The sequence below is a fragment of the Absiella sp. AM29-15 genome (assembly GCF_003434225.1).
Classification (GTDB): domain Bacteria; phylum Bacillota_I; class Bacilli_A; order Erysipelotrichales; family Erysipelotrichaceae; genus Hoskinsella; species Hoskinsella hominis.
Map to the genome: position 1 here is coordinate 173,015 of NZ_QVFL01000001.1, position 57,671 is coordinate 230,685.

The following is a 57,671-nucleotide window of genomic DNA, read 5'->3' on the forward strand; positions in this document are numbered from 1 at the left end:
ACCTTTATTTCTATTTGTTTAATTGCGATGATTTTATCGTTGACACACCAAAATATATCCATATTCAAAATCTTTGCGACATCACTTCTTCCCTACATGATCATCACGACTTGTATCATACAATTAAAAGATCATTTAGAAACCATACAAGGCATCTTGATTGTTTATGTGGGAATGACCATGTTCTTTGTGTTAATTTATTTAAATCAATATTTTATATTCTATCAATCACAGTCAATTTTCATCTTTAGTTTTATCATCTGTATGTTGTTAAATATATGGAAACTAAAGCCAAAGGAAAGCTGAGGTATACTATGTGGAAACTTATGTTATATGAACTTAAAAAAATGTTTTACTCGCCTATTCAAAAAATTTTACTTATCTTGTTAATTTTATTCCCATTATTATACGCAACCTTTTATACGAAAGATATTAGTCCAAAATTACAAAGCTATTTCACTTCAATGAAAGGTGAAGTAGATCAAGAATGGTATGATAACATCGTATCGAAACTAGAATTAAATGAATATGGAGAACTTGTACATCCGGATGATGAAGATTCAAAATGCCTGTTTTTACTTTTGAATACAAAACAAATGATTTTAGATCAGGAATGGAATCAAATATCTGATCCTAATTATACTTTTATGCAGAAAGATATGAACAGCACGACTTTTACATTTGATAATTACAATGCCTGGAATACCCTGCGTAATTGTATAAACATGTTCTCTATGATTTATATCATCTATATCGTGTTCATGATTACACCCATATTTTCACATGAATATCAGGAACAAACATCAGATATCCTTCAAGCAAGTACACTTGGAAAATATAAGGTAGGATTGAGTAAAGTTTTATGCTCCTTCCTATTAATCATATCTTTACCAATGATTGCATATACCATTTATTTTATTTGGATATCCATTACCAAAGGCCTAAGCGAATATCCAATATCACTTGCGTTTCTTCAACACATGACACCATTTACTTTTCAAGAAGAATTTCAATATGGTCTTGGAATGCTCATCGTTGGTGGCTTAGGCTGTGGATGTTTTTCGATGTTTATATCTAACATATTTAAAAACAATTATATATCCATCACCATTGGCTTCTGCTTATTATTCTTACCACTATTTTTTCAGACAGAATTCTTCGGTTTTAGTATCATGCATTTATCGCCTATGATTTCCAGTATGCCTGCACAACTATTTGAAACAGGACCATTCATTCTCATAGGTGATCACATGATGTATTTCTATCAATTTGCATGTTACTTATGGATTCCCATTTCTATTATTTGTACAATTGCCAGTATAATCAAGAGTCGAGCACGAGAAGCTTAAAGGAGAACATTATGGAACTAACAATACAAAAACTAACAAAAACATATCATCAAAAGATTGCGGTAGATCATGTTTCTGTCAATTTACAACCTGGTATCATTGGTTTATTAGGGGCCAATGGTAGTGGAAAAACAACATTAATGCGCATGCTTGTGGATGTTTTAAAACCAACACAAGGTGATATTTTATGGAATAACCACCCCATCCATACTAATATTGAAGAATATCTTTCATGTGTGGGATATCTTCCCCAGCATGTTGGTGCCTATCCTTCTTTTAAGGTATATGAATTTTTAGAATATATGGGTGCCTTAAAAGGATTAAAACCTGCTTATACCAAACAACGGATTGATCATCTGTTGAAAGAATTGCATTTAACTGATCAGAAAAACAAAAAAATCAAAACCTTGTCTGGTGGTATGAAACAACGATTAGGTATAGCTCAAGCTATGTTAAATGATCCAGATATTTTAATCCTTGATGAACCAACAGTGGGTCTTGACCCAAAAGAACGTAATCAGTTTTCTATGCTGTTATCGAATATCTGTGAAAATAAAATCATATTACTCTCTACGCACATTGTTTCTGATATCGAAAATATTGCGCATAAAGTATTGATTATGAAAGAAGGAAGCTTCATTGATTATGATACCCCTGAAAACCTGTTACTACAGCTAGAAGGTAAAGTTTATGAGAAAAAAGTCACCATAAAGGAATTAAGCGAACTTTCTAAAACATGCGTTATCTGTAACCAAAAACAAGTAGGAAAAGAAAGTTATATTCGTTTTATTAGTGAAACTTTTGATGCTGATGCCACAAAGGTACAGCCTACCTTAAATGATGTATATCTATATCATTTTCAGGAGGAAGCCTTATGTTAACATTAATATGGTATGAATTTAAAAAATTGTTTCTTAAAAAATCTACCCTTGTATTAATCATTCTTATAACAGGATTAGGCTATATAGCTACTTCAGATAATATATCCTATATGAATGATGGTGTACAAGATACAATCGCATATACCGATGATATGCGCAAAATCACATCCAGTGAGTTAAAAGCTTATTGTAAATCTATACAAAAAGAATATGCAGGCTATATGGATGATGCCTGGAAACAAAAGATTGAAAAAGATTATCAAAGCGAAAAGATAAAAAGTTATCTTATAAATGTTGATGAAGCTATGATGATACAGACATATGGTAAGGATTGGAAAGTACAATTTGAAAAACAACCAGAAGTATTTGAAAATATAAAATATAAAGATGAATTAGATGGCAGAGCAACAGATACTGGAAAAAAGCCATTCTATGTGCTCGATTATACAACAACTGCCCGTTATTTGGTTTTATCTGATATCATCAGAAATGATATTGTCTTAATGGATCATCCTTGGAATCAAAACCTAAGTGAAGATATGATGGATGCACAGGGCAATTACAAACAGATGAGTTTCTTTATACCTGATGGTATTCTAAAATCAGAAACAAAAACTACCTACTTCAAAGAAAAGATGGATACAATATCAAATTTCTATTATGATGATACAACAGGATGGAATATATTATTAAATACGATGGCATCTACTCGCTTTGGATTAGCTCTTGCGATTATATTTATAGCCAGTCGAAGTATTAATTCTGATCAGGATGTTATAGATATCATAAAAAGCAGCCAATTGGGAAAAAAGAAAGCTGTGATTGCGAAATTAATTGCACTCCTATTATCCTGTGTTTGCTTTGTGGCTGCCTATGCCAGCATCTTTACACTTTATGTTTATATAACAACTGGATTAGGAAGTTGGCAGGCAAGCACCTATTTCTTAAACAATTATCCATCCCCTTATACCATCAAAGATACCTTTATCGGTGGCACCATGTTATTGTTGTGTGGTAGTATTACAGCTGGATTTGTATCAGCATTCCTATCCACATATTTCAAAAAAGGCTTTGTGTCTTTCGCATTAAGTTTATTAATTTTTGTTGCCCCTATTGTTTTACCAAGTAGTATAGAATGTCTATTTCCTGTAGAATACATGGATTTTAGTAGTATATATTTATCCACAAATATCATTGAAGTTTTTCATCAATGCTATTTAACACCTATTTTTATTCATATAATTACTGCCATCGTGTTTGTGATTTGTTGTGGTTTCATCATACCACGCTATCGTTCTTATAAAATATGTGAGTAGCATAATGAAAAAGATTTATGGGGTATACGCCTACATAAATCTTTTTTACTTCATTTTCATATCAAAACATCCCATTAATTCCATATCATAAACATCTTTTCCCAGAATATAAACAGGCAGATATACATAATTTAAACGCATGGGATATGATAAATCATTTCCTGCAATAGAGCCATAACAAATCCCTTTGATATCCGTATTCATATTATAAAGTGTTGCGGTAATAAGTTGTGGAATGATGTAATTTGTCTTAAACTTTGCGCCATCATTATCCAATGCCTTGATAGAACAAGCATATTTTAAAGGCATCGTATATAAAAAATCAATGACTTCCTTTCTGGTACGTTTATGATGCAAGATATATTCATAATCAATGGACATATCAAATAATGGAAAATCTTTCTTACATTTGCATTCACATAAACAAACGTTCTTTTTTTGTCCAAGCTCTGCATAAACACAATCCATACTAGAAGCAAGATATAAACAAGGAATGCCTGACAAGCTATAACGTTGATTGCCTATCAAATAGCGTTGGTTAAACGGGATATGGTAAAAAGATTTCACATCTGTGAGTGGTTTTTCACTGATTCTTCCTCGATATAATATAGCTGGCTGAGATCCAGGATTTTGAAAATAATCCATATAAATATCATCATGGATACGGTATTGTAGAAGATTTTGCATTTGGGAGGATGCCGTATTCACCCTTCCATATAAATAATTGATCCATATGTCATTGATCTTATTACGAATACGTTTTAAGGTGTTCATTTCTGATTCTTTTAGCACGCCGCTTTCTTCTATGATATGTAAGAAGGTACGTGTTTTTTTCATATAGGCTTTTCTGGTATCCACATCATATTCCTCACTGCTGCACATGGGCACCTGTGTCTGGAGTTCTTTTAAAAGCTCTGTAAGTTTCATGAAATCCCCTCCTCTTTTTCTTTAAGTTTATCATAAACATATGCTTCAATAAACAAAAGAATAAAAAAAGTAACTTTATTTTTTCAAGATACTTTACAAATTATATTTACAGTGTTATAGTATGGGTGTCATAAGCAAGGAGGCTTAACAATATGAAAAAATATGATGCAATCATGATTGGTTTTGGAAAAGGTAGTAAAACGCTGGCCGCTGAAATGGCAAAGCATGGAAAACATGTGGCAATGATAGAAAAAAGCAACCAGATGTATGGTGGTACTTGCATCAATGAGGGTTGTATCCCTTCCAAATCATTGATTATACAAGCAGATAAAAACGGATATACAAAAGCAGTAGAAAATAAAGAAGTACTGGTCACAAAACTGAGAAAGAAAAACTTCGATAAATTAGATCAGTTGGAAAATGTTGATGTTTATACGGCTACAGCACAATTTGTAAGTGATCATGAAGTACATATTAAAAATGAAGAACTGGATGAAGTTTTATATGGTGAAATGATTTTTATCAACACAGGATCAGAACCAAATATTCCTAATATTAAAGGTATTCATGATACAAAACACGTATATACAAGCGCAGAATTGATGAAGCTGACAGAGCTGCCAAAACGCCTTGCGATCATCGGCGGTGGATATATTGGTTTAGAATTCTCCAGTATGTACGCAAGATATGGCAGTAAAGTTACTGTGTTTGAACATGGGGAACGATTGGTAAAACGTGAGGATAAAGATATCGCTGATGTGATTCAAAAAGTTTTAGAATCTCAGGGTGTTGCTTTTGAATTCTTAAGCAGTGTAGAAGCATTTGAAAATGATGGCGAACAGGTTGTTGTTTCCTATAAAGATGCATCAGGAAATAATCATCGCTTAACTGTAGATGGTGTCTTACTAGCTGCTGGTAGACATGCAAATACAAAAGCTTTGGCTTTAGATCAGGCTGGTGTTAAAGTAGATGCACGTGGCAATGTAATCGTGAATGAACATCTACAGACAAATGTTCCTCATATCTATGCGATGGGCGATGTCAAAGGTGGTCTACAGTTTACCTATATTTCATTAGATGATTATCGTATTGTAAAAGATCATTTATTTGGTGAAGGAAAACGTACAACAGAAAATCGTGGAAACATTGCTTATTCTGTATTTATTTCCCCAACATTCTCCCGTGTAGGATTAAGTGAACAAGAAGCTTTAAAGGCTGCTCATAACATCAAAATCGCAAAGATGCCTGCTGCCGCAATTCCTCGTGCTAATGTCATCTCACAACCAAACGGTTTATTAAAAGCTGTGATTGACGCAGACACTGAACAAGTGTTAGGATGTGTATTGTTCTGTGCGGAATCAGAAGAAATGATCAACTTTGTGGCTCTTGCCATGGATCAAAAACTTCCATATCAGGCAATACGTGATCACATCTTCACACATCCAACCATGAGTGAAGCATTAAACGATTTATTTTCAAATGTATAATAAGTAAAGGAGGCATATATTATGTCAAATGTATTACATCCAAATGAAGTTGAATTTAATGAAATTATAAAAAAGAATGAAGTTGTATTTATCGATTTCTATGCATCATGGTGCGGCCCTTGTAAGATGCTGGCACCTGAAATTGAAAAGCTGGCAGAAGCATATGCTGGAAAAGTGGCAGTTTTGAAAGTTGATGTAGATAAAGAACCAAACCTTGCAGCACGTTTTGGGGTACAATCCATCCCAAATCTGTTTCTTATCAAAAAAGGAATTCTTGTAAATTCAGTTTTAGGATACCAGCCATATCCTAAATTAGTGAACTTTATAGAAGGTAAGTAATGGTTAATCCTAACGACATACTAAGCAATATTAGCTTACTTCTTATATTTACAGAAGGATTATTATCCTTCTTTTCGCCTTGTGTACTACCACTGTTACCTGTGTATATGGGTTATCTGGCTGGACATAGCAGTGGAAGTGAACCACATCCCCAAAGAAAAGTATTACTGTTTACCATCTGTTTTATATTCGGTATCTTCATAGCTATTTTCTTGATGAATATTGGAATCAGTGTCTTTAGCAGTTTCTTTTCTTCACATATGCTACTATTCGCAAGAATTGGTGGTATCTTAATTATTCTTTTAGGTATCCATCAATTAGGCATCATTAAATTTAAGACGCTAGAAAAAACGTTTAAAATAGGTATGAAGCCAAAGAAAACGATGAATATCTTTGTGGCATTTGCCATGGGATTTACGTTTAGTTTCGCATGGACACCTTGTATTGGTCCTGCCTTATCCAGCATTTTAATTCTGGCAGGTAGTTCTCAAAACTTCCTGATCAGTAATGGTTTAATGTTGATTTATGCTTTAGGTTTAACGATTCCATTTCTGATTCTTGGTATCTTTACCAATAAGGCATTATCATGGCTTTCCTCTCATAAAAAGATTATGAACTATACAGTAAAAATTGGCGCAGTCATTTTGATATTGATGGGAATCATGATGTTTACAGGTAAAATGAATACCATCACCAGCTATCTATCTCCATCCACAACACAAAAAGAAACTGTGAGAACGGATAAACAGACAGATACAGAAGAGAAAAAAGAACCAGAGAAAAAAGATGAAGAGCCTGGTAATACAGAAGTACCACCTCTTGATTATGTATTAAAGGATCAAAATGGCAACCAGATATCATTCAAGGATTATCGTGGCAAAGTGATTTTCCTGAATTTTTGGGCAACCTGGTGTCCACCATGTCAGGCAGAAATGCCACACATTCAGGCTTTATATGAAAAGTATAAAGATAGTAAAGATGTTGTAGTATTGACCATTGTTTATCCACCTGGTGAGAAAAATGGTGAACAAAGTGTATATGATTTCTTAAAAGAAAATAATTATACAATGCCTGTATTATTTGACTCTGATGGTGCTATAAGCAGTGCATTTGGCATTAGTTCCTATCCTACTACCATCATGGTGAAAAGAGATGGTATCCCATATGGTATCGCAAAAGGACAATTAACAAGTGATATTATGCAACAGATTATAGATAAAACCTTGGCAATTAAATAAATATATGTTTAAATAAAACAAAACATTAGGGAATAATGAACGAAAAGGGATGATAACATGAAAAAACAGTATGATTTACCTTGTAATATTGCGCAGAGTTTAAATCTGATTGGTGATAAGTGGACACTATTAATTTTACATTCCGTGAAATGTGGCCATCACACATATAAAGAACTGCAGGATGCTTTAGAAGGTATCCCCACAAATCTATTAAGTAAACGATTAAAAGATCTATGTGAAGATGATTTATTGAAATGTTCTTTATATTCACAACACCCCCCACGCTATCAGTATGATTTAACTGAAAAAAGTGAAGATTTAGATGATGTATTTAATGCCATCTTGATATGGGGTGACAAGCATTTAGATAAAAGCTATAAATGCTTAAAGTATAAAGAAGCAAATGTAAAAATCGCCTATGTAAATGAAGCTACTGGTGAATTGATTGATCCGAAAGATTTATGTGTAGAAGAAAAGTGAGGATGTTGTGTCCTCACTTTTTGTTTGTTTGAATATAAGCGATTAATGGTTTTAAATAGCACTCATCTGTCCAATCATGTTGTTTTCCTAATGCGGATATCAGTGCTTCTTCCCAAGGTTCATAGGTGGCAGGATCCTTTTTCGCTACTACCTTTTTTAACATTTTACACAAGGTACGATCTTTAAAGCTCATCTTATCCTCATCCCATGCACCTCTGCCATAAAATAATGGAAGATCGCTGTATTCCCCTTTTAAATTATGATTCTTTATTTGTAGGATTGCTTTTTCATCATATGGAGAAGCCCCTACACAAAAGATTGCCACAATTTTATCTTCCATATCAGAATAATTTTTCTGAAGCACCTGTAATCCAGATATTCCACTCGCATAGACTGCGCCTGCTAATACAATTACATCATAATGCTGTATCATAGATGTACGAAAATCGCTCACTTTCACCATATCAAAATCATATAATTCTGCCAACATTTTGGCATATTTTTCTGTCGCACCATATTTTGATTTGTATATTACTAATTGATTGCTCATATTATTCTCCTTTAACAAGCGCCTGTTCGATCGCTTTCATGATACATTTACTACTCACTGTTGCTCCAGATATGGTATCTACATCAAGAGATTGCGTTTTTATAATATCCTTTACAACTTTTTCTGCCTTGCCTCCAAGACCATTTTCATGTTTTACAATCGCAATATCTACCATCTTATGATTTTGAACAGATACCTGAACCACCACTGAAACTGGCACAATACCATATTCCCCTTCATAAATTCCATCATCAATCTTTTCTAAATCAGGTGTTTTCATGCTAAGCCTATCCGCCTGATCTACAATATGGTTCATGGCAAATACACCACCTATGATCAGCAATAAACAAATACATCCAACTATAATAATTCCTTTATGCTTCATCTTTACTAACTGCACTTTCCAAATGTTCAATACCATCATACAGCTTCATCATCAAATGAAATAACATCTCCATTTCCTCATCTGTGTAGACTTCAAACAGAAACTTTAATTCCTTTTGATATTGATGGAAAGTATTTTCAAAAAAGTCCTGTACCTTAGCAGTAGGACAAATACATTGTGCCCTTGAATCTTCTGAACTTGTTTGAATTTTTACATAACCTTTTTTCTCTAACACACTGGCGATTTTTTTTATATTCTGTCTTGAGCATCCCAATAGCTCCCCCAATTGTGTAAATGTCATTTGTTTATCCGCATGACGTATTGTGGATAACAACATAAATTGTTTTAAAGATATATCTGGTATATGCTGATCAAATATCGTTTGAAGCTTATTCCCAGCGATAAAAATGGTGTTGAATACTGCCTTTTGCTGGTTTTCTTTTGTGTCAGAAAACTTCTCAATCAAATCTTTTAATTCCATATAGGCCTCCTTTAGGTAACTTATTACTCATATTATAGCAACAAGTTACCTATTTGTCAAATTCATTTTTATCAATCCATAGGCGGAAACATCTTTTTTTTAAATTGTTTAGTATTAACATATCTAATTAGTCGAAATAATTAGTATTTTTAGCCATTCTATCACTATTGACAAACAACCTTTATATGGTATTATTATATTAGAAAACGTTTACAAAAAATAGTTTAAAATGACTTCTAAAATTGTCATCATTCTTCATAATACTTTTAGTAATCATTATTTATAAAATAAAGCTTAAATTCAAAGCTATGCATTCAATTACAATTAAATTTATAACTCTCATTACTTCATTTTTGCTTAATTTATTAAGCAAACTGGAATAATTTAATATATATTTTCAATCATTCACTAGCTTCTTCATTAAAGACACAAATTCTCATCTTACGACTAATCAATTAAAGACTTACTCGATGAGCATAAAGTTCATTAAGTCTATAAATAGAGGCTCTATGATAAAACAAAAAGGAGGGTTTTTATTATGAAGAAGCTAAAAAAGACAACTATTTTTGTACTAATTCCTTGTTTTATGGCATTGTTAAGTGGATGTCAGAATGCCAAAACAGAGGAAACACAATCCCCTGTTACATTCCTTGAACTAAACGGTGGAATTGATGGACATGGAGCAATCGTTCTTGAATGGGGTGAAGCTATTCCAGATACCGAAATGTATCATACTTTCAGAAGTGATGTAAAAAAAGAAGATTGCAAGATTAACTACACCTATGATGAAAATAACGTTGGAAGAATTATTGATTTAAATGTTTCTGTTGAGTATAAAAATAAAAAGTATGAACACAATTATACGCTATTGATCGATGATACAAAAGCTCCTATTATCAATTATAAAGGTGAAGATAAAATCAAAGTGGAAGCTGGTAAGACTTATGATATCACAAAAGATCTTGATATTTATGATATGAAAAGTAAAGAAAAAATTCCACTTGTTCAAAATAAAGAGTTCAATCGTTTTTATCCTGGATATATTGTGACCTTCTCAAATACTGATTTAGAACGTGATTACAAAAAGGCATATGAAAGAACTGATAATCAAGAAATTAACACAAAGAATCTTGGTAATCATAAAATCATCATTAAAGCCAGTGATGGCCATGGAAATGTAACATACAAAGAAATTGATATGGAAGTTGTAAAAGGACCTATTCTAAACGATTAATTATTGATAAACATAATGAATTCAAAGAATACAACAAAAATTACTACCCCACGGGTTTGCCATGGGGTAGTTTATTTTCTTACATCACTTGCGAGTATCGCATACATACATGCATCCACGATACCTTGATTGCTGATATCCGCTTGACGATGGATTCCTTCTTTTTTCATTCCACAATGTGCCATGACTCGACCAGAATTCGGGTTATTTGGATCATGTTGTGATTCAATACGATTGACTTGCACATCCTCAAAAAAGAATGTAATCAACCGTTCTAACGCTTCACTTGTATACCCCTGATGCCACCATGTTCTGCCAATACAATAGCCAATATGTACCATACCAACTTCTTCATTTTTACTTACAACACTTATGCTTCCAATGATTTGATGACTTTCTCTTAATTCAATTGCCCATTGATAATAATCAGGTTCATGATAATGAGAAGTCCATTGTGATAATACCTTTTGAGATATTGTTACATCTTGATGTGCAGGCCAGCGAAGATATTTTACAACTTCCTCATCACTTGCCCAATTTTCATACATTGCATATGCATCTTCCATTCGGAAAGGGCGCAACAACAATCGTTTTGTTAATAGTTCCACACTGCCTTTATGATTCATAACATTACAACTCCTTTATCATTTTTAAAAGTTCATCCATTTCCACAACTTTCGCAAAGCAATCCTTCCAGATATCATTTCTCATAAAATGCTGTAATCTGGCAGCTGTTAAATCTTTCTGATCAAAAGTGGATGTGCAATCTTTTCCAACTTACCTTTCTATAGAACCAGATGTTCTACTGGATAATAAACCTTTTTTTCTTCTTTTAAATCAGCATTCGTCAATGCTTTAACAATATCACTGGCCTTTGATAATTCCACAACAGAACCATCTTTTTCTAATACCCAGATGTTATGTCCATTTTCATTTCTGGCATATGGTGAGTAAGGTGTTTGTGATACTGCATCATGAAATACATAATATTCAGGATCATATCCCAGTTTTTCTACTTCAGAAATAATATCCTTATCATCTTCTGAGTTTCTTATCGTTTTGTATTCAAACAGTTTTCGATTTAAAATACGATATGATAAATCTTTAGCAATATCATCTTTCCATTTGATCAAGCAGGATAAGCCATACAAAGCAGCTGCTTCATCCAGTTCATATAACGCTTCAATACTGGCAGCTTCTCCTGATAAAAACGGCGCAAACATAGGGACTGCTTCACAAATAGATGTATCTATTCGATACAAATCCTTTAAACGTTTAAACAATACCGTTAATAATGCCTCATAGCTTCTTGCGACAGGATGTAGATACACCTGCCAGTACATATGATAACGAGCCATGATATAATCTTCCACACTATGAATACCACTTTCTTTTACAACGATTCTTCCATCTACCATACGAATGGTACGAAGAATTCTCTCTAGATCAAAATTTCCATAACTGGTACCTGTAAAATAAGCATCACGCAACAGATAATCCATACGATCGGCATCCAACTGTCCACTCACTAACTGATTCATGCATTCTTTAGGGTGCTGATAGGTAATGATACTGGCAACATCCTTCGGTAAATTAGGATCAACTGCTTCAAGTATATGATGAATTTCACTATTTTCCAAAATGATTTTAACTGTATATTCTTCATGTTTCAGTGCAGAGATACCTTCAAAAGCATGAGAGAAAGGCCCATGTCCTATATCATGTAGCAAGCCCGCCAGCATTGCGGTTACTTTTTCATATTCATTCAGACTTTCCTTTAAATGTGGAATTTCACCAACCATTCGTCTAACGATTTCATACACCCCAAGTGAGTGAGAAAACCGGGTATGCTCTGCGGTATGATATACCTGAAAATCTCCGCCTAATTGATGAATTCTTCGTAATCTTTGAAACTCTTTCGCATTGATACAATCCCAGATCACCTGTTCATCTACATGAATATATCCATGAATGGGATCACGCATAACCTTTACTTCATCTGTTTTCTGCATATGCTTCACCTGCCTTATTTATTACTGAATGATTCACTTACATAGCCCGTTTTTTCTACTAATTCTTGTCCCTGATCCGAAACGATCCATTCTAATATTTGTTTTACTTTTTCATTTGTATTGCTTTTTAATGTTATCGCATAAAAACTACTGGATGGATAAGTGCCATTTTGGATATTCTCCTTTGTTGGTGCGACTCCATCAATTTCTAATAACCTTATTTTATCATTTGAAGCCATCTCACTGGCATAAAAACGGAAAGAATATCCTATTGCATTTTCACGGTTTTGATAATCTGCGGTTTGTGATATGATACCACCCATTCCTTCTGGCACATCTTCTGTAATAGGTTCTTTTAATGGCGTATTTCCCATAAAGCGAAGCATGGCACTTTGTGAGCCACTGCCTTCAGGGCGCTGAAATGCCCGTATTTCAGAATCCTTTCCACCAACTTCTTTCCAATTCGTGATTTTTCCACTATAGATATCTTTTATCTGCTGGGATGTTAATGAAGTTACAGGATTATCCTTATTCACAAAGAATACAAAGCCTTCTTTTCCAATTGGTGTATAAACCAATTCTTCCCCCGCATCAGAAAACATCTTTTTCTGTTTCTCACTAGGACCACCAACAAAAATGATATCAGAAGTTTTATTCAATAGATTTTCATAAGCATAAGGGGTAGTTGCACAAATGACTTTTGAATCATATGGTGAATAAGTATCTTGCGGATATATCGCCTGAGCAAAAGCTGAATAAATCGGATATAAAGCAGTTGCGCCATCTAATACAGGAAGCGGTGCTTTGATCTGTAAAGATGAAGTTTCATCTAGTTTTGCGATTCGATCAGATGCAAATGGTTTATATTCTTCTAAATCTACTTCTGTGGATATTGTTTCAAAGCGATGTTCCCATGCATGATATAACTGAAAAGATACCACAGTCCCACCACATAGTAGAATACATACCATATAGATCAGCTGCTTTTTCCATACAAGCAGCTTTTGAAAATGAATAAAATGTATGATATTACGCCATATCCAGATATAACAGATCATGATAGTAGCAAACAACACCCAAGATAGCCATTGTTGTGTAGTAGACCATGTAAACATCAAAAGCTTTATGAACATATATGGGATTGAGATTAATGTTAATACGACCCCGATGATAAAGATAAGAATTGCTTTTTTATTTTTCATGTGATTTCCCTTTTTACGCATTGTAGAATTGCTTCATCTGCGGCCTCAAATGTGTAAGAATCTAACTCATTAGCACTGACCCAGGCCATTTCATGATGTACATGCAAAACAGGCGTTCCTTTCCTTATATTACATAAATATGCACTGACATGAATACAGATATCTTCTCGTTTATCCAATACATCCACAAGAAATCTTTCTACCTCCACATCAATATCCAGTTCTTCCTTTAATTCTCTGATGATTGCCTCTTCTTTTGTTTCTTCAGGCTCTACCTTGCCACCTGGAAACTCCCACATGTTTTCATGTACACCACTGCCTCTTTTGGCAATGAAAACTTGATGATCTTTTTTCATTACCCCACAAACAACTTCCATTATTTTCATATGCGTAACCTCTCTTACCTACATTATACAAAACAAGTGAAGAAACACAATCAAAATTTACCATAAGCAGGAAAATATTAAGATATGTTAGAAAAAGTTAAGAATCAAACAATCGTGAAATGTTTCTCGAAAATCCTTTTTGAGGGAGGATTTCTATGATATATTAAAGGAAAGAAACCTGAAAGAAGGAGGATCATCAAATGAAAGTTGGAACAATTGGTACTGGATTTATTGTGGATTGGTTTTTAAATGCAGTAAAACAAAATGAAGGAGTAGAAGCAGTTGGCATGTATTCCAGAAAAGAAGAGAGTGCACGCCCATTAAGTGAGAAATACGGTATAAAAAATATTTATACAGATTATAAGGAAATGCTTGCGAATAACGATATTGATACAGTGTATATCGCATCCCCTAACAGTTTGCATTATAGCTATGCGAAAGAAGCTTTATTGGCAGGAAAACATGTCATCTGTGAAAAGCCGTTTACATCTACAGTAAAAGAATTTATGGAATTAAAACAGCTGGCTAAGGAAAAACAGTTATTTCTGTTTGAAGCGATCGTAACAATTCATATGCCAAATTATCTGGCAGTGAAAGAAAATTTATCACGCCTTGGGAAAATCCGCATGGTACAGTGCAACTTCTCCCAATACTCTTCCCGTTATGATAAATTCTTAGCTGGAGAAACGCCAAATGTATTTAATCCAGCATTTAGTGGAGGTGCGTTATCCGATATCAATATTTATAATCTGCACTTTGTGATGGGATTATTTGGCAGACCTGCACAGATTCATTATTATCCTAATTTACATGAAAATGGTATTGATACCAGTGGTGTTGCGATTTTAGAATATGATGGCTTTAAAGCTGTGTGTGTTGGCTGTAAAGATACAAAGAGTCATTGTATTGCGCAAATTCAAGGTGAAAAAGGATATATCACGGTTGATTCAGAAACAAGCCGCTGTGCAAATGCAATGTTGAATGTAGGAAATGAAAATCAATCTCTTGCGATTAGTCAGAATGAAGATGCGTTATATTATGAATTGAAAGATTTTGTGAAAATCGTTCATGAAAAAGACTATGATACATGTTGGAAATTGTTAGATTATTCTCAAATGGTCATGGAAGTTTATGAAACAGCAAGAAAAGATGGCGGTATTGTATTTGACGCAGACCGTAACTAGGCAGTAACGTAGATGTTACTGCTTTTTTATATATTCTTGTCATAATGTAAGAATTTTTCATTTTGACAGGAAAAGAATATGATGTGAATCACATAAATATATCACGATTGAAAAACAAATGATTTTGATTGTTGAACAAATTTAGCACTTTTATTATTAGAAAATACATTTTGTTATATTTATGTTAAAATGTAACACATTTCATAAAATTATCACAAATTATTTACATTTTGTCTGTAAAATTGTGAAAAAAGTATTGCAAATTTGTGAAAAGCACTTATAATGATAAATATGAAAATGTTCAATGGAGAACAGCTAACAATTATATACTGTAGACCCTTGAACATTTTTATTATCAATCAAAAAGAGGAGGAATTGGTATGAAAAAATTAGTGTCAGTCTTAGCATGTGCGCTAATGGTTTTCTCACTTGCAGGTTGTGGTTCATCAAAAGATTCAACCTCAGGTAAAACCGTAACGATTGCAAAAGAGAATGACCTTATTTCAATGGATTCTACTTATGCTACAGATGGTATGTCCCTTGAAATGATCGCAGCAACCGTTGAAGGTCTTGAAACAGTAGACAAAGATGGAAATGTCATTCCCGCACTAGCAGAATCTTATGAAATGAGTAAAGATGGTTTAACTTATACTTTCAAATTAAGAGATGCAAAATGGGATAACGATAAGCCAGTCACAGCTGCAGATTTCGTTTATGCGTGGAAACGTGCAGTTAGTAGTTCAGATGCAGAATATGCATATTTATTTACAGAGGATGGAGCTTGTATCAAAGGGGCAGCTGATATCGTAGCAGCTGGAACTGATGAAGAAAAAGCAAAATTAAAAGATCAATTAGGCGTTAAAGCTGTTGATGATAAAACATTAGAAGTAACACTTTCAAAGAAATGTGAATATTTCTTAAGCTTGATGGCATTCCCTGTATTCTTCCCAGTAAATGAAGAATTCGCAGAAGCTCAAGGTGATCAATATGCAATTACACCTGATAACATGCTTGCAAATGGTCCATTCAAAATGACAAAGCATGATTTAAAGAGTAAAGTTGAATTTAAGAAAAATGAAAAATATTGGGATGCTGCAAATGTTAAAGTAGATAACTTTGTTGTTAACATCGTACCACAGGTTTCTACAAGTGCTGCAGACTTCGAAAGTGGCAACTGTGATTATACAAAATTGAATTCAGCTTTAGTTGACAAATATAAAAATGATAAAGACAAATATAAGAACATTCTGGAAGGCTACTTATGGTACTTACAGTATAACATTGGTGATGGAGTAGATACTGGAAATAAATATCTTGCAAACAAAAACATCCGTTTAGCTCTGTCTTATGCATTTGACCGTCAGGAATTAGCAAATACTGTATTAAAAGATGGCTCTATCGCAGCTGAAGGTTTCATTCCAAAAGAATTGTCTACAGGTCCTGATGGAAAAGATTATCGTGAAACAGCACCTGCTTATTACACAGAAAACGCTGCTGATTCAGTAAAGAAAGCTCAAGAATATTGGGAAAAAGGTCTTCAGGAATTAGGTGTTAAAGAAATCACTTTAAAATTATTATTTGAACCAAGTGATCCAGCTAAACCAGCTGCTGAATACTTACAATCTCAGTTACAGAAAAATCTTCCTGGTTTAACAATTGAAATGGTTCAACAGGAAAAGAACAATCGTATTGAAATGCAGAAAAAACGTGAAACAGATATTACATTAACACGTTGGGGACCTGACTATGCAGATCCAACTACTTACTTGAACTTAATGTTAAAAGGCAACTCTTATAACTATGGTGACTATGTAAGTGAAGCTTATAACGCTAAAATGCAGGATGCTGCTAATGCAGCTGATGCAAAAGCTCGTTGGACAGCATTACAGGAAGCAGAAAAAATCCTTCTGGACGATGCAGCAGTATCACCTGTATTCCAGACAGGTGGCGCATCATTGATCAATCCAAAAGTAACTGGTATTGAAAATCACACAGTTGGTGTACCATTTATCTATAAAAACTTAGATAAAGCAGAATAGGTTAAGAATATACATGAGGGGCTGTACTAGAATGACTAACCTTAGACATTCTCTATAACAGCCTCTTTCATTTTCATAAGGAGGAAAAATATGGATAAGTCAACATTGAAGTATATCGGCAAGCGACTACTGATTTCAATCGTGACCTTATTCATCATCGTATTGGTACTGTTTTTAATGATTCGTTTCATGCCTGGTACTCCATTCAATGATGAAAAGCTAACAGAAACGCAAAAAGCCATGATTTATCATAAGTACGGGTTTGATAAGCCGATGTGGCAACAATTCTTTATATATTTACAAAACATGGTAAAAGGTGACTTCGGAGTTTCCTTTGGTATCGCAAGAAACATGAACGTTGTAGACCTTGTAAAACCTGCAATTCCAATTTCCTTTGGGCTAGGTATTGGCGCCGTAATCATTGGTGCTGTAGTTGGTATTGCTTTAGGTATATTGGCAGCTCTAAAGAGAAACACTTTCTGGGACAGTTTTGCGACAGTGCTCTCTGTTATAGGTGTCAGTATTCCATCATTCGTTTTCTTATTTTTCTTATTAATTATATTCGGTGTGGAAATTCCTATTTTCCCTATCGTCTTTAATTCCAGTGATCCTATCAAAACCGGATTCTTGCCGATGGTTGCCCTATCTATGGGCGTTATCGCAAACGTGGCACGTTTTACACGTACGGAAATGATTGAAGTACTGGGTAGTGATTATATGTTGCTTGCACAAGCAAAAGGCTTGGATAAAAGAACGCTTATTTTCAGACATGCACTACGTAACTCATTGATACCTGTGATTACAGTTCTTGGACCATTAATTGTCGGTTTAATGACTGGTAGTATGGTTGTAGAAAGTGTTTGTGCTGTGCCTGGTCTTGGTTCTTTACTTGTTAAAGCAATAGAAGTACGTGATTATAATGTTATCATGGCAGTATCTTTCTTATATAGTGTTATGTATATCGTAATCATGCTTGTGATTGATGTTCTATATGGTATTATCGATCCTCGTATTCGTTTAGGAAAGGGGGATAATTAATCATGGCAATCATGGAAAATAAAGAATTAGAAAATATCGTTTTTGAGCCAAATGATTTTGAATTTATTGGTGATATTGAAAAAATCAGTAGTGAAGCCGTAACACCCGCAACATCTTTTCTAAGAGATGTATGGACACGCTTTAAAGCGAATAAAGGCTCCATTATTGGTGGTATTATCGTTTTGATTATCATTATCTGTGCAATTATTTTCCCAATGTTATCCCAATATACGTATGATGGTGTAGATGCCCCACGTCAGTTCTTAGGGCCTCGTATCCCATTTATCGAAAATATTGGTATCTTCAATGGAAAATCTGGTGTTAACACCTATGAAGGTATTTATGCCAATGCCTACCACTTTTTCGGTACTGATCACTTAGGACGTGACTTATGGGTACGTGTATGGAGTGGCTGCCGTATTTCATTGTTCGTTGCTGCTGCCGCAGTATTAATCAATGTATTCATTGGTATGATTTATGGTATGGTATCCGGCTATTTTGGTGGAAAAGTTGATAATCTGATGCAGCGTTTCCAAGAAATCGTAAACTCTATTCCTACACTTGTTATTTTGACATTATTATTGTTATTGATGAAGCCCAGCCTTTATACAATTATTATCGCCCTTGCATTAACTGAATGGGTTGGTATGGCACGTATTACACGTGCACAGGTTCTGAAAATAAAGGAACAAGAATTTATTCTTGCTTCAAAAACACTGGGTGCCAGCAGCTTTTTCATTATATTCAAAGAAGTACTGCCAAATATCTTCGGACAGATTATTATTATGGCAATGATGTCTATTCCAAATGCTATCTTCTATGAAGCAACACTGGCAATGATTGGTTTAGGTATTCCAGGCCCTCAGGCTTCTTTGGGTACATTAATTAATGATGGATTCAAATCATTCCTTGTTACACCATTCCTATTGGTTATTCCTGTTGTCGTACTGGCAATCTTAATGCTGTCTTTCAACCTGATGGCCGATGGACTTCGTGATGCATTTGATCCAAAGATGAAAGAAATGTAGGTGAATCATATGAATGAAAAAAGAGAAAGAATATTAAGAATCCGTGATTTATCTATATCATTTAAAACCGAAAGTGGCCATGTAAATGCAATTCGTGGTGTAAACATGGACTTATATAAAGGTGAAACACTTGCTATTGTTGGTGAAAGTGGTTCAGGTAAATCTGTCACAACAAAAGCGATTATGGGTATCCTTGCGAATAATGGTACCATCGAAAGTGGTTCTATTGAATATACATGGTATGATGAATTCACAGGTGAAAAACATACAGAGGATATTGTAAAAATGTCCGAAAAAATGAAACAAAAAGAGATTCGTGGACGTAAAATCGCAATGGTATTCCAGGATCCAATGACTTCTTTAAACCCAACCATGACCATTGGTAAACAAATTATGGAGCCAATGATTTATCATTATCACAAATCTAAAGAAGAAGCTTATAAAGAAGCTGTTGAATTATTGAATCTGGTAGGAATTACCGATGCAGAAAAACGTATGAAAAACTATCCACACCAATTATCTGGTGGTATGCGTCAACGTGTTGTTATCGCAATTGCACTATCTTGTGATCCTTATATTTTAATTTGTGATGAACCAACAACGGCATTGGATGTTACCATTCAGGCAAAGATTCTAGAGCTTATACAGGATATTCAGAAAAAGAAAAACCTGTCTGTAATCTATATTACACATGATTTAGGGGTTGTAGCGAAAGTTGCGGACTTTGTGAATGTCATGTATGCTGGAAAAATTGTAGAAGTCGGCAGTGTGAATGAAATATTCTATGATCCTCGTCATCCTTATACATGGGGATTATTAAGCGCTATGCCTGATTTGGATACTGATGATACTGAATTGTATACTATCCCTGGTACGCCGCCTAACCTGACAGTGGAGGTCAAAGGAGATGCCTTTGCGCCACGTAATCAATATGCATTGAATATTGATTTACGCTTAGATCCGCCAATGTTTTATTTAGGAGGTACACATCGATGTGCCAGCTGGCTGTGTCATGAAAAAGCACCAAAAGTGGAAATGCCAGAACAATTGAAAAAACGTATTTTGAAAATGAAAAAGGAGGCTGAAGAAAGTGGAAACTAATGCAGAACCAATCCTGGTTGTTGATAATCTGAAACAACACTTTAAAGTCAGCCGTAAATATACTGTTAAAGCAGTAGATGGCATTTCTTTTAAAATTTATCCTGGGGAAACATATGGTCTTGTAGGTGAATCTGGTAGTGGTAAATCCACCACGGGTAGAAGTATTATACGATTATATACACCTACAGATGGAAAAGTAATTTTTCAGGGAAAAGATATTTCTGGGAAAATGAGCAATGCTGATTTAAAATTACTACGTACAAAAATGCAGATGATTTTCCAGGATCCTATGGCTTGTTTAAATCCTAGAGAAAAAGTTTTAGATATCATTGCACAAGGGCTTGATATTCATCATGAATATAAGACTAAAGAAGAACGTAACCAGAAAGTTTATGATATGTTAGAGCTTGTAGGCCTTTCTAAGGAGCATGCCAACCGTTATCCACATCAATTCTCTGGTGGACAGCGTCAACGTATCGGCATTGCCCGTGCATTGATTATGAATCCTGATTTAATCATCGCAGATGAAGCAATCTCTGCTTTGGATGTTTCTATTCAGGCACAGGTTGTCAATTTAATGAAAAAAATCCAGCAAAAAACTGGTACAAGTATCTTATTTATAGCCCATGACTTAAGTATGGTCAAATATATTTCTGATCGTATCGGTGTTTTACATCTAGGTCATCTTGTGGAAACAGGTACTACAGAAGAAATCTTTACAAATCCTATTCATCCGTATACAAAAAGCTTATTAAGTGCTATTCCATCCCCAAATCCAGTTTTGGAAAAGAAACGTAAATCCTTTACTTACGATTATAAAGAAGCAGGCGTGGATTACCATGCCGGCAGTGAACATCTGGTGGATGGTACACACTATGTTCTAGCAACAGATAAAGAATTTGATGAATGGATGAAATCTACTAAAAATTAATGAATTGCCAGGGCTGACAATGCCCTGGTTTTCTCATTGAAAGGAGCGTGCATTATGACAGAAATCCAATTAGCATATCAGGATGATGGTATCTTAGAACTATTAGAAGATTATACCAATATGCTGATTCAGCAAGACGAAACAGCAGCACAATACCTGCTTCAACAAAATTATGATTATGAACGTGAGCATTTAGAAGAAATATATGGCTTGCCACTTGGTCGCTTCCTTGTGGTCAAAGTGGATAATGAAATCGTTGGCTGTGTTGGCTTAAAACATATGGAAGGTGGCCACTGTGAATTAAAACGTTTATATGTAAAAGAAGCTTATCGTGGACAGCATCTCTCTGATCGCTTAATGGAAGCCATTCTGAAGGAAGCAAAGTCCATCGGCTATCATACAATGTATTTGGATACACTTCCTTACCTGAAAGAAGCAATTCATTTATATCGTAAATATGGTTTCTTTGAATGTGAACCTTATAATGACAGCCCAATGGCCTCTTCGATCTATATGCGCTTAGATTTAATAGATTAACAACAAGAGATTTCAAAATGATGAATACACCGTCATTTATGAAATCTCTTATTTTTCGTTATGCATTGCCTTCATATTTCCATAGTTACCAAAAGGTGCCTTATACTCTTTTTACCATATTCGTATTATAATAGATAAGAAAGAAGGTCGAATATATGTTAAAAAATGATGGAGAAAAACAACTTAAACAATTTCATGATGAAATGTTTCAGAAAGAAACTTATAAAATCAATGATCGTATCACTTATTATTGTGGCTATGGACACAGTAACTGCGTTGTCATCGAAGGGGATAAGTCTACGGTACTGATTGATGCATTAGATAGTAATGCCCGTGGAGAACGCTTAAAAAGCGTTTTATCAGAAAACACAGATAAACCGATAAAAACAATCATATTCACACACAGTCATCCAGATCATCGTGGAGGAAGTGGTGCATTTAAAGACAGTGTAGAAGAAACAATCATGTTTGCTTCCGCAACGCCTGCTTTACAGGGATATAATGAAATAAACGATGTTTTAATGAAACGTACTGCCAGACAATTCGGGCGTGGATTAACCAATGATGAGTGTATCTGTCAGGGTCTTGGTATGCGCGAAGGTGTATATGTAAATGATGGCAGCTATGATTTTATGCCAATCACTACCTTATATACAGAAGATACCACACGCACAATCGATGGTATAAAAATGGAGCTTGTCCGTGTACCTGGTGAAACCGATGATCAAATGCTCATCTGGCTGCCAGATGATGGTGTATTATGTTGTGGAGATAACTTTTATGCCTGCTTCCCTAATCTTTATGCATTAAGAGGAAGCCAGTATCGTGATATTGCGCAATGGATACATTCTTTAGAAGTTCTGATGTCTTATCCTGCAGAAGTCCTGTTGCCTGGACATATGAAACCAATCTTTACACATAAAAACATACAGGAAACACTTTCCCAATATAAAGAAGCACTCTCTTATATCCTGCATGAAACCCTGCATTGTATGAATTTGGGTATGTCTGTTTCTGAAACAGTATCACATGTTACATTACCTGAACATTTATCTTCACTGCCTTATCTTCAAGAATTTTATGGCAGTCTGGAATGGGCTGTAAAAGGTATTTATAGTGGATACGTTGGATGGTTTGATGGAAATCCTGTCAACCTGCACCCATTAAGTGATCAAGAATGGGCTTCTAAATTAATGAATCTGATATCTGAGGATACATTAAGAAATGAAATACCACGTGCTATTTCCCAACAAGAATACCAATATGCGCTACAGTTATGTGCATTATTTGATAATACCAAGACAATAGATGATACCATCATTTCCTGGGAAATCGACTGTCTGTTGGCCTTATCTAAACAAGAAACCAGTGCTTGTGGCAGAAATTATTATATCGCCTGCGCAAATGATTTAAAGAATCAGTCAAAATAATTGCAATTTAACACAAAAAACCATATCATGATACACAGGTGATGAAAATGAAAAAGGTAGAAATCATAGGATATCCAAAATGCAGTACTTGTCGCAATGCGGTAAAATACGTTAAAAATCATGGTATAGAAGTAACTTTTCGTGATATTGTCACAGAAACACCAAGTGTGGAAGAATTAACAATGTTATGGAAAAAAAGTGGACTGCCCTTAAAGAAATTTTTTAACACAAGTGGTAATCTATATAAAGAAATGCAGCTAAAAGATAAACTATCATCAATGAGTGAAGAGGAACAACTTGTTCTCTTAAGTCATCATGGTATGTTAATCAAACGCCCCATTTTAATTGATGGTGATATCGTTCTAGTAGGTTTTCAGGAAAAGAATTATGATAACTTATGGGCAGAAGCCTAAATTTATGCTATAGTAAACGTATACAAATTTGAGGTGATCAATGTGTTATTAGGTGAATCTTTAGAAGATTATTTAGAAACATTGCTGATTTTAGAAGGTACCGGTAAAATTCGATGTGTGGATGTCGCTAATCGTATGAGTGTCAGTAAACCCTCTGTAAATAAAGCAATGAATGTATTAAAAGAAAAAAGGTATGTCTTACAGGAAAGTTATGGGGATATCCATTTGACAGACGCTGGTAGAGAACTCGCTAAAAGTGTTTATCATCGTCATCAGACAATTTCCAATTTCTTACAGGATGTGCTAGGTGTCAGCGCAGAAAATGCAGATGAGGATGCTTGTCATATCGAACATGTCATCAGTGATGAAACTTTTGAGAAAATGGAAAATTATCGTAGATAATCATAAAGGAAAGCATAAGAGTGCTTTCTTTTCTTTTGGTTATTTGCTATGATTAGAAAAGATTGCGAGGGATAGATATGGCATATCAAGAACTAATAAAAAACTTTGAGAAAATCAGAACATATATGATTGATTTTTATGTATATGGTTTTAAAAGTAGACAGGATTTTGATCAGAAAAGTTTGCGCTCTTATGATAACGAACGAAGAAGAATTGAAAGTTATCTAAAAGATTATATGCAATTTACTCAGAGTGAAGAAGGAAAAAATGTATTCTTATCCATAGACAGCCGTCATACTACACAAAATCCTTTGTATCAGGCATTTCTTGCCAAATCATTTACAGATATTGATATCACGCTGCATTTTTATTTATTAGATATCCTTTATGATCCAGAGCAATGCTATACATTAAATGAAATCATAGATCAAATCGATCAGGACCACCTCTCCTGCTTTGTGGATCCTTTGATGATTGATAAAGCTACAGTACGAAAAAAGTTAAAGGAGTATACACAGCTTGGATTGATTGTCAGTGAAAAAACAGGTAAACAATTATCCTACCACAGAGCCGATACGCTAGATCTTTCTTCCTGTCATGATGCTATTTGCTTCTTTGCACAGATGGGAATGGTGGGTGTTATTGGTAATTATCTGATGCATCAATTATCTGTTCAAGATTCCATTTTTACTTTTAAACATTACTATATCGCACACGCATTAGACAGTGAAATTTTATATCAACTCTTGTGCGCAATCCAGGAGAAACGTGAAGTGCGTATTCATCATAAGCAGCATCAAAAAAATATCTTGTGGGATTTGATTCCCTTAAAAATCTTTGTGAGTACACAAAATGGTCGACAATACTTATTCGCATATCATAAACATTATCATCGTATTTCTTCTTATCGTATGGATTATATGGATCATGTGACCTTATTAGAACCTTCCTCACAATTTGATAAAAAACGTGAACTTTTATCTTCTCTACAGAAACATATGTGGGGTGTTCGCTGCAGCAGTCATAATATTCATCTCGAGCATGTAGAATTTCAGATTTACTTTTCTGATTATGAAGAATTTATCTATCAGCGCTTAGTTCGTGAAAAGCGGATTGGTGAAGTGGAACGATTAGATAAAAATACCGCAGTTTTCCGTGCTGATGTTTTTGATACAAACGAAATGATTCCCTGGATTCGTACCTTTATCTGTCGTATAAAACAATTGGATTTTTCAAACCGTACTGTTGAAAATCAGTTTCGCGCTGACTTAAAAGCAATGTATGAATTATATGATATTGGAGGTGATGCATAATGTTATTTCATGAGATATATGGATGCTACTATGAAAGTGTTGCTCGCATCATTGATCAAGCCATAAAAGGAACCCTGAATGAGAAAATCATGCATTCCATCATTCAGGAAACAGCCTTCTCTGAAAGCTTTTTAACGATAGAGCCTGCGCTAAAGAATCATCAATGGCCGCTTTTATGTGATGATATGCATACACCTGTAAAACACCCTTCTACTATGCCGCTTACACTCATAGAAAAACGCTGGTTAAAAGCTATTTTGCTTGATCCTCGTATTCAATTATTTGATGTGTCTATTAAAGGCTTGGATGATATTATGCCACTTTATCAAATGGATGACATTGTCTATTTTGATCAGTACCATGATCATGATGATTACTTTGATCCCGCTTATATTAAAAACTTTAAGACAATTCGCAAAGCCTTGCATGATCAATCCTCTGTATCCGTCTATTTTGTGACAGGAAAAGGCAAACGTGCTAACATTCATGGCATGCCACTTCAATTAGAATATTCACAAAAAGATGATAAGTTCCGTTTGATTATCGCATATCATCATAAAAAATATACAATTAATATTTCTCGTATATTAGAGGTAGAAATCAAAGAAGCATTCCATTATCCAAAAGATGTGCGTACAGAAGAAAAGAAATACTTTGTGATGGAATTAGTAGATGAGCGTAATGCGTTAGAGCGTGTGATGTTACACTTTGCGCATTTTGAAAAAGAAGCGAAACGGTTAGATGAAAACCATTATCAAGTCAAAGTGTTTTATGATGGAGAAGATGAATCTGAACTATTGATTCGCGTTTTATCTTTTGGTCCATTTGTGAAAGTCATAGAACCAAATCATTTTATTAATCAGATTAAAAGGCGTTTATTGTCACAAAAAGCATTATCTATAAAATAATGAATCACTATGTATAAGCCTTGGTTAGTTCCAAGGTTTTTTATGTGTAAATAATGTTTTAAAGTATCTGTATATAGAAATCATGTGTGACCCTTTTTGTCAATAGCTTGAGTCTAATCTGTAATTTTCGAGGATAATCTGTATTCTGTTTATATATATTTCAATCAAGTATTTCCTTCTATGTCAATAGAAAAGGGATAACTGGTTAGCTTTTGAGGTTAATTGGTAAACAGGAATATGAATTTATTCATTCACTATTTTATATCTTTGTCAATAGGCTGGTTCTAAACGGGCTTTCTATGGTTGTCAACGGTATTTTTTCATTTGAGTTTTTCATAATCAAAGCTATTTGTCAATGCCTTGAGTCTAATCTGTCGTTTTCGAGTATAATCGGTAAAAAATTTCATATATTTATCGTTCGCAACTTTTTTTTCACGATTTATTTCCTGATATTTCCTATAATAACCTTGCGGTCAAGGAAGTGGTTCTCATCCCACAACGATGCACTAGTAACTTTACTTGTGTGTATTTCGGAAACTATCCGCTTATTAAAAAAATGGTTTAACATGGCGTTACGCAGGTTCGACTCCTGCAATTAGTTTGGGACTAATTATTAAGTAAAAGATGATTGGATGCTTTCACAGATCTCATTTGTTTCAGCCTTGCCAAAGTTAGGATATCGATTATGCATCTATTCTGCCAGTTTTTACTCGCAGGATACATTCATAATCTTAATGATTTTGCCGCTGAAACGAATGCATATCATCAAATAAAAGGAGAAAAATATGAAAATTAAAATTAATGAAAATCAAATAGGTTTATTATATCGGAAAAGTAAATTTGTTAAGTTATTATATGCAGGAACATATCACTGTTTCGCAAATGATAAAGTAGAATTATTATCTATCAACCAGCCAATTTCATCCATGTATTGTTCCTTGGAGAAACTTATTCAGTTTCCTGAAATCAAGAAGAACGCTACCATTATAGATGTTGGTGATGAACAATATGCATTACACTATATCGATGGTAAATTTTCACAATGTCTGCCTACTGGTTTGTATGCTTACTGGAACATAGAAAACAATCATAAAGTACAATATATAGATGTAAAAGAACCAATGGTAGAGGATGATATTCCACGCTATATCTTTGCGAACATTCCACGTTCTTATTATCAACAAGTAAACATTGCGCAATATGAAAAAGGTCGCTTGTTTTATGATCAGAAGTTCATAACTGTTTTAGATGCTGGTATTTATTATTTCTGGAATACAAAAACAATGGTTGATGTGGATATTGTAGATATGCGATTGAAACAGTTAGATGTCATAGGACAGGAAGTATTGACAAAAGATAAAGTCACATTACGTATCAATATGGTTGCTCATTATCGTGTTACTGATTGTGTCGCAATTCTTACTGAAATTGATGATTATTTAACACAATTATATGTCATGGCACAGTTGGTATTACGTGAATATATTGGCAACTATAAGATGGAGGAACTGTTAGAAAACAAGGAAGAAATCGGTACGTATGTTTTTGAACAATTAAAACAGCGGGCTGCTTCTCTTTACATTGATATCACAGATGCTGGTATCAAAGATATCATTTTACCAGGTGATATGCGTGAGATTATGAATACGGTTTTAATCGCAGAAAAACGCGCACAGGCCAATGTCATTACACGAAGGGAAGAAGTTGCGTCAACACGTTCTTTATTGAATACCGCTAAATTATTAGATGAGAACAAAACTTTATATCGCTTAAAAGAATTAGAATATTTAGAAAGAATCTGCGAAAATGTAGGAAATATCACCTTAAATGGGAATAGTGATATCCTTACACAATTAGCAGCATTTATACAGAAACAGGAGGTATTATCATGATAGAAATTAAAGGAACATATACCAATGCCATTGTATACACAGATGTTGTGGAAGATACTGCGTTGGAGCAAATAAAAACCCTTTGTGATCAAAGCTTTGTGGAAGATTGTAAAATCAGAATCATGCCAGATGTACATGCAGGTGCTGGCTGTGTCATTGGTTTTACTGCCGATTTAAATCAACGTGTTATCCCTAATATTGTTGGTGTGGATATTGGTTGTGGTATGTTATGTGTCAATCTGGGAAAATCCCCTATTGACTTTGTGAAGCTGGATGAAGTTATTCGTAAATATGTCCCTAATGGCTTTGATGTACATCCAGGAAGAATTACACGTTTCCCAGCAATTCAAGAACTTCGCTGTTATCGTTCATTAAAAGATACACGACGTTTTGAACGTAGTATTGGGACACTTGGTGGTGGAAATCACTTTATCGAAATTGATATAGATGATGATGAAAATCACTATCTTGTGATTCATACAGGAAGCCGTAATTTAGGTAAACAAATCGCAGATTACTACCAGAATCTTGCTTATGATCTTATGCGTGGGAAAGATAAATTATTTGAACAGCGTGAACAGATTATCAAAGAATATAAAGAAGCTGGTCGTAAATCAGAAATACAAGCTGCCCTTGTTGCACTGGCAAACAGCTTTGAAGCAAAGGAAATCAAAACACCAAAAGAGCTTTGTTACTTGGAAGGAAGTTATCGTGATGATTACTTACATGATATGAATATTGCCCAGGAATTTGCGAAATTAAATCGTCGAATGATTGCGGAAACCATAATCCAGCATATGTTTGATATGAAACTGGATGATTTTGATCACTTTGAAACAATACACAATTATATTGATCATGAAAATAATATGATACGAAAAGGTGCAGTTTCCGCAAAAGAAGGTGAAATCTTATTGATTCCTATCAATATGCGTGATGGCTCTTTGATATGTGTTGGTAAAGGCAATGATGAATGGAATTGTTCTGCGCCTCATGGTGCCGGACGTTTATATAGCCGTGGTAAAGCAAAAGAATTGTTTACGGTAGATGAATTTGCGAATACAATGGATGGAATATTCTCTACATCTATTAATTCTGATACGCTGGATGAATGCCCTATGGCTTATAAATCCATGGAAGATATCACAAAAAATATCGCAGATACCGTAGATATTATAAAAACGATCCATCCTTTGTATAATTTCAAAGCATCATCTTAACAGGTGTATTCCACCTGTTTTTTCTTCCATAAATCACTAGTCAAATCTGTACAATTCGCCTTGTTTTTACAACCCATTTCCATATTTCACAGGAACTTTTAAAATATACGTGTTTTCATTTCTAATTTCTAGTATAATCCTACATATAGAAATCATGATGGGAGGAATTTTATGAAAGTCATCATTAATGAAAATCAGAAAGGTTTTTTATTCAAAAACAATAAATTTACAAGACTGCTGGAAAGTGGCAATCATCATATCTTTGGCAATAACGATATTGAAGTCGTATCTTTAGACCAGCCAATTCACTCAGAAAACTGTTCTTTGGATATCTTATTGAAGGATCCAGAACTGCAAGCACAGGCATCCGTTGTGGAAGTAAAGGATGAACAGTTGGCACTACATTTTATCAATGGTGCATTTAAAGAATGTTTAACAACTGGAAAATACGCATATTGGAACTGCATTGATTTCCATGAATTTACGATTGTGGATACCTCAACACCAATGGTCGCAAATGATATCCCACGCTATATCTTTGATCAAATGGATCAAAAGTTTTTTCACAAAGGTGACATCCACCAGGATGAAAAAGGGTTGTTGTTTTATGACCATGTCTTAACGGATATTTTAGATGCCGGCACCTATTATTTCTGGAAATCGAAAGTCAATATTGATTTAGAAATTCTATCCATGAAACTACAAGTTGAATCCATCAACTGTCCATTAGAACTGCTTGTGAAAAATGAGAAACTTGCGCCTTATATATCAATGGTGGAAGTCAAGGATGAACAACTTGCATTACATTTCGTGGATGGTGTTTTTAGAGAATGTCTGACGACAGGGAAATATGCATTCTGGAATACGCTTGATCATCATGAATTTACACTGGTGGATACCTCAAATCCTATGGCAACAAATGATATTCCACGCTATATCTTTGATTTGCTGGATCCATCACTTTATCAAAAAGAAGAAATCTCACAGGATGAAAAAGCCTTCTTATTTTACGATAACGTATTTGAGGCATTATTGGATACAGGTACTTATTATTTCTGGAAATCAAAGACACGTGTAGATTTAGAGGTACAATGGATGAAACGTCCAGTGTTTTCTGCCCATTGCCCAATGGAATTATTGATAAAAAACGAAAAAGTGATGCCATTTATCACAATTATGGAAGTGAAAGATGAAGAATTGGCCTTGCATTACATTGATGGAATTTTCAAAGACTGTCTGTCTACAGGAAAACATGCATTTTGGAATGTCTTGGAAAAACATACCTTTACCATTATCGATATATCACATCCACTTGTAAGTGATGATGTACCACGCTATATCTTCCATACAATTCCTGATACGCTGTATCAGAAAATAGAAGTGTCTCAATTTGAAAAAGCACGCTTATTCTATGATAATAAACTTATCTGTATTCTAGATGCAGGTACCTATTATTTTTGGAATACCAAGACAAAAGTACATGTCGATATTTTTGATATACGTTTAAAACAGCTGCGTATCAATGATGAAGAAGTTTTGACCAAAGACAAAGTTACCATTTCTTTAGATATCGTGTGTCGTTATCGTCTAACCGACTATATTCAAGTTTATACAGAAATTGACAATTATGTACATCAGTTATACTCATTGATTCAATTAAATCTGCGTGAACTCATTGGAAACTATCGTATTGAAGAATTCATAGATGAGAAAGAAAATATTAACCATTTATTTGCGAAACGTTTAAAAGAAAAAGGAGCTTCTTTATTTATTGAGATCAGTGATGCTGGAATTACAAATATCACATTGCCAAATGAAATACGTGATATCATGAATACTGTTTTGATAGCGGAGAAAAAAGCAGAAGCATCTATCATTTCCCAGAAAGCAGATGTTGCGTCCACAAAAACATTGATGGATACTGCCAAAATGATGGAAGATAGTAAAGCACTATCCCATTTAAAAGAATTAGAGTATTTAGAAAAGATTTCAGAAAATGTCGAAAGTATCACATTGAATGGAAATGAAGATATCTTAACTCAGTTATCCAAAATCGTAACAAAAGAGCTTCCTGATAAAGATAAAGAATAAGCTTTATCATATCTAAAAAAGTTACAAATATACTCTGTAACTTTTTTTATGTATGTATAGCTTTAAACTACTTCTTATGGTACGATATAAGTGAAGATAACAGGCATGATATTTCAGCCATAAAAGAGGTGCTGGATATGAAAATCAAAGTAGCATTTGCACGTCTAAAAGCATTCATTTATAAAAACTGTATCGCAATAGCAGAAAATCTTGGCTTTTTGTTTACTTCTTGCAAGTAAATCTTTTCATTCAAAAAACAGATGATCTATGAAAATCATCTGTTTTTTTTAACCTTATCTCTTTGAATGAAACAGCTCCTGATAATTTCGTTTCATCTGTTCACTTAAATCTTTTTCATCCATGCCCAACAATTCGCAAACCTTTTCAAAAGTATATTGTACATACATTGGTTCATTCTGTTTCCCACGGTGTGGATGTGGTGTTAAATATGGACAATCTGTTTCCACAAATATTTTGTGTACATCGCATACTGCAGGAACCTCTAATAAACCATTGGCATTTTTGAAAGTAATCGGTCCTGCGAAAGAAATATAGCCACCCATACGCATAATGATTTTTGCGGTTTCTTTACTGCCACTAAAACAATGCATTAAAAATGGTGTTTTCGCATACTCCTGTAAAATTTCAAGTGTATCTTGTGTCGCATCACGCATATGTATAAGAATTGGCTTTTTATATTTATTAGCGAGTTCAATTTGGCGAATAAAACCTTTCTTTTGATCTTCTTTTTTCACTGTATCCCAATGATAATCTAATCCAATTTCACCTAATGCTACAACTTCATCATTTGCGAGCACCTGTTCCAAACGTTCATAATCATGTTCAGTAAAATCATATAAGTCACTTGGATGAAACCCCATTGCGATATCAAAAATATCTTCTCTTTGTTTTAATTCTTTTGCTCGTTCAAAACTTTTCCAATCAATGCAGACAATCAACATTCGTTCCACATGATGATATTTTGCATTCATTAAAACTTCATAAATATGACTATATAATTCATCACATGTAATATGACAATGTGTATCTATTAATGAATAATTCATAGGATATCCCTTCTTTCTTTTATTTAGAATGTATCTTTTCGCCTTCATTATACCATTGCAAGGATACAACATCAATTTGAATACCAACATTTTAGAAATGTTTAAATAACAGTTATTCTATCACTACTTTGTACATGAAGTTAATGTATAAAAAAGGAATGGAGCCTCACCACCATTCCCATTCTTATATCTTTCGATATTCTTTTGCACAACCATAATACTCTTGATTAGAAGTATCAATATTGATATCTAAAATAACTATTTACCCAAACAAAAGTTTGAGAATAACGTATCTAATAAATCTTCTCGATGCACTTCTCCTAATATCTCTTTTAAAGACGTATATGCATCCTGTATATCAATTTCCACCATATCCAATTCCATACCTGCATTTAATGCTTCTATTGCCTGTGCCATACTTTGTTTTGCACGTAACATTAAGGATATCTGGCGCTCATTGGCAAGTGTTGGTACTTCCATCGCAATCTGATGTTTATCAAATAAACGATGAATTTCTTTCACAAGCGGTTCTATATCTTTTTTCTCTGCGCTGATCGCTATATGATTTTCTACTTGTTTTAAATCCGTCTTATTATAAACGATAATTCTAGTTTTATCTTTTGTCATTGATAAAAGTTCTTGATCCTGTTCATCCAATTCTCTTGATGCATCCAATACAAGAATTACCAGTTGTGCCTGTTCAATTGCCTGAATACTACGCTCGATACCAATCTTCTCCACAACATCCTCGGTTTCCCTTATACCTGCTGTATCAATCAAATTCAAGGTAAGTCCTTCTAGATGAATATGACCTTCCACAATATCCCGGGTAGTCCCTGCGACATCTGTCACAATCGCCTTATCTTCTTCCAATAAAGCGTTTAACAGGCTGCTTTTCCCAACATTAGGTTTTCCAACAATTGCTGTTTTAATACCTTCCTTCATGATCTGCCCACTTTGTGCACGATCAAGTATCTCATCAATTTTCCCCATCCATGCGGCTGCTTTTGGTAAAACAACTTCATTGGTTAACTGCTCTACATCATCATATTCAGGATAATCAATATTTACCTCAATATTCGCAATAATATCTAAGATGTTTTCAATTAATGGATCCAACAGTTTCTTGACACTGCCTTTGATTCCACGTATTGCAAGTCTGCTGTTTTCATTGGTTGTGGCTTGTATCATATCATTCACGGCTTCTGCCTGGGTTAAATCAATTCTGCCATGCAGGAATGCACGTCTTGTAAATTCCCCTGGTTCAGCAAGGCGAGCCCCCTGCATCAAACATAACTGTAAAATTTTCTTTGTGATAAAACGACCGCCATGACAATTGATCTCTACAATATCCTCCATTGTATACGTCTTTGGTGCTTTGAATACAGAAACTAATACTTCATCAACTGCTTCCTTTGTGAAAGGATCTATGATAAATGCATACGATATTGTATGACTTTCTTTCTTTGTTAAATCAATACTACATAAGATATTTGCGATTCTGATGGCATCATCTCCACTCATACGAATAATGGAAATAGCCCCATCGACTGCTGCTGTAGATATTGCTGCTATGGTATCCTGTAACATATGCTTCACCTCGTTATCAAGTGTTATTGTACCACATTCATAATAAAAAAGGCTATATCAATAGCCTAAACACTCATGATTATTAATTTGCGATATGATGATGAAATACCGGAGTTGTCGCATCAATCACTTTAAATTCATATCCTTGTTTCTTTAAATTCTTAATAATCGTTGGTAGTGCCTTTACAGTTGCCTCATTTCCACCGCCATCATGCATCAACATCATAACACTGTCTTTTCCTTCTACTTCTTTTAATGCCGTATGAATTAATGTATCCTTATCCAGAGATGAATTTCCATCACCATTTTCTGCATTCCAATCATAGTATTGATAACCCTTTTCAATCGCTTCTTTTGATAAAGTTGACATGATACCATCGCAATATTTCCTTGATACTGTATTACTTGTGCCACCTGGAAAACGAAGTAATGGAGAAGTCATCCCCGTTTGCCGTTTAATCATTTCATTGGCTTTATCAATATCCTTAAAATATGCTTCACTACTAGCGTAAATAGTCGCATAATCATGACAATAGGTATGTACACCAATCGCATTGCCTTGTTTAAATTCATCTTTAATCAAAGACTCATATTCCGGAAATTGACCTGTCACAAAGAATGTCGCATGGACATCATAATGTTTTAATATTCTTAATACTGCTTTTGTGTTTTTACTTGGTCCATCATCAAATGTCAGATAAACTACTTTATTAGGTTTTGCGCTAACTGGTTCATCCTTCGTATCCGCAAAATGGTGAAATATCACAGCCATAAACGTCACAAAGATAAGAAAACCCACACATGCGATCAATACTTTTTGAAATGTTTTTTTATTCATCCTTATCACCTGTTCTTAGTATGCACATATGTTTTATTCTTAAACGAAAACGTGTTACAATAATATAAAGGGGTGACATTATGAAAATGAATAATGAAATTATACAAGCGTTTTTAAATGATCATGATATTGAAAACTGTAAAGCATTTCCTTTATTAAATAATTATAAAACGCCAGATAAAAAAAGGAAAGATGTGGTTATGGAGCTGTTATCTCAATTAGAAACAATTGTAGAAGAATTCCCTGTATTTAATCATGAATTATGGAAGGTACTTTTTAAAGAAAATCATCCTTTGCTTGATCAGCTTATCCTTTTGCCAGTCGTTGGCACAAATGGCAATCGTGTTTGTAAAACAGAAAATGAAGTCTATATCTTAATGGACTTAATTCATATCGCAGATTATACACCAATCGTTTCACAAATGGTATATATCATGCAGAATTATCTGACAAAAGAAATCAGTAAATTATGTATCCATCATGATTACCCTTTAGAAAGTGGGCGTTATTTGGATATTTTGGATTATTTTACATTCTGTCATGGCTTATCTAATTTTCTGGCTTGGAATGAACATGTTAAAGATTATCGTTTTTATACAGAAAAATATGAACCTTATAAAGAAAAAGCATTTGGTTCTCTTGCTGGCGCATGTGATGTTGAAAATAAAGCGATGCAGCATAAGATATTAATAGCTGCCACATCTGGTGATTTATGGAATCAGTTTCCAACAGCTGCCGGAATGTTTTATTTTGATGATATTTATCGGGAATATGGGCAGAAAGGTGTTCAAGTATTATATAGAAAAGGACCTGAAAAGTTTATACAATCGATTTTTCAGAACTAGGAAAGAGGAGAAGTCTTATGGAATTAAAAGAAGCACATGTTTTTTGTTTTAGTCCTGCCAATCACACCATGCAGGTATGCCAGCACATTATCGAAAAGATAGAATATCCTGGTGTCATGCACAATCTAACAGCTCACGGGAGTTATTCTAATGTATCATTATCAAGTGATGATTTAGCAATCTTTGCAGTTCCTTCCTTTGGTGGCAGGGTACCTGCGGTTGCGTTAGAAAAGTTTAAAGAGCTTAATGGCAATCAAACACCTTGTTTATTGGTTGTGACCTTCGGAAACCGGGCACAGGAGGATACTTTAATCGAATTAAAAGATTTTGTAGAGCAGCATGGATTTATCACAGTTGGTGCTATGGCAGTGGTCTGTGAACATTCTATCATGCATCAGTTTGGCGCTAATCGACCTGATGCAGAAGATTTCAAAAAGATGGATGCCTATCTAGCAAACCTGCAATCATCTTTACAACAGAAAAAAGCATTACAGGTACAAGTACCCGGCAATCATCCATATAAAGAATTTCACGCAATTCCTATGGTACCAAAAGCAAACAGTTCTTGTATCGCATGTGGAAAATGTGCCATTGAATGTCCAGTAGAAGCCATTGATCCAATGAACCCTTCCACAACAGATAAGAATAAATGTATTAGCTGTATACGCTGTATTACCATTTGTCCAACACACGCCAGAGCCTTAAATCCTATAATCTTAAAGGGCGCTGTCTTAAAGTTGAAGAAAGCTTGTGAAACAAGAAAAGAGATTGAATTATACTAATCATACGAAAAAAAGCAATGCTGCTCAATAAGAGAAACATTGCTTTATTTTTTACATATACCATCGTTTACCCATAGGCTATGGGCATTTCCAGATGTACTACGTTTTCCTATACATGTAAAGTCGAGGTTGAATGATATTTTTGTATAGAAGCAGGGGATATCTTGGCATATATCTTATTTTGAGGAAGAATCGGATAAAGCGCCAATCTGCTTATTAAAACGTCAGTACATCGGATAAGCCTTATGTGGTTCAGCATGTGGATGGTAGTAGATTATCAGAATTCGTGATAGAAGGGGTATTTCACTATATCTTAATCTGAGTATTACTGAAATGATTGCTGTGCGACTATCAGGAATGTGTTCACAATCAAAGTAATATGGGCATCTCAGAGTTTAATCGTGTTAGGATGAATTCTGATAGATCGTATGGGAGCAAGGATCATGCTGAACTCCAGGCTCCCATATTGGTTGGCTTAGTGACAAAAAAACTTGTCCTGTCTGAAAACAGATCAAGGACAAGCTTATACTGCCTGCGGTGCCACCTGACTTGATTTCTAAAAAGAAATCCACTCAATGTTCGTAACGTGAACAAACGTGTCCTATACTCTGGCTACTGCCATTTCTATTCTCCCTTAATGGCCCATGTGCCATACTGCTTACGATAGGTTCTCACCATTCCCTACTCTCTTTGCGCGCTTGTATCACACTTTTTCCATCTCTACGGTTTTTATTCCCCATGTGTAGTATATGATATATGAAAAGAAGTGAAAAGTCAATATACTTTTATCACAATTTACATTTTGGTTACATTATTTTTCATTTTGTTTATCATTTGTGTACAAATGTCATCACATCACAATAACATCAGGTTTTTTAAGAATTTCTTCACTCAAAAGACTACATTCATTATCACATTTATGTTACATTAGAAGTAGGAGCTGATGCTTATGAAAAAGAAGGAACAAGGATTCACTTTGATTGAGATCATCGTCGTTTTATTGATTGTCGGCATCCTGCTTGCGATTACGATCCCTTCCATCATGGGATATGTATCCAAAGCAAAGGATGCACAGCTTTTAACCGAAGCACGCAGTGTTTTGCTTGCGGCTAAGACAAAGGGTACTCAGCTTTGTGCAAATAATGAATTATCGTCTTTGGATAAATATATTGATGAAATTATGGAAGAATCACAAGTAGATGGTGAACTGATTTCCCTAGAACTTAATAAGAAAAAGGACAATAGCGGTGATTTTATCCTTCATATTAATAATCGCTATATCTATTATGATGATGAAAAGCAGTCATTTGAAGTAAAAGATAAATTAGAAAATGCCAAAGTTGCTTATGATCGTATCATAAATACCATGTTAACGAATACAAAGATAAACGAGATAATATCTTCCTATTTCACAGATCATGCTAATGCTAATAGTATTGATTCTGAAGGTAGTAATTATGGACAACCAATCAAAGAAATGCTAAATAGCCTTGGATATGATACCTCTGATATTAGTTTTCGTATATATAATGCTAATAATCTTCGATCCATTACAATTTCTCAAAAAATAACTAAAGAAATGAATGGGCAGTCTATCCAGGTTACACGATATAATTTTGGAAATAATGGATTTGATTCTAATAATTACATTAAACAAACAGGTACTGGAAAAGTTGCTATTAAAGATGGCAATCTAGCATTTATTGATATATCAAAAACAAATGATTGGCAAGATGTTTCAAACTAATCTTATAAAATGAAAAATAACTAAAAAAATATCCTGTTTATACATCAAGCAGGATATTTTTTGTATAAGTTTTAATAAAACATGTCGTTCGCAGCGTTCGTGAACGCGGTCGCGAACGCGAACGCAAACGCGAACGATAGCTATACATAACTGTAATCTAAAAAAGAAAAGCGATCATGCACTGCATATCGCCTTATCTTTCATTAATAATCATTTGCACTATGCTCTCCTGAGGCATGTGAGTTCTCTGCTTTGATTTCAAAATGAATCATCAGTGATAACAACGCACGTAACAGGATAATTGCGCCAAGTATGAATATTTCATTCATACTTCTCACAAGAACGGTTTTTAAAATCTCCGCTCCCATTTTAAATTCCAGACCTAATGCCAGAGCATTTGCTAATTCAATTCGTAAAGGGTAATTTTTATTTGTCAGATATGCTTTCATATAGTGATAAAAGGCTTTTAAACAACCAACACTAATGACAATAATACCCATGATTTCCAAAATGGATACGATTTCGGGCAAAAATAGTTCTATGTAATGTTCCAGCATATATTGTCCTTTCTATTTCTTATTCAGCGTAGCGAGCAACAATGTCACTTACTGCTCTGTTTTCTTCCATTGCCTTGATAACTTCACCAAGTACTGGACCAACAGATAATACCTTCATTTCAGGGTATTGTGCAGCTTTTTCATTGTTTTCAATTGTGTTTGTACAGATGAATCCAGCCAGTTTCGCTGCTTTCAAACGTTCGATTGCAGGACCTGATAATACACCGTGTACGCAGCTAGCGTATACAGCAGTTGCGCCTTTATCATACAGCATCTTGATACCAGCTGTAAGTGTTCCTGCAGTATCAACGATATCGTCAACCATGATTGCTACTTTGCCATCAACATCCCCAATGATGTTCATTGCTTCTGCTACATTTGGTTTTGGACGACGTTTGTCGATAATAGCCAGTGGTGCATGTAGAATTTCAGCAAGTTTTCTTGCACGTGTTGTTCCACCGTGGTCTGGTGATACAACAACAACATCCTTAAGATTTAAATCTTTGAAATATTTTCCAATGATAGGAATTGCACTGATATCATCTGCAGGAATATCGAAGAATCCCTGAATCTGAGTTGCGTGCAGTTCCATTGTAATTACACGGTTAGCTCCTGCTGTTTCTAACAGGTCAGCAATCAGTTTTGAAGTGATTGGCTGTCTTGCTTTTGCTTTTCTATCCTGTCTTGCATATCCAAAGTATGGCATGACAACAGAGATATGTGCTGCACTAGCACGTTTACATGCATCAATCGCAATCAATACTTCCATAATGTTGCTGCTTACTGGTGCACATGTAGACTGTACGATATATACGTTTTTACCACGTACAGATTCTCCTAATTCTACCATGATTTCTCCATCAGAGAAATGTTTTACATCGCATTGTCCTAAAGGAATACCTAACTGACTTACGATTTCATTTGCTAATCCTACACTTGATGTTAACGCAAAAACTACTGTTTTCTTTTCCATTGTACTAACTCTACCTGTTCCTTTCCTATTTGTTTTTGTACTTCGTTCCATATCCTTTTTTAATGGACTGTCTAGCTCTAGCGATACCCATATCACCATCATCTACTGAATCAGTGATTGTAGATCCCGCTGCCAGTAACACGTTTTCTCCAATTGTCACAGGGGCAATCAGGTTACAGTTACTTCCAATAAATGCACCATCTTTTACTGTTGTACGATATTTGTTTTTACCATCGTAGTTAACAGTAACCACACCACAGCCGACATTGATCTTTTCTCCAAAGTCACTGTCCCCAATATATGTTAAATGCGCGCATTTACTTCCGTTTCCAAAGTGGGAATTCTTAAATTCCACAAAGTTTCCAATACGGCAGTTTTCACAGATTTCCGTATTGTTTCTTAAATGGGACATAGGCCCAACAGTTGTTCCTTTTCCAACCTTGCTTTCAACAATCTTGCTGGAATCAATAACTACATCATCTGCGATTGTTGCATTGCGAAGGAAAGAATTTGGCAGAATGGTAACGTTTTTACCAATCTTTGTATCTCCTTCAATGAATACATTCGGATAAATCACAGTATCTTGTCCGATTTCTACATCGACATCAATATAAGTGTTTTCTGGATCAATAATGGTTACTCCATTTAACATGTGTTTTTGATTTACATGTAATTTCATCCATTTTTGTGCTTTTGCTAAATCTAAACGATCGTTGACACCCATGGTTTCATCTGGATCTTCCACAATCATAGCATTAACACTTTTTCCCTCGTTATGAAATATCTCAACCAAATCTGTTAGATAATATTCATTCTGAGCATTTTCGTTTTTTATTTTCTTTAAGCCTTCAAATAAATCTTTGTTTTTGAAACAGAATAAACCAGTATTGATTTCTTTAATTTCCAGTTCTTCTGCAGTACAGTCTTTTGCTTCTACGATTTTTTCTACCTGTCCATTAGGATTACGCACGATTCTGCCATAACGTTCTCCATCTGGTAATACTGCTGTTAAAACAGTACATGTGTGATCTTTGTTTGCTTCAAATGCAGCCTGAATTGTTTCTGGCTGAATCAATGGTCCATCACCGCATAATACGATGGTATCCCCATCTTTTCCCTCTAATGCATTTGCCTGCATAACTGCATGTCCAGTCCCAAGTTGTGGTTCCTGTAATGCATATTGTACATCATCTTTTAAATATTCTTTTACACTTTCAGCCCCATGGCCAACAACAACGACGATATTTTCAACGCCTGCTTTTTTCAGACTTGTAATAATATGACCAATCATTGGCTTGTTACTTACTGGATGCATCACCTTGCATAAGTCAGATTTCATTCTTGTGCCTTTGCCGGCAGCTAATACGATTGCTGATTTCATTTCACACGCCTCCATCATTACTATTCTATCAAAAATCGTCCATAAAAAAAAGGCAATATGCCTATTTATTAGCGATTTCTGTCGATACCTGCAAAATTTTTACTATTTTTTTCAGGATTTTCCTTAATCACAATGGGCTTATTGCTTTTCTTCTATTTTTTTAGTGGAATCATACACTCTACACAATAAGTGGATTCTTCATCATTTATAATGATTTTTCCATTCATTTGCCGTATCATTTTATCCATACTCTTTGTGCCAATACAGGTACTTTCTTCTTTAAACTGATTCATTTTCTTTTGATTTTTTACTTGAATGTGCAGTTTATTTTCTTCGATAAACAATGCTACCTTTACTTGCTCTTTCTGGGCATATTTTATCACATTAGAAAAGATATTATCAAAGATACGATCGATTAATCCCATATCTCCCTGAAGGATACCATCCTCCTCACAATATGTTTCTTCTACTTGAAAATCAGAACTCATTAATTCCAAACAACAATTAGACAAGGTTTCTTTGATTTGCTGGGTGGGGATATCTACTAATAATATATCATCATCTTGTGCATAGACAAAGAAATGTGTAAATAATCGATCAGACATGGTTTTGATTTGTTCCGCTTTTTGTTTACATTTTTCAATATAGGCATCATGATCTGCTTCATTTTTATAGATTTTCATTTCCAGAATATCAAGATATCCCATAAGTGAGGTCAAAGGTGTACGCAAGTCATGGCTCATGGTAGTAATCAACTCTTCATTTGCCTTTCGTGCTTCACTTTCTTTCTCCATATTTTCTTTTAACGCAACCCTTAAATGATCGAGCTGTGTAGCAAGGGAGCCTATTTCATCATTGCCAACGCATTCTATCTGATGTTGAAGATCACCACTTTCAATCAGCTTCATTTCATTTTCCAACCGTAGTACGTACTTCATTTTTTTACGTACAAAATGTATTGTAATACTAAAGAACAATCCCAAAGCAATGGTAGAGGATACGAATAGATATATCATAATAAAGGTCATACCCTGATAGGACTGCACAATCAGGTAACAATCTCCATCATAAAACTTTAATTGAAAATCTTTCTCCTCTGGATAGTATAATTCCACCCAGACAGAACGTGTATTGATAGAAATTCCTTCATCACTTAGGATATGATCTGCGATATATTCTCGATCATTACTATATAACTGCATAGATAACGATGGATATTGTTTCATTAGCTCTAAAATTGCTTTTTTATCTTTTCGCGATATTCTGGTTTCCGTGATTTTCTTCTGCATATCATCTATTTGTTCAGCCGGACTTTTTAAATCCGTATAATTTGCGATATAAAAATCCATGGCCCGATATCGATTCGCAAACAGGATGTAAAACAACAGCACAGATCCTAAAAAGGACAACACAACAACCATTAGAAACTTATAGCTCAGTTTCATCATATGTTTACTCAAAACGGTACCCCTTTCCCCATACTGTTTTGATATATAAAGGACTTTGTGGGTTTATTTTCAGCTTTTTTCTTAAATTTCTAATATGGACCATAATGGTATTGTTTGCGGTATATAAATAGGATTCATCCCATACATTTTCGTATAACTCCTGATTGGAAAATGTCTTTTTCGGCTGTTTCATCAATAAGACAAGAATGCGATATTCTAAGTCTGTCAACATCACTTTTTCATCATTCAGGTATACTTGGTTTTTATCTAAATCTACTTTCAGATTATACATTTCCAATATGTTTTCCTGTTTTTTGACTTCCTTGCCTTTATAGACTGTATACCGGCGCAAAAGTGCTTTTACTCTGCCAAGCAGTTCTCCATAACTAAATGGTTTTGGCAGGTAGTCATCTCCACCGCATAAAAAACCCTGCGTCTTATCTTGTTCCATACTTTTGGCAGTCAGAAATAGAATTGGCGCATTGTTTGTTTCTCTTATCTTTTGACATACCTCAAAGCCATCCATATTGGGCATCATGATATCCAATATGATCAGGTCTTTGTCATTGGCTTTTTTTATTGCCTCAAAACCATCACAGGCTTCTTCGATCATATAGCCTTCATTGCTTAACAGCACATTGACGACTTCGCGGATTTCTGGGTTATCATCTACAATTAATATCTTATAGTTCATGGTGATCCCTCATTTCAACATCATTATAACGCATGTTTTTGTTTTGTGTTTTATTTTTGCTTCACTTTTAAGAATCCTTAAGAAAATAAGGCGAGAATATCGCCTTATCCAATGATCTTCGTCTTATATACAAAGTATCCTTCTTTATCATATTTATGATATGCTTCTTCTATCAAAGCATGATCCTTGCTAATCGCAAACACGGTACTGCCACTGCCTGACATCAAGACACCATCAAATCCCATACCTAACAGCTCTTGTTTGATATCTTTGATTAAAGGTACGATTTGAAATGCCGGTTGTTCAAGGGTATTGCCTAAGCTTTCACAAAAGGCTTTATAATCTCCTGTTTCCATAGCGTGTTGGACTTTGCGATAATCTGGATGTTCACAGGTTTGAAAATCAATCATAGAGAATGCTTTGCCAGTCGGTACTCCCTCCTGTGGTTTTACCAGCAGGATTTCAAAGTCTAGTTGACAATTGATCGGTGTTACATCTTCTCCAATCCCTTTCACAACAGCCGGGGTATCATATACACAAAATGGCACATCCGCTCCCACTTGTTTTGACAACATACTTAATTCACTTACAGGAACCTTTAAATCAAGCAATGCGTGGATGCCTTTCATTACAGCAGCACCATCTGCACTTCCACCAGCTAATCCTGCCTGCATTGGAATATGTTTTTCCATATGGACATGAAAATGTTCTTTGATGCCATAGGTATCTTTCATTAACTTTACTGCCTTGACAACGGTATTCGATTCATCAATCGCCAAGCCTTCTATATTACAGCTGTAACTGTCCTGTTCACTTAATTCCACTGTTACATCATCATGAAGGGTGAGTGGTACCATAATCATTTCTAATTCATGATAGCCATCATCTCTTTTTCTTACGACATTTAAACTAAGATTTACTTTCGCATGTGCTTCAATTTTCATGGATACATACCTCATATAAATGTTTGAATTCATCAATTGTTAAACTTTCTGCCCGGCGTTTTTCATCTACACCCGCATGTTGCAATACTTCTTTTGCCTTTGTTTTATCACCCAGATATTCGCCAAAGTTATTCAAAATGGTTTTCCTTCGCTGTTTGAAGCAGCCCTTTACAAGTTCAAAGAATGCTTCTTCATTGATAGATGCATCTTTTTCTTTGAAGGTAAACTGCAATACGGCACTGTCTACATTTGGTTTTGGCATAAAGACATTCTTTGGCACCTTCATGACATTTTTCACATGACAGCGATATTGTGTCACAATGCTTAATGCATTATATTCTTTTGTATTCACAGATGCATGGAAACGATCCGCTACTTCCTTCTGCATCATAACCGTAATCGCAGATACAGGCGCATTGGATTCAAATATTTTAAACAGGATTGGTGTTGTGATATAGTATGGCAGATTCGCCGCAATGACTACATCATAGCCCTGTGCGGTATATTGTTCCACATAGGATTTTAAATCAATATTCAAAAAGTCTTCCATGACCAGAGTAAAGTTATCATATTCACTTAAAGTATCCGCAAGAACGGATGGTAATCGCTCATCAATTTCAAAAGAAATGACTTTTTTCGCATATTCACATAAGTATTGTGTCAAAGCACCAATACCAGGACCGATTTCAATGGCAACACAGTGATCAGAAACCATCGCATCTCTGGCGATTTTTTCTACGACTCCTGCATCTACTAAAAAGTTTTGTCCATAGTTTTTCTTTGCGAACATATCATGTTTTGCCAATATTTCCTTTGTTCTGGAAGGTGTCGCAATGGGTTTATTCATGTTCGTTCTCGCTTTCTTCTAACATTTTTTCAATCTGTGCCTTATCCAGCTGTAGCATATTCAAACGTTTAAACAGTGTTTTTGCGTTTGGTTTTCCAAGATATAAACGACGTGCGATTTCTTCACGTCTTTGTCCACTGTCACATCTTCCCTGAAAGCCTAAATCGATATAATCCTCATAGGACAATGTTTCTTTTATTTCTTCATCATAGGTCATCAGATTATTTAATGCTTCCAGGATATCTTGTTTATTCGCATGCTCCACACCTACTTTTTTCGGTGTCTTTGCCTTATGTACATCGATAAAGGCATTTTTACAGCCTGGGATACGCTGATTGATTGCCGTTCTGATTTGTTCCCCTGGATGATCTGGATCTGTAAAGATAATTACCCCACGGGTTTTTTGCGCCTGTTCGATTTGTCGAAAGACTTCTTCTCCAAGGCTTGTGCCATGGGTTTCTATGGTATCGCATTCCAGATAGCTCTGTAATACGTTTGTGTCATTTTTTCCTTCACATACAATAATTTCTTTTATTTTCATATTTATACACCACACTCTCCCCTATTTTAGCTTATCTATGGAAAAATTGAAAGAACTATTCGCACATGTTGGAAAAGAAAAATGAAGGAAGTGAAAAAAATGCGCCCTACATAATTACAGCTACCCTAAAAAAGAACCGCACGATATACGGTTCTTTCATTCACTATTCACCTTTGATTTTATGTTTTACATTACGCAGGCTCTGATATAAACGATACATTTTTGGATTCACGATATAATCAAAGTCCCCAATCAACTCCTGGATTTCTCCCTGGAAGCCTTTCTTAAACAGATAGACACCATAATCTTCTGCCTGTGGATCAAAGTTTCCACTCATACCATATAAATTATAACGTTCCATACCATGTTCTATTGCGTAATTCATCATCTTCCAATGCATCGCATAAGGTGAGGCAAAGCGCATGTATTTTTCATATACACCACTCATCAAACACAATACTTCTCTGCCATAGGTAAAGAAAACACCGCTGGCCAGTGTCAACACCTGTCCATCGCTTTGGATCAATTCATCCGCTTCTTTCAGTTTTTCGTTTAACTGATCAATTTGTTCCTGTGCAAGCTCCATCTTCTTTTGAATCTTTGGACTCTCTTGTGTTTCCAAACGTTTTGCGCAAGTATCACGCTGTTTGGTATTGGTTTCCAAGTCTTTATATAAATCTTTCTTATAATCCTCTAAATCAAGGGTAGCACATAAAAATTTAATATATCCTTCAGGATGATAGAAATCATATAAACGTTTATGATATTCTTCATCACGTCCCTGAAATCCTCTACGTTCTCCAGTTTTCTGGATAACTTCTTCATACACAGAAATATGATCACGGTCTAATTCATTGACCTGAATGTTATACTTCAATGCCTTTTTGACAGAACGAAGTGTTTTACGTTCCATCTGTTTTAATACTTCATCAGGTGTTTTATCCTTCAGATTGATCGTATAGATCCATCTAGGTTCTCTTGATAAATCAATACCACGAGTAAAGCCTTCATGTTGATAACCTAAATCTAATAGCATATCCACAACATCACTGTTGTCAAAGCCACCTTCAACCAATTCCCCTTCTAAATCTCTTTCTTTATAAGGCAAATAAGGATCAATATGAAAGTACATGCATTTACGGGCTTTTAAAAATTCAACCAGATGATCATGAAAGAACGTGTATAAAGCTTTATTTTTAAAATCAATCAGTGGTCCTCTTAATAATTGAACCATTTCATAACCCATAAACACAGGCAATGCGGATAGCATACTGCCTGCGATGATGTTTCCATCTTCTTTTACCCCTACATAATATGTATGAAAACCACGCTGTTCACGCATCTTTGCCATCTGGGTAGTCTGCCAGAGGTTATTTAATTCATGATGCAGCGCGAATTGTGCAAATTCATTTTCCGTTAATTCAACAAATTCCATATCGTGCGCCTCCTTTTGCTGTTTTATTATAGCACAAATCTATTGGATATCCATGCTTATCGCGTAATCTTCCTGACAACTGTGAAAAACCTGTGCAGAATATGCACAGGTTCTTTAATTAAGCACCGGAACGTACAATTTGTACCTTTGGTGTTGTTTGTAATACATGCTGAACAGCACCTGAAGATTCACTTCCGATATATAAATCTAAGTGTCCTCCATAAATGGCACCGCCACGATCCAATACGATTGCATAGAATGGTTCATCTAAAGATATCCCACTGCCACTCAATCCATGGTTGCTGATTTTCAAAATAGAATACATTGGAATGCCAGGATCTGCAGCTACTACATAATAGTTGCCATATTTGATACCAGGCTGAAAGCTTCCATCTGCCTGTTGTACACCCTGATACATATCCAGAGCGATACCTGTTGCTGTACTGCCTCGTCCATTTGAAAATGAACAGCCGTAACAGTCTACTCCATAAGTTGTAAGTTTCCCTACGAAGGTAGAAGCTTCTTCTTCCTCTTTCTGTTTCTTTAATGCTTCAGCTTTTTTCTTTTCTTCTTCTAATTTCTTCTGTTTTTCTCTGACCTGTTTTTTGTAGTCTTTCGCTACTTGCTCCATGGCGATCTTTGTGGAAAGCTGACCACCTAAATTTCTAACTCTTGGCTGATCATTATACGTTCCATTAATCACACGCATAATATCTTCTTTTTGTACGCTGTCTTTTCTAATAGGCAGCAACATACTGTTATCTGATACATTCTTCAATGTCATCTTGTCGATATTGACTGTCAGGCTTCTTTGCGAAGCAGATTCTGATACAGAACTGACACATCCATATAAAGCGAAAACACAGGTGAATAAAGCGAATAATAAGATTCGTCTTGACTTCATGAATGTTCCTCCTTTAATGAAAACATGCTATAGTCTATCACAATTTCAAAAACTTGTCCAATTTTTTTGTTTTTTAACATGTCTTTTGGTCTTATTTTACCCAACATATAATATTTCATACCTATGCTCTCGCTTGTATTTTTATTCCAAATCCCTTAAACAAAGGCGTTTGTTTAACTTCAGGCAACTTTTGACAACTTCTTACATTTATTTTCATTTGTGAATTTTCGTAATTCAATCACAAATTAGTTTATTTTTTTATTTTACTTTTTTTATTCAAATATCTAAAAAGCCTTATTTTATCGTATTATATGAAATTCGTCTTAGTTGTGAAAAAAACACGGGTTTCTAGCCAATTCCATAGCCATTCCCGTGTTTCTTCATCCCATTTTTAGGGCATTTTATTATGCTTTTTCTCCTATATTTCGTCTAATTTTACCATAAAGTGGATACTGGAACCATTTTTCTTAAAAATCAGATTCATTCATCAAATACTGTTTATAGTTAATTTTAAAAATTTTTTGGCCCTTTCAAATGTAAGCGGTATATCAAAGCTTCTTTTTAAAAGCCAAATCCTCAAGTTTATGAAGTGTGATACCCTCCAATACCTCATCCACCAGATGATATGCATCCACATCCGCATATTTTTCAGGTTTGTGGGCATCTAATCCATAGATTACTTTCACAGGATATTGCGCCGCTACCTCCCAGAATTTACGGTATGGATAACCAACTCGCTTTTCATCACCTATCTGTCGGATACCATAATGAATCCCATTCAAATTGATTTCGATAGGAATATTTGCATTTACAGCCGCTTTCACGATACGATGCGCCGCTTCCTCACATGCGGATGTCCATTCTTTCTTATCAAACATAAACAAATCTGGATGTCCAATGATATCAGGAAGGCCTTTCGTACATGCTTTTTCAATCAAGGATGCATACAATAAAACAGCTTCATCATCATTTCTTGTATAAAACTCTTCTTCAAACAGCTTTGGGCCATGTTGACCAATGATCAGATAATCCATACGTTCCTTATATTCCATCAATTCATCCAGCTGATCTTCAAAGTATTCAAATTCTAAGCCAATGCGAATATCAATCTGGTCCTTATATTTTTCCTGCAGGGCTTTCACACTCTCAATATAGGAATCCAATTCTTCCTTACGCATACGCTCTCCTGGCGCATATCCATTACGATATGGCGCATGATCTGAAAAGCCCATTTTCGTATATCCATTGGCAATCGCTGCCAATACGTATTCTTCATCCTCACCGATTGCATGTCCACAACGTTTTGTGTGACTATGATAATTAAATTTTTGCATAATGTCCTCCCTTATAGTTCTTCTTCATATGTAAAGCCTAATCCCTGTACCTCATTGGTTTCAGTAACGATTACAAAGGCTTCCGGATCCGCATGCGCAATCATATACTGTAATTGTGGCAACTGTTTTTTACTAACAACGACCATAATCACTGGTTTTTTCTCCTTAGAGAATCCACCCATCGCCTGAATAATCGTTGTGCCTCGTTCCAATTCATCATGAATCATATCCATCAGCTCTTCATACTTCTCAGAGATAATCATAACACTTTGTGCTTTATGTCCACCAATCATCATCGTTTTATCAATCAGCATACTGCTTACCCAAACCGATAAGATACCAGTCAAAGCTGCCTGAAGATTATAGGTAAACACACCTAATAAAACCGTTAACGCATCCGTGATCAATACCAAAGTCGGTAGTGGAATATGCGTATATTTATTCACGATCAACGGTGGGATATCCATACCACCTGTACTTGCCCCTGTACGAAATACACATCCAATACCAATTCCCATCAACGCACCACCATAAATAGTTGCCAAATATTTATCCATAATGAAGGTATCCGGCGCAATAACTTCACTTGCCAGATAAGACATCACAGATAATAAGGTAGGATATAAAATCGTGCTTAATATCGTTTTCATTGCGAATTTCTTACCAAGAATGACTGCCCCCGCAAGAAACAGCACGACTGTTAATGCATTGATCATAAATTCTGGTTGTATATGAAACAACGGTTCTAGTGCAATTGCGACGCCGGCCAATCCTCCTGTTAATACATTATTCGGTAGAATAAACCATGCGACACCAATCGCCAAAAACAAATTTCCAGCAAGAATCCATAAAATATCAATCAGTGCTTCTTTATTCGTTGTTTTCATATACCATACCTCTTTCCTCAACATTTCTATTATATCATTTCCCATATCCCATGGTCTAATCAAAGAAAATATTTCAATTAGGAAAGATTTTTCTCTTTCCTATATATATGTATTGTGTATGGTATGCATTTTCTTAATTTTCACTTAATCTATATTACCCTTATATAAAGCTAAGTTTTTTCTTTTATGATATTTACAGATAATTCTTGCGCAAAAAATATGGAGAAACGATTATGATTAGAACCAATAAATCCAAACTCATCACTATAGGACTCATGATTTCCATTATGATATTTCTAAGAATGAATAATCACGATTATTTAAGTACGATTGATTATGAATTGAATTGTATGGATGCACACCCTACTTTCTTGATTGTAAGCATACGTGAAATCTTATCTTCCAGCACATGAGCTTTAGGGATATTATTATGTACTACTGTTTTTTTTGATTATAAGTCGTCATCATCCTCTTAACAACAAAATAAGAATCATCAAAGTTTCTTGTTCGATTTTAATGGAAGATATTTAAAATTAGTAAATCAAGCTTGAAGAAAGAAATAATTTGTATTTTCCCCATTTTACCATCTCCAATGCCATTATATCAAAATGAGTTCGATTAAATAAAAAATCGTAAAACATAATATTATTTTATTTACAATTAACTAATTTATGTTAAAATTATTTTAGAAAACGTTTTCAGACTTTATATAAAGAAAACAAAAGCATAAGAATGATAACCATATATAAATGTAAGTGAGGGATATATTTATGAAAAAAACGAAGACATCGATTAAACTATTTATATTGATTGGCATCTGTGTGTTAATCATTTTTATCACTTTATTCTCATTAAATTCAAAAGAAAAAACATCATGTAACATAGAAGATAAAACCTGTATAAACACTGAAATATTGAAAAAGAATAAAATGATATTAAATCCAATAGATTCTTTTAAAGATATTGAAATTTCAAATATTTATATAGAAAATGATTATCTAACAGCTAAAGTGAAATTTACTATCGCTCCTGAGTTTTACTCTTTAAATGAATTAAATATTTTCTATACTGAATATCCTTTCAAGGTAACGATTAATCCTAATACGAACGAGTCCTCAGTATATCCTTGTGATCAATTATATAAATTGGATATTAAAGATCAAGAAGAAAGTGAAATCCTTATAAAGGAAAAGATCACAAAAGATATTCAAAATTCACTACTCTCTAATGAAGATGAATTCTTTAGTATTTCTTTATCATTCAAATCTCCAAAAGGTGAAAACGAACAAATACATGAACAAAGTTTTGTCTTTCCTAAACAAGAGATTAATAATAAAAACAAATAGTTTACAGTGATAATGCCTTATATAAGCAGGAATATTTCATCATTAAATATTTCTGCTTTTTATTTTGCATAAAGAGATTCTATAAGCCTTTCCCGGCATTTGTAGCAAGTTTGTTCCGGCATTTGTAGCGAGTTTGTTCCGGCATTTGTAGTGAGTTTGTTCCGGCATTTGTAGATTTGTAAACTGTACTAACGCAAAGTTTACTGCCTTTTTGCATATTATCAAAAAAAGAAAGCCATTTTATGTAAGGAGCCTGTACTCCCTATCCACAATATAACTTTCTCATTCATTATTGTTCATTTCCCAGAAAATAATTTCTGTAAGAAACTTCTTGGTTGTACCTTTTCTATACAGTATGCCTGATCAATTAGATCACCTCGCAGCACGATACCTTTCCCATCACCCTGTGTTAAGACAAGTTTGCCTTTCCATTCTGCCTTGATGTTTTTATCAGAAAATCTTTCTATATTATATATAACCATGGTATTTTGATCATCCTCATGCAGGCCACTTACTAAATCCTCAAAAGTGTTCATCATATTCTTCTTTACCTGATATGTTTCCTTTGTTTTAGAATCATAACGGATCTCAAATGCCACTGGCTGTGACTGTCCACTAATATGTATGGTACAAATGCATACCCAGAAAACTAAGAAACACGCAATATATCTTTTCTTCATTCGTTTCACCTCATTGGAAAGTATTACCAACTGCATGCACAATATACATCACATTTTCATCATACGAAAGCGTTTACATTTTATCTTGAAATATACATAATGCATGATATAATGAAGTTAGGTAGAAAGGAGAATTTTACCATGAAAAAGTTTACGTACATGACAACGCTGGCTCTTGCCGCATCGATGTTTGCTTTAGGCGGATGCTCCTCAAACAGCAGTTCTTCACCTACTACACCTACGATTGCTTATAATGAAGCTTCTACATCCCACTATGATGTCGTCAAACGAGATAAATCAATTAACGTTGATGGCAAGCTGGATGATGAAGCATGGAAGGATATTCCAGCTATAGCCGGTGGTTTTCATTTTCCATGGGATAAAAAAGAAGCTCCATACACAGAATTTAAAGGATACCATGATAAGGATAATTTCTATTTCTGTTTTACAGTAAAAGATAGCGAAGTACTTCAGGATGATAATTGGAAAGATGATGAGAGTACTGTTGATATGGAAGATCGTGTAGAACTATTCTTTGCGGGACCTTACATTGATAAACCTGGTCCTGATGGCATGGAAAAATATTACGGTTTAGAAATTGATCCAAAAGGCCGTGTTCACGATTACTCTATCGAATATTATCGAAAGTTTGATGGTAAATGGAATATGGAAGGTTTGGAAACAAAAGCCACAGTAACAGATGATGGTTATATTGTGGAAGGCAAGATTCCAATGAAATCTTTACAAGATTTAAAATTAATCAATCATAATGTCATGCGTGCGGGTATTTATCGTGCAGAATTTTCTAAACCAGAAGCCTCTGGCAAGGATCCTAAGATGGAATGGATTTCCTGGGTTGATCCTAAAACCGCAAATCCTGATTTCCATGTTGCATCCTCATTTGGAGAATTTAGATTCTTACAATAATTAACAATATAAAAGGCCAAAAGGCCTTTTCTTTACTACTCCGCAAGCGTTTTCATAAAGTTTTCATAAATAATACTGGCTTTATTTTATAAATATGATAAAATACTTTGGGAAATCTCGTGAGGTTCCCGTAAAAGAAAGAAAATATGGAGGTGTCTTATGGATTTTGACTTAGTGATTGTAGGTGCTGGACCTGGTGGTATCTTCTCTGCTTATGAAGCTTTACGTTTACAGCCGGAATTAAAAATTGGTCTGTTTGAAACAGGTAATCCTTTAGAAAAAAGAAAATGTCCGATTGATGGTGTGAAGATTAAATCATGTATCAATTGTAAAACCTGCGCAATTATGAATGGATTTGGTGGTGCTGGTGCGTTCTCTGATGGAAAGTATAATATTACCAATCAATTTGGTGGTACACTTTATGAATATCTGGGAAGAAAACAGGCAATCGATTTAATGGAATATGTGGATAAGATCAATATTGAAAACGGTGGCGAAGGAACAAAGCTGTACTCAACAGGTAATACCAAGTTGAAGAAAGAATGTATGCAGAATGATTTGCATTTATTAGAAGCACAGGTACGTCATCTGGGTACAGATAAGAACTATGTCGTTTTAAAAAATCTATATGAACAACTGAAAGAAAGAGTAGAAATTCATTTTAATACCCACATTGATTCCGTGGAAAAACTAGAAGATGGTTATGCATTACATAGTGGTGATCAAGTATACACTGGTAAAAAATGTATTATCTCTACAGGAAGAAGTGGAAGTAAATGGATGGGTAACGTCTGTGATACATTAGGTATCAAAACAAAGAGTAATCGTGTAGACATTGGAGTGCGTGTAGAGCTTCCTTATAGTATCTTCTCTCATTTAACAGATGAACTATATGAAAGTAAAATTGTATATCGTACGCAAAAATTTCAGGATAAGGTAAGGACATTCTGTATGAATCCAAGAGGTGTTGTTGTTAGTGAAAACACCAATGGAATTATTACTGTAAATGGTCACAGTTATGAGGATCCTAACCGTTATACGGAGAACACAAACTTTGCTTTACTTGTCAGCAATCACTTTACAGAGCCTTTTAAGGACAGTAATGGTTATGGTGAAAGTATTGCCCGTTTAAGCAATATGCTTGGTGGTGGTGTTATCGTTCAGCGTTTTGGGGATTTAATTCGTGGTCAAAGAAGTACTGCTGGAAGAATCGCAGAAAGCTTTGTGACACCAACATTGTCCGCAACACCTGGTGATTTAAGCCTTGTAATTCCAAAACGTCAATTAGATGATATTATCGAAATGATTTATCAATTAGACAAGGTTGCGCCTGGTACAGCAAATGATGATACATTATTGTATGGTGTAGAAGTTAAATTCTACAATCTGGAAGTAGAAATCGATGAGCATCTAGAAACAAAACATGAAGGATTGTTTGTCATTGGAGATTGTAGTGGTGTAACGCATTCCCTATCCCATGCAAGTGCATCTGGTGTTTACGTTGCCAGATACCTATACGAAAACAAGTAACTTTAAAAAACCATTCTCGTGAAGGAGGATGGTTTTTTGATTTACAAATATCTAATTTCTTTTATTTATCAAAAAGCAGTCAGAAGACTCCGATTTCAACGGCGAAAAGTAAGTTGGAATACACGCTGTACACCCTTTGGGGTAAATGTAGCAATATAAAAAGTCTTGTCATTTCTTCTTTTTTTCGCGTTCGTTTCTATCACAATATTCCACATAATCTTTGTATGCTATGATAAGAATTACCGTGTCTTTCGCCATATTATAAAGCTTAACTGAGAATAATTACTCATCATACTCCTGCAACACCTGTATTTTACCTTCCTCAATTAATTGTACAAATAAATTGGCCAATTTGGGATCAAATTGTGTATTGGCACCTTTTTTGATTTCATCAATCGCTGTAGATAGTGGCAAAGGATCACGATAACTGCGTTTTGTAGTCATTGCATCAAAGGTATCTGCTACACAGATACAACGGGCCGCAATAGGATTTTCATCACCTCTTAGTCCTCTTGGATAACCCTTTCCATCCCATCGTTCGTGATGACCTAAGACGGCAGGGATTACATAGTCCAGACTAGGCAAATGACGAATGATAGAAATTGAGTTTTCTACATGTGTTTGAATTAAACGATATTCATCATCTGTTAGTTTTCCTTTTTTATTTAAGAGATCTTCCGGGATGCCTATTTTACCGATATCATGAAGCAAGGCAGCTTGACGGATCAATTCGATATGTTCCTTATTTAAGCCAAGTGCTTTGGCAAGGATTGTCGCATATTGTGCTACATTGGCACTGTGATGGAATGTATAATGATCTTTTACATCAATCGCTGCCGTTAATGCAGATATCGTTGGTGCATATTGAGCATATACATTTCTTGTATCTTCTTTGATTTCTTCCTGTCGATTCACAATTTCTTCCATTGTGTAAACAACTGTTCGGTTTTTCCCATTTTGTTTTGCGGTAAATACAGCCATCTCTGTATTTGTGATTAGTTCCTGCATACTAGAAGATGCGAACGGATATATACCGATACCTACGCTAAGTGTCATGATTTTTTTCCACTTGGCGCTATCTAATTCGTTTTGTTTATGGATCTGATCAATGACCATCTTGATTTTACGTTTGACGCTTAATAAATCAATATCATAAAACAATATCGCAAATTCTTTTCCACTATATCGTGCCATTAAAACTTGATTGTTTTTAAATGCAGCTTTTAATATCTGTGCGATACTCTGTAAAGCATGATCTCCTTGTGTTCTACCATATAGTTCATTGTATAATGAAAAATCATCGATATTTAAGATTGCCATGATGATTGATTCATGTGGCAATAAAAATACTTTTTCAACTTCACGGAAAAAGAATTCACGATTTAACAAGCCTGTCAGATGATCACTGCTGGCTTTTTCATATACGCTTTGATATAAATAAGCATTGTTAATGGCGATTGCACTGATACTCGCAAGACTGTCTAAGAACGTCAGTTCACTTGTGGAATATGGTTTTGTTTTATGGGATAAAAACAGGATACCAATAAGTTCATTTTCACTTAATAATGGCACCATGCAATCAATCTGCATCATCTCTAAAGCATGTTTTTCATTTTCCCACATGGATTTATACCAGACACTTTGGCGAAAAGCCTTCATAACAGAGCTTCGCTTTGTTTGTTTCAGGTATTGAATACATGGATTGCTTTCAATCATTGTGAAGTTTTTCCTTGTCAGTGTACTGGAGCAGTAAACAGTCTGATATTCTCTTTCTGTTTTCAAACATAACATGATTTGTGTTGTTTCCATAGCTTCTTTAATGACATCAACCAGTTCTTTACAGATTTCTTTCAGTTCTAAGCAACTAGCGATATTTGCGCTATAGTTTCTCAACAACTGTGCCTGCTTTTGATCTTCTTTGATAAATAACAGGTCAATAAACCATTTTAGGAAGAAGAAAATAGCACAGGTCAATAAGGAGAATAATAATACAACAATGGTTGTGATATAATCCTGTAAGAATGGAAATGTAACACTTAATACATCTACCACTGGCTGAATCACATTCGCAGAAAATAGTAACAGCACACCACCTGTTAATAAATAAGCTGCCCCTCTGGATATCACTAACGTCATATTGAATAAGCGTTGTTTATACAGGGTATATAGTAAACATAATGCATTTACAATTCCACTGCATGTATCGATTGGATATTTTCCAATCGCAGGTATCGTAGATGCTAATGTACCAAACGTCAATACAACGATTCCTATCATCATAGGGATATAATCATTGATTGTGTGTCCTTTTTGTTTAATGCTGTGTATAAGCTTTTGAACAACTGTAATCGCCACAAAGATAACATAACCAATAGGTATAATCATCCAAAACGTAGTGTTAAAGTCAAAGGTTGCCATATTATTAATATGAATCACTTTAGGATCAGATAATAATTGATCAGATAATAATAAAATCCAGCATATGATTACCAATACAACAAATATCCGTTGACGAAATTTTCCTTTATCACCCAAATATGTACGAATGAATTCATAATAAGCAATTGGAATTCCAAACAT

The 57,671-nt window shown here is 34.7% G+C and carries 56 protein-coding genes (2 of these 56 running past the window's edge); 31 read left to right on the forward strand and 25 right to left on the reverse strand.

Features of this window, described 5'->3' with window-relative positions; genetic code table 11:
• The 4 genes from DW761_RS00885 to DW761_RS00900 all read left to right on the forward strand — a co-directional run.
• Positions 1 to 306: the final stretch of a hypothetical protein gene (locus DW761_RS00885; RefSeq protein WP_117516154.1), read on the forward strand. Its footprint begins 408 nt before the window's first position; 306 of the gene's 714 nt are visible here — the last part of the coding sequence; its start codon lies beyond the left edge, outside the window; its stop codon occupies positions 304 to 306.
• A 158-nt stretch (positions 307 to 464) separates the two neighbouring features.
• Positions 465 to 1,349 (forward strand): hypothetical protein, encoded by an 885-nt coding sequence (locus DW761_RS00890; RefSeq protein ID WP_333782690.1) that lies wholly within the window; start codon positions 465 to 467, stop codon positions 1,347 to 1,349.
• An 11-nt stretch (positions 1,350 to 1,360) separates the two neighbouring features.
• Positions 1,361 to 2,230, forward strand: coding sequence for an ABC transporter ATP-binding protein (locus DW761_RS00895; protein WP_117516156.1), 870 nt, complete (start codon positions 1,361 to 1,363; stop codon positions 2,228 to 2,230).
• A complete protein-coding gene (locus tag DW761_RS00900; protein ID WP_117516157.1) occupies positions 2,224 to 3,546 on the forward strand; it encodes a hypothetical protein in 1,323 nt (440 codons plus the stop codon). The genes DW761_RS00895 and DW761_RS00900 overlap by 7 nt, the downstream gene beginning before the upstream one ends.
• Positions 3,547 to 3,591: 45 nt before the next feature.
• Here DW761_RS00900 and DW761_RS00905 read toward each other — a convergent pair whose 3' ends face one another.
• Complete coding sequence (locus tag DW761_RS00905) at positions 3,592 to 4,473, reverse strand: hypothetical protein (protein WP_117516158.1); 882 nt, start codon at positions 4,471 to 4,473, stop codon at positions 3,592 to 3,594.
• 152 nt (positions 4,474 to 4,625) lie between these two features.
• On the opposite strand from DW761_RS00905, the gene DW761_RS00910 reads away from it, so the two are divergent.
• The 4 genes from DW761_RS00910 to DW761_RS00925 are packed head-to-tail and all read left to right on the forward strand — an operon-like array spanning position 4,626 to position 8,017.
• Positions 4,626 to 5,960: an FAD-dependent oxidoreductase gene (locus DW761_RS00910; RefSeq protein ID WP_117516159.1), complete on the forward strand. Its 1,335-nt coding sequence runs from the start codon at positions 4,626 to 4,628 to the stop codon at positions 5,958 to 5,960.
• A 21-nt stretch (positions 5,961 to 5,981) separates the two neighbouring features.
• Positions 5,982 to 6,299, forward strand: a complete 318-nt coding sequence (gene trxA, locus DW761_RS00915) for a thioredoxin (protein WP_117451224.1) — start codon at positions 5,982 to 5,984, stop codon at positions 6,297 to 6,299.
• On the forward strand, positions 6,299 to 7,537 hold the full coding sequence (locus DW761_RS00920) for a cytochrome c biogenesis protein CcdA (protein ID WP_117516160.1): 1,239 nt from the start codon (positions 6,299 to 6,301) through the stop codon (positions 7,535 to 7,537). Before trxA ends, DW761_RS00920 begins: the two co-directional genes overlap by 1 nt.
• Positions 7,538 to 7,594: 57 nt before the next feature.
• The gene (locus DW761_RS00925; protein ID WP_117451220.1) at positions 7,595 to 8,017 is read left to right on the forward strand and encodes a winged helix-turn-helix transcriptional regulator; all 423 of its coding nucleotides are present in this window, start codon (positions 7,595 to 7,597) and stop codon (positions 8,015 to 8,017) included.
• 13 nt (positions 8,018 to 8,030) lie between these two features.
• Here DW761_RS00925 and DW761_RS00930 read toward each other — a convergent pair whose 3' ends face one another.
• From DW761_RS00930 to DW761_RS00940, 3 genes are read right to left on the reverse strand one after another with little or no spacing between them, the layout of a single operon-like run.
• Positions 8,031 to 8,567 carry a flavodoxin domain-containing protein gene (locus DW761_RS00930; protein WP_117516161.1) on the reverse strand — a complete coding sequence of 179 codons (537 nt, stop codon included), beginning with the start codon at positions 8,565 to 8,567 and terminating at the stop codon, positions 8,031 to 8,033.
• 1 nt (position 8,568) lies between these two features.
• Positions 8,569 to 8,952 carry an FMN-binding protein gene (locus tag DW761_RS00935; RefSeq protein WP_117516295.1) on the reverse strand — a complete coding sequence of 128 codons (384 nt, stop codon included), beginning with the start codon at positions 8,950 to 8,952 and terminating at the stop codon, positions 8,569 to 8,571.
• On the reverse strand, positions 8,942 to 9,433 hold the full coding sequence (locus DW761_RS00940) for a MarR family winged helix-turn-helix transcriptional regulator (protein WP_117516162.1): 492 nt from the start codon (positions 9,431 to 9,433) through the stop codon (positions 8,942 to 8,944). Before DW761_RS00940 ends, DW761_RS00935 begins: the two co-directional genes overlap by 11 nt.
• Before the next feature lie 538 nt (positions 9,434 to 9,971).
• On the opposite strand from DW761_RS00940, the gene DW761_RS00945 reads away from it, so the two are divergent.
• On the forward strand, positions 9,972 to 10,667 hold the full coding sequence (locus DW761_RS00945; RefSeq protein WP_117516163.1) for a hypothetical protein: 696 nt from the start codon (positions 9,972 to 9,974) through the stop codon (positions 10,665 to 10,667).
• Positions 10,668 to 10,738: 71 nt separating this feature from the next.
• On the opposite strand, the gene DW761_RS00950 is transcribed toward DW761_RS00945, so the two are convergent.
• From DW761_RS00950 to DW761_RS00965, 4 genes are all read right to left on the reverse strand, one after another.
• Entirely contained in the window at positions 10,739 to 11,293 is a 555-nt protein-coding gene (locus tag DW761_RS00950; protein WP_117451209.1) for a GNAT family N-acetyltransferase, read from the reverse strand.
• Positions 11,294 to 11,452: 159 nt separating this feature from the next.
• On the reverse strand, positions 11,453 to 12,679 hold the full coding sequence (locus DW761_RS00955; RefSeq protein WP_117516164.1) for an HD domain-containing protein: 1,227 nt from the start codon (positions 12,677 to 12,679) through the stop codon (positions 11,453 to 11,455).
• Positions 12,680 to 12,693: 14 nt separating this feature from the next.
• Complete coding sequence (locus DW761_RS00960) at positions 12,694 to 13,881, reverse strand: PstS family phosphate ABC transporter substrate-binding protein (RefSeq protein WP_199485568.1); 1,188 nt, start codon at positions 13,879 to 13,881, stop codon at positions 12,694 to 12,696.
• Positions 13,878 to 14,267, reverse strand: coding sequence for a (deoxy)nucleoside triphosphate pyrophosphohydrolase (locus DW761_RS00965; protein ID WP_117451205.1), 390 nt, complete (start codon positions 14,265 to 14,267; stop codon positions 13,878 to 13,880). Before DW761_RS00965 ends, DW761_RS00960 begins: the two co-directional genes overlap by 4 nt.
• A gap of 200 nt (positions 14,268 to 14,467) precedes the next feature.
• Here DW761_RS00965 and DW761_RS00970 point away from each other — a divergent pair, with 200 nt between their 5' ends.
• The 15 genes from DW761_RS00970 to DW761_RS01040 all read left to right on the forward strand — a co-directional run bounded on the left by DW761_RS00970 (position 14,468) and on the right by DW761_RS01040 (position 31,794).
• On the forward strand, positions 14,468 to 15,451 hold the full coding sequence (locus DW761_RS00970; RefSeq protein WP_117451203.1) for a Gfo/Idh/MocA family protein: 984 nt from the start codon (positions 14,468 to 14,470) through the stop codon (positions 15,449 to 15,451).
• 380 nt (positions 15,452 to 15,831) lie between these two features.
• Positions 15,832 to 17,490: a peptide ABC transporter substrate-binding protein gene (locus tag DW761_RS00975; protein WP_117451201.1), complete on the forward strand. Its 1,659-nt coding sequence runs from the start codon at positions 15,832 to 15,834 to the stop codon at positions 17,488 to 17,490.
• A 90-nt stretch (positions 17,491 to 17,580) separates the two neighbouring features.
• The gene (locus tag DW761_RS00980; protein WP_117451199.1) at positions 17,581 to 18,528 is read left to right on the forward strand and encodes an ABC transporter permease; all 948 of its coding nucleotides are present in this window, start codon (positions 17,581 to 17,583) and stop codon (positions 18,526 to 18,528) included.
• Positions 18,529 to 18,530: 2 nt separating this feature from the next.
• A complete protein-coding gene (locus DW761_RS00985; protein ID WP_233509510.1) occupies positions 18,531 to 19,556 on the forward strand; it encodes an ABC transporter permease in 1,026 nt (341 codons plus the stop codon).
• Between the two features lie 9 nt (positions 19,557 to 19,565).
• Positions 19,566 to 20,657, forward strand: coding sequence for an ABC transporter ATP-binding protein (locus DW761_RS00990; protein WP_117451197.1), 1,092 nt, complete (start codon positions 19,566 to 19,568; stop codon positions 20,655 to 20,657).
• Positions 20,647 to 21,588 carry an ABC transporter ATP-binding protein gene (locus tag DW761_RS00995; protein ID WP_117451195.1) on the forward strand — a complete coding sequence of 314 codons (942 nt, stop codon included), beginning with the start codon at positions 20,647 to 20,649 and terminating at the stop codon, positions 21,586 to 21,588. The genes DW761_RS00990 and DW761_RS00995 overlap by 11 nt, the downstream gene beginning before the upstream one ends.
• Positions 21,589 to 21,642: 54 nt before the next feature.
• Positions 21,643 to 22,125, forward strand: coding sequence for a GNAT family N-acetyltransferase (locus tag DW761_RS01000; protein ID WP_117451193.1), 483 nt, complete (start codon positions 21,643 to 21,645; stop codon positions 22,123 to 22,125).
• Positions 22,126 to 22,280: 155 nt separating this feature from the next.
• Positions 22,281 to 23,555, forward strand: a complete 1,275-nt coding sequence (locus DW761_RS01005; RefSeq protein ID WP_117451191.1) for an alkyl/aryl-sulfatase — start codon at positions 22,281 to 22,283, stop codon at positions 23,553 to 23,555.
• 47 nt (positions 23,556 to 23,602) lie between these two features.
• A complete protein-coding gene (locus DW761_RS01010; RefSeq protein WP_394336411.1) occupies positions 23,603 to 23,968 on the forward strand; it encodes an arsenate reductase family protein in 366 nt (121 codons plus the stop codon).
• Between the two features lie 42 nt (positions 23,969 to 24,010).
• Complete coding sequence (locus DW761_RS01015) at positions 24,011 to 24,370, forward strand: metal-dependent transcriptional regulator (RefSeq protein WP_117516165.1); 360 nt, start codon at positions 24,011 to 24,013, stop codon at positions 24,368 to 24,370.
• 77 nt (positions 24,371 to 24,447) lie between these two features.
• A complete protein-coding gene (locus DW761_RS01020) occupies positions 24,448 to 25,683 on the forward strand; it encodes a WYL domain-containing protein (protein WP_117516166.1) in 1,236 nt (411 codons plus the stop codon).
• Entirely contained in the window at positions 25,683 to 26,591 is a 909-nt protein-coding gene (locus tag DW761_RS01025; protein ID WP_117451183.1) for a WYL domain-containing protein, read from the forward strand. The genes DW761_RS01020 and DW761_RS01025 overlap by 1 nt, the downstream gene beginning before the upstream one ends.
• Positions 26,592 to 27,376: 785 nt before the next feature.
• Complete coding sequence (locus DW761_RS01030) at positions 27,377 to 28,483, forward strand: slipin family protein (RefSeq protein WP_117451181.1); 1,107 nt, start codon at positions 27,377 to 27,379, stop codon at positions 28,481 to 28,483.
• Positions 28,480 to 29,703: an RtcB family protein gene (locus DW761_RS01035; RefSeq protein WP_117451179.1), complete on the forward strand. Its 1,224-nt coding sequence runs from the start codon at positions 28,480 to 28,482 to the stop codon at positions 29,701 to 29,703. Before DW761_RS01030 ends, DW761_RS01035 begins: the two co-directional genes overlap by 4 nt.
• 171 nt (positions 29,704 to 29,874) lie before the next feature.
• Complete coding sequence (locus DW761_RS01040; RefSeq protein ID WP_117516167.1) at positions 29,875 to 31,794, forward strand: SPFH domain-containing protein; 1,920 nt, start codon at positions 29,875 to 29,877, stop codon at positions 31,792 to 31,794.
• 293 nt (positions 31,795 to 32,087) lie between these two features.
• Here the strand turns inward: DW761_RS01040 and DW761_RS01045 are convergent, their stop codons facing one another.
• The 3 genes from DW761_RS01045 to DW761_RS01055 form a co-directional block, all read right to left on the reverse strand.
• Complete coding sequence (locus tag DW761_RS01045; protein WP_117454688.1) at positions 32,088 to 32,861, reverse strand: TatD family hydrolase; 774 nt, start codon at positions 32,859 to 32,861, stop codon at positions 32,088 to 32,090.
• A 258-nt stretch (positions 32,862 to 33,119) separates the two neighbouring features.
• Complete coding sequence (gene mnmE / locus DW761_RS01050; protein ID WP_117516168.1) at positions 33,120 to 34,451, reverse strand: tRNA uridine-5-carboxymethylaminomethyl(34) synthesis GTPase MnmE; 1,332 nt, start codon at positions 34,449 to 34,451, stop codon at positions 33,120 to 33,122.
• An 82-nt stretch (positions 34,452 to 34,533) separates the two neighbouring features.
• Entirely contained in the window at positions 34,534 to 35,289 is a 756-nt protein-coding gene (locus DW761_RS01055) for a polysaccharide deacetylase family protein (protein WP_117516169.1), read from the reverse strand.
• 80 nt (positions 35,290 to 35,369) lie between these two features.
• Between DW761_RS01055 and DW761_RS01060 the strand changes: the two genes are divergently transcribed.
• The 3 genes from DW761_RS01060 (at position 35,370) to DW761_RS01070 (ending at position 38,663) form a co-directional block, all read left to right on the forward strand.
• A complete protein-coding gene (locus DW761_RS01060; protein WP_117516170.1) occupies positions 35,370 to 36,134 on the forward strand; it encodes a hypothetical protein in 765 nt (254 codons plus the stop codon).
• 17 nt (positions 36,135 to 36,151) lie between these two features.
• A complete protein-coding gene (locus tag DW761_RS01065) occupies positions 36,152 to 36,916 on the forward strand; it encodes a 4Fe-4S binding protein (RefSeq protein WP_117516171.1) in 765 nt (254 codons plus the stop codon).
• Between the two features lie 949 nt (positions 36,917 to 37,865).
• Positions 37,866 to 38,663 carry a type IV pilin protein gene (locus DW761_RS01070; protein WP_158553724.1) on the forward strand — a complete coding sequence of 266 codons (798 nt, stop codon included), beginning with the start codon at positions 37,866 to 37,868 and terminating at the stop codon, positions 38,661 to 38,663.
• A 203-nt stretch (positions 38,664 to 38,866) separates the two neighbouring features.
• Here DW761_RS01070 and DW761_RS01075 read toward each other — a convergent pair whose 3' ends face one another.
• The 12 genes from DW761_RS01075 to DW761_RS01130 form a co-directional block, all read right to left on the reverse strand.
• A complete protein-coding gene (locus DW761_RS01075) occupies positions 38,867 to 39,220 on the reverse strand; it encodes a DUF1622 domain-containing protein (protein WP_117454682.1) in 354 nt (117 codons plus the stop codon).
• 19 nt (positions 39,221 to 39,239) lie between these two features.
• Positions 39,240 to 40,193 carry a ribose-phosphate diphosphokinase gene (locus DW761_RS01080; protein ID WP_117454681.1) on the reverse strand — a complete coding sequence of 318 codons (954 nt, stop codon included), beginning with the start codon at positions 40,191 to 40,193 and terminating at the stop codon, positions 39,240 to 39,242.
• A gap of 25 nt (positions 40,194 to 40,218) precedes the next feature.
• The gene (glmU, locus tag DW761_RS01085) at positions 40,219 to 41,574 is read right to left on the reverse strand and encodes a bifunctional UDP-N-acetylglucosamine diphosphorylase/glucosamine-1-phosphate N-acetyltransferase GlmU (protein ID WP_117516173.1); all 1,356 of its coding nucleotides are present in this window, start codon (positions 41,572 to 41,574) and stop codon (positions 40,219 to 40,221) included.
• A gap of 152 nt (positions 41,575 to 41,726) precedes the next feature.
• The gene (locus DW761_RS01090; RefSeq protein ID WP_117454679.1) at positions 41,727 to 43,034 is read right to left on the reverse strand and encodes a sensor histidine kinase; all 1,308 of its coding nucleotides are present in this window, start codon (positions 43,032 to 43,034) and stop codon (positions 41,727 to 41,729) included.
• Complete coding sequence (locus tag DW761_RS01095; RefSeq protein WP_117516174.1) at positions 43,027 to 43,716, reverse strand: response regulator transcription factor; 690 nt, start codon at positions 43,714 to 43,716, stop codon at positions 43,027 to 43,029. The genes DW761_RS01090 and DW761_RS01095 overlap by 8 nt, the downstream gene beginning before the upstream one ends.
• A 104-nt stretch (positions 43,717 to 43,820) precedes the next feature.
• The gene (gene ispE / locus DW761_RS01100) at positions 43,821 to 44,660 is read right to left on the reverse strand and encodes a 4-(cytidine 5'-diphospho)-2-C-methyl-D-erythritol kinase (protein ID WP_117516175.1); all 840 of its coding nucleotides are present in this window, start codon (positions 44,658 to 44,660) and stop codon (positions 43,821 to 43,823) included.
• Entirely contained in the window at positions 44,650 to 45,507 is an 858-nt protein-coding gene (gene rsmA, locus DW761_RS01105; RefSeq protein ID WP_117454676.1) for a 16S rRNA (adenine(1518)-N(6)/adenine(1519)-N(6))-dimethyltransferase RsmA, read from the reverse strand. Before rsmA ends, ispE begins: the two co-directional genes overlap by 11 nt.
• Positions 45,500 to 46,048 (reverse strand): ribonuclease M5, encoded by a 549-nt coding sequence (gene rnmV / locus DW761_RS01110; protein WP_117516176.1) that lies wholly within the window; start codon positions 46,046 to 46,048, stop codon positions 45,500 to 45,502. The genes rsmA and rnmV overlap by 8 nt, the downstream gene beginning before the upstream one ends.
• A gap of 163 nt (positions 46,049 to 46,211) precedes the next feature.
• Positions 46,212 to 47,483, reverse strand: coding sequence for a peptidoglycan bridge formation glycyltransferase FemA/FemB family protein (locus tag DW761_RS01115; protein ID WP_117516177.1), 1,272 nt, complete (start codon positions 47,481 to 47,483; stop codon positions 46,212 to 46,214).
• 118 nt (positions 47,484 to 47,601) lie between these two features.
• On the reverse strand, positions 47,602 to 48,387 hold the full coding sequence (locus DW761_RS01120) for a 3D domain-containing protein (protein WP_178695031.1): 786 nt from the start codon (positions 48,385 to 48,387) through the stop codon (positions 47,602 to 47,604).
• 548 nt (positions 48,388 to 48,935) lie between these two features.
• Positions 48,936 to 49,721: a histidinol-phosphatase gene (locus tag DW761_RS01125; protein WP_117516178.1), complete on the reverse strand. Its 786-nt coding sequence runs from the start codon at positions 49,719 to 49,721 to the stop codon at positions 48,936 to 48,938.
• 11 nt (positions 49,722 to 49,732) lie between these two features.
• Positions 49,733 to 50,608: a YitT family protein gene (locus tag DW761_RS01130; protein WP_117454672.1), complete on the reverse strand. Its 876-nt coding sequence runs from the start codon at positions 50,606 to 50,608 to the stop codon at positions 49,733 to 49,735.
• A 233-nt stretch (positions 50,609 to 50,841) separates the two neighbouring features.
• Here DW761_RS01130 and DW761_RS01135 point away from each other — a divergent pair, with 233 nt between their 5' ends.
• Positions 50,842 to 51,021, forward strand: coding sequence for a hypothetical protein (locus DW761_RS01135; protein ID WP_117454671.1), 180 nt, complete (start codon positions 50,842 to 50,844; stop codon positions 51,019 to 51,021).
• Between the two features lie 357 nt (positions 51,022 to 51,378).
• Entirely contained in the window at positions 51,379 to 51,954 is a 576-nt protein-coding gene (locus DW761_RS01140) for a hypothetical protein (RefSeq protein WP_117454670.1), read from the forward strand.
• 296 nt (positions 51,955 to 52,250) lie between these two features.
• Here the strand turns inward: DW761_RS01140 and DW761_RS01145 are convergent, their stop codons facing one another.
• Positions 52,251 to 52,634, reverse strand: coding sequence for a hypothetical protein (locus DW761_RS01145; protein WP_117516179.1), 384 nt, complete (start codon positions 52,632 to 52,634; stop codon positions 52,251 to 52,253).
• A gap of 141 nt (positions 52,635 to 52,775) precedes the next feature.
• Between DW761_RS01145 and DW761_RS01150 the strand changes: the two genes are divergently transcribed.
• Positions 52,776 to 53,561 (forward strand): carbohydrate-binding family 9-like protein, encoded by a 786-nt coding sequence (locus tag DW761_RS01150; RefSeq protein ID WP_117516180.1) that lies wholly within the window; start codon positions 52,776 to 52,778, stop codon positions 53,559 to 53,561.
• 159 nt (positions 53,562 to 53,720) lie between these two features.
• Positions 53,721 to 55,091 carry an NAD(P)/FAD-dependent oxidoreductase gene (locus tag DW761_RS01155; protein WP_117454667.1) on the forward strand — a complete coding sequence of 457 codons (1,371 nt, stop codon included), beginning with the start codon at positions 53,721 to 53,723 and terminating at the stop codon, positions 55,089 to 55,091.
• Positions 55,092 to 55,373: 282 nt separating this feature from the next.
• Here DW761_RS01155 and DW761_RS01160 read toward each other — a convergent pair whose 3' ends face one another.
• A protein-coding gene (locus DW761_RS01160; RefSeq protein WP_117454660.1) for an HD domain-containing phosphohydrolase crosses the window boundary here: on the reverse strand, positions 55,374 to 57,671 show its 3' portion. The gene runs 204 nt beyond the window's last position; the window shows 2,298 of its 2,502 coding nt (coding positions 205–2,502); its start codon lies beyond the right edge, outside the window — the gene reads right to left on this strand; the stop codon is at positions 55,374 to 55,376.

What these genes read in the sequence shown, in the direction of transcription:
- DW761_RS00890 (WP_333782690.1), top strand. Translation starts at nt 465, where the DNA reads ATGAAAGGTGAAGTAGATCAAGAATGGTATGATAACATCGTATCGAAA.
- DW761_RS00895 (WP_117516156.1), top strand. Translation starts at nt 1,361, where the DNA reads ATGGAACTAACAATACAAAAACTAACAAAAACATATCATCAAAAGATT.
- DW761_RS00900 (WP_117516157.1), top strand. Translation starts at nt 2,224, where the DNA reads ATGTTAACATTAATATGGTATGAATTTAAAAAATTGTTTCTTAAAAAA.
- DW761_RS00905 (WP_117516158.1), bottom strand. Translation starts at nt 4,473, where the DNA reads ATGAAACTTACAGAGCTTTTAAAAGAACTCCAGACACAGGTGCCCATG.
- DW761_RS00910 (WP_117516159.1), top strand. Translation starts at nt 4,626, where the DNA reads ATGAAAAAATATGATGCAATCATGATTGGTTTTGGAAAAGGTAGTAAA.
- trxA (WP_117451224.1), top strand. Translation starts at nt 5,982, where the DNA reads ATGTCAAATGTATTACATCCAAATGAAGTTGAATTTAATGAAATTATA.
- DW761_RS00920 (WP_117516160.1), top strand. Translation starts at nt 6,299, where the DNA reads ATGGTTAATCCTAACGACATACTAAGCAATATTAGCTTACTTCTTATA.
- DW761_RS00925 (WP_117451220.1), top strand. Translation starts at nt 7,595, where the DNA reads ATGAAAAAACAGTATGATTTACCTTGTAATATTGCGCAGAGTTTAAAT.
- DW761_RS00930 (WP_117516161.1), bottom strand. Translation starts at nt 8,567, where the DNA reads ATGAGCAATCAATTAGTAATATACAAATCAAAATATGGTGCGACAGAA.
- DW761_RS00935 (WP_117516295.1), bottom strand. Translation starts at nt 8,952, where the DNA reads ATGAAGCATAAAGGAATTATTATAGTTGGATGTATTTGTTTATTGCTG.
- DW761_RS00940 (WP_117516162.1), bottom strand. Translation starts at nt 9,433, where the DNA reads ATGGAATTAAAAGATTTGATTGAGAAGTTTTCTGACACAAAAGAAAAC.
- DW761_RS00945 (WP_117516163.1), top strand. Translation starts at nt 9,972, where the DNA reads ATGAAGAAGCTAAAAAAGACAACTATTTTTGTACTAATTCCTTGTTTT.
- DW761_RS00950 (WP_117451209.1), bottom strand. Translation starts at nt 11,293, where the DNA reads ATGAATCATAAAGGCAGTGTGGAACTATTAACAAAACGATTGTTGTTG.
- DW761_RS00955 (WP_117516164.1), bottom strand. Translation starts at nt 12,679, where the DNA reads ATGCAGAAAACAGATGAAGTAAAGGTTATGCGTGATCCCATTCATGGA.
- DW761_RS00960 (WP_199485568.1), bottom strand. Translation starts at nt 13,881, where the DNA reads ATGAAAAATAAAAAAGCAATTCTTATCTTTATCATCGGGGTCGTATTA.
- DW761_RS00965 (WP_117451205.1), bottom strand. Translation starts at nt 14,267, where the DNA reads ATGAAAATAATGGAAGTTGTTTGTGGGGTAATGAAAAAAGATCATCAA.
- DW761_RS00970 (WP_117451203.1), top strand. Translation starts at nt 14,468, where the DNA reads ATGAAAGTTGGAACAATTGGTACTGGATTTATTGTGGATTGGTTTTTA.
- DW761_RS00975 (WP_117451201.1), top strand. Translation starts at nt 15,832, where the DNA reads ATGAAAAAATTAGTGTCAGTCTTAGCATGTGCGCTAATGGTTTTCTCA.
- DW761_RS00980 (WP_117451199.1), top strand. Translation starts at nt 17,581, where the DNA reads ATGGATAAGTCAACATTGAAGTATATCGGCAAGCGACTACTGATTTCA.
- DW761_RS00985 (WP_233509510.1), top strand. Translation starts at nt 18,531, where the DNA reads ATGGCAATCATGGAAAATAAAGAATTAGAAAATATCGTTTTTGAGCCA.
- DW761_RS00990 (WP_117451197.1), top strand. Translation starts at nt 19,566, where the DNA reads ATGAATGAAAAAAGAGAAAGAATATTAAGAATCCGTGATTTATCTATA.
- DW761_RS01000 (WP_117451193.1), top strand. Translation starts at nt 21,643, where the DNA reads ATGACAGAAATCCAATTAGCATATCAGGATGATGGTATCTTAGAACTA.
- DW761_RS01005 (WP_117451191.1), top strand. Translation starts at nt 22,281, where the DNA reads ATGTTAAAAAATGATGGAGAAAAACAACTTAAACAATTTCATGATGAA.
- DW761_RS01010 (WP_394336411.1), top strand. Translation starts at nt 23,603, where the DNA reads ATGAAAAAGGTAGAAATCATAGGATATCCAAAATGCAGTACTTGTCGC.
- DW761_RS01020 (WP_117516166.1), top strand. Translation starts at nt 24,448, where the DNA reads ATGGCATATCAAGAACTAATAAAAAACTTTGAGAAAATCAGAACATAT.
- DW761_RS01025 (WP_117451183.1), top strand. Translation starts at nt 25,683, where the DNA reads ATGTTATTTCATGAGATATATGGATGCTACTATGAAAGTGTTGCTCGC.
- DW761_RS01030 (WP_117451181.1), top strand. Translation starts at nt 27,377, where the DNA reads ATGAAAATTAAAATTAATGAAAATCAAATAGGTTTATTATATCGGAAA.
- DW761_RS01035 (WP_117451179.1), top strand. Translation starts at nt 28,480, where the DNA reads ATGATAGAAATTAAAGGAACATATACCAATGCCATTGTATACACAGAT.
- DW761_RS01040 (WP_117516167.1), top strand. Translation starts at nt 29,875, where the DNA reads ATGAAAGTCATCATTAATGAAAATCAGAAAGGTTTTTTATTCAAAAAC.
- DW761_RS01045 (WP_117454688.1), bottom strand. Translation starts at nt 32,861, where the DNA reads ATGAATTATTCATTAATAGATACACATTGTCATATTACATGTGATGAA.
- mnmE (WP_117516168.1), bottom strand. Translation starts at nt 34,451, where the DNA reads ATGTTACAGGATACCATAGCAGCAATATCTACAGCAGCAGTCGATGGG.
- DW761_RS01055 (WP_117516169.1), bottom strand. Translation starts at nt 35,289, where the DNA reads ATGAATAAAAAAACATTTCAAAAAGTATTGATCGCATGTGTGGGTTTT.
- DW761_RS01060 (WP_117516170.1), top strand. Translation starts at nt 35,370, where the DNA reads ATGAAAATGAATAATGAAATTATACAAGCGTTTTTAAATGATCATGAT.
- DW761_RS01065 (WP_117516171.1), top strand. Translation starts at nt 36,152, where the DNA reads ATGGAATTAAAAGAAGCACATGTTTTTTGTTTTAGTCCTGCCAATCAC.
- DW761_RS01070 (WP_158553724.1), top strand. Translation starts at nt 37,866, where the DNA reads ATGAAAAAGAAGGAACAAGGATTCACTTTGATTGAGATCATCGTCGTT.
- DW761_RS01075 (WP_117454682.1), bottom strand. Translation starts at nt 39,220, where the DNA reads ATGCTGGAACATTACATAGAACTATTTTTGCCCGAAATCGTATCCATT.
- DW761_RS01080 (WP_117454681.1), bottom strand. Translation starts at nt 40,193, where the DNA reads ATGGAAAAGAAAACAGTAGTTTTTGCGTTAACATCAAGTGTAGGATTA.
- glmU (WP_117516173.1), bottom strand. Translation starts at nt 41,574, where the DNA reads ATGAAATCAGCAATCGTATTAGCTGCCGGCAAAGGCACAAGAATGAAA.
- DW761_RS01095 (WP_117516174.1), bottom strand. Translation starts at nt 43,716, where the DNA reads ATGAACTATAAGATATTAATTGTAGATGATAACCCAGAAATCCGCGAA.
- ispE (WP_117516175.1), bottom strand. Translation starts at nt 44,660, where the DNA reads ATGAAAATTGAAGCACATGCGAAAGTAAATCTTAGTTTAAATGTCGTA.
- rsmA (WP_117454676.1), bottom strand. Translation starts at nt 45,507, where the DNA reads ATGAATAAACCCATTGCGACACCTTCCAGAACAAAGGAAATATTGGCA.
- rnmV (WP_117516176.1), bottom strand. Translation starts at nt 46,048, where the DNA reads ATGAAAATAAAAGAAATTATTGTATGTGAAGGAAAAAATGACACAAAC.
- DW761_RS01115 (WP_117516177.1), bottom strand. Translation starts at nt 47,483, where the DNA reads ATGGAATTTGTTGAATTAACGGAAAATGAATTTGCACAATTCGCGCTG.
- DW761_RS01120 (WP_178695031.1), bottom strand. Translation starts at nt 48,387, where the DNA reads ATGAAGTCAAGACGAATCTTATTATTCGCTTTATTCACCTGTGTTTTC.
- DW761_RS01125 (WP_117516178.1), bottom strand. Translation starts at nt 49,721, where the DNA reads ATGCAAAAATTTAATTATCATAGTCACACAAAACGTTGTGGACATGCA.
- DW761_RS01130 (WP_117454672.1), bottom strand. Translation starts at nt 50,608, where the DNA reads ATGAAAACAACGAATAAAGAAGCACTGATTGATATTTTATGGATTCTT.
- DW761_RS01135 (WP_117454671.1), top strand. Translation starts at nt 50,842, where the DNA reads ATGATTAGAACCAATAAATCCAAACTCATCACTATAGGACTCATGATT.
- DW761_RS01140 (WP_117454670.1), top strand. Translation starts at nt 51,379, where the DNA reads ATGAAAAAAACGAAGACATCGATTAAACTATTTATATTGATTGGCATC.
- DW761_RS01145 (WP_117516179.1), bottom strand. Translation starts at nt 52,634, where the DNA reads ATGAAGAAAAGATATATTGCGTGTTTCTTAGTTTTCTGGGTATGCATT.
- DW761_RS01150 (WP_117516180.1), top strand. Translation starts at nt 52,776, where the DNA reads ATGAAAAAGTTTACGTACATGACAACGCTGGCTCTTGCCGCATCGATG.
- DW761_RS01155 (WP_117454667.1), top strand. Translation starts at nt 53,721, where the DNA reads ATGGATTTTGACTTAGTGATTGTAGGTGCTGGACCTGGTGGTATCTTC.